Origin of the sequence: Oryzisolibacter sp. LB2S (genome assembly GCF_040732315.1) — a bacterium.
Lineage (GTDB): Bacteria > Pseudomonadota > Gammaproteobacteria > Burkholderiales > Burkholderiaceae_C > Alicycliphilus > Alicycliphilus soli.
In genome coordinates this window covers 1777475-1833054 of sequence record NZ_CP160388.1, presented here as the reverse complement: position 1 = coordinate 1833054, position 55580 = coordinate 1777475, and the positions used below count along the sequence as shown (strand labels likewise).

Sequence of the window (55580 nt, the reverse complement as noted above, 5' to 3'; positions counted from 1 at the left end):
ACTGGGCTTGCCCCGGAGCCCGATTTGATGCGCAACCCCGATCTCACGCTGTGGTTCGACGTGCCGCCCGAGGTGGCCGCCGCACGCCTGGCCACGGCGCGCGCGCCGGACCGTTTCGAGGCCGAGTCCACGGCCTTCTTCGCCCGCGTGGCGCGCGGCTATGCCGAGCGCGCCGAGGCCGCGCCCGGGCGCTTTGCGCGCCTGGACGGGGCCATGGCACGCGAGCAGGTCGCGGCCCAGATGCTGGCCGCGGTGCGCGCACGCGGCTGGCTGCAGGGGAGGGCGTGATGAGCGCCGCAGCCCCCTGGATCGCCGCGCAGCGCACGCAGCTCTTGGCCCAGCGCGGCCATGCCTGGCTCTTGCAGGGGCCGTCGGGCCTGGGCCAGTACCAGCTCGCGCTGGAGCTGGTGCGCGCCTGGCTGTGCGACGCGCCGGGAGAGCAGGGCGCCTGCGGCCAATGCGCAAGCTGCCACGGCGTGGACGTGCACACCCATGCCGACCTGTGCGTGCTCATGCCCGAGACGCAGATGCTGGCCCTGTGCTGGCCCTTGCCCGAGAAGGCCCAGGCCGAGATCGAGGACAAGAAGCGCAAGGCCAGCCGCGAGATCCGCGTGGACGCCATGCGCGACGCCGTGGAGTTTGCCCAGCGCACCAGCGCGCGCGGGCGTGGCAAGGCGGTGCTGGTGTTCCCGGCCGAGCAGATGAACCATGTGACGGCCAACGCCCTGCTCAAGACCCTGGAGGAGCCGCCCGGCGACGTGCGCTTCGTGCTCGCCACCGAGGCCGCGCACGAGCTGCTGCCCACCATACGCAGCCGCTGCCTGAGCCACACCATGGCCTGGCCCCGCACCGATGAGGCCGAGCAATGGCTGCTCGCGCAGGGCGTGGCGCCCGACGCGGCCGCCGCCCTGCTGCGCGCCGCGGGTGGCCGGCCCGACGACGCCCTGGCCCTGTCGCGCGCGGGCCGCAGCCCGCAGGCCTGGGCCATGTTGCCGAAGGCCATGGCGCGCGGCGATGTGTCGGCCCTGGCCGACCTCGATCCGCCCGCGGCCGTCGATGCACTGCAAAAGCTCTGCCACGACCTGCTCGCACAGCGCGTGGGCGCCGCGCCGCGCTACTTCGCCGCGGCGGACCTGCCGGCCGCGCCCGGCGTGGGGCCGCTCACGCGCTGGTCGTGCGCCCTCATGCAGGAGGCGCGCCAGGCCGAGCACCCGTTCAACGCCGGCCTGATGCTGGAGTCGCTTGTGGCCCAGGCGCGCCAGACACTAAACTCGCGCCATTGATTTGCACCGAAGAAGCCATGAGCAGTCCCTCCACAGCGCCGCGCCCCAGCGTCATGCAGCTGAACATCAAGGAAAAGGGCGCGCTGTACGCCGCCTACATTCCGCTTTTCGAGGAGGGGGGCATCTTCGTGCCCACCACGCGCGAATACCGGCTCGGTGACGACGTCTACGTGCTGCTGACCCTGCCCGACGACCCGCAGCGCTACCCCGTCGCCGGCCGCGTGGCCTGGGTGACGCCGGCGCGCGCCTCCGGCAATCGCACGCAGGGCGTGGGCATACAGTTCCCCAAGGACGAGAAGTCGCGCCAGCTCAAGCTCAAGATCGAGGAAATCCTGGGCACGGCCCTGGCCTCGGAGCGCCCCACGCAGACCATTTGAGCGGCATGGCCGTCTCTGCCGCCGACCGCCTGCCGGTCGGCTTTTTGTTTTCATTGACGCATGTTTGTCGATTCCCACTGTCACCTGAACTTCCCCGAGCTCGCGGGCGACCTGCCGCGCATCCGCGAGGCCATGGCCGCCGCGCAGGTCGATCGCGCGCTGTGCATCTGCACCACGATGGAGGAGTTTGCCGACGTCCACGCCCTGGCCACCGGCCATGACAACTTCTGGGCAACCGTGGGCGTACACCCCGACACCGAGGGCCTCGCCGAGCCCAGCGTGCAGGACCTGCTCGATCGCGCCGCGCTGCCGCGCGTGGTGGCGATCGGCGAGACGGGCCTGGACTACTACGGCATGGAGGACCGCAAGGGCGGGCGCAGCATTGCCGACCTGGAATGGCAGCGCGAGCGCTTTCGCACCCACATCCGCGCGGCACGCATCTGTGCCAAGCCGCTGGTGATACACACGCGCAGCGCATCGGAGGACACCCTGGCCATATTGCGCGAGGAGGGCGAGGCCGGGCCGGGGCCGCGCGCCGGCGGCGTGTTCCACTGCTTCACCGAAACCGCCCAGGTGGCGCGCGCGGCGCTGGACATGGGCTACTACATCTCGTTCTCCGGCATCATCACCTTCAAGAACGCGCAGGACCTGCGCGACGTCGCCGCCTTCGTGCCCATGGACAGGCTGCTCATCGAGACCGACAGCCCCTACCTGGCGCCCGTGCCCTACCGGGGCAAGACCAACAACCCCTCCTACGTGCCCTATGTGGCGCAGCAGATCGCGGCCGTGAAGGGCCTCGATGTGCAGGAGGTTGCGCGGGCCACGAGCCACAACTTCGAGCGGCTGTTCCTGCAGGGGGACGGCGCATGACCGGCCGCCGCCACGCCCTGGCGCGCCTGGCCCGCGTGGCCATTGCCATCATCGCGCCGCTCGCCGGCCTGGCCCATGCGGGCGCCTATGAGGATTTCTTCAAGGCCATCGAGCTCGACCGGGCCAGCGTCATCACCGACCTGCTGCGCCGCGGCTTCGACCCCAATGCGCGCGACCCCAAGGGCCAGCCCGCGCTCATCGTGGCGCTGCGCGGCGACTCGCACCAGGCCGCCGCTGCGCTCATCGCGGCCAAGGGCCTGAAGGTGGAGGAGCGCAACGCCAAGAACGAAAGCGCCCTCATGATGGCCGCGCTGCGCGGCAACCTGCCCGCCGCACGCGCGCTGATCGCGCTCGATGCCGACGTCAACAAGACCGGCTGGACACCGCTGCACTACGCGGCCTCCTGCGCCACGGCCGATGCCGCGGCCATGGTTCGCCTGCTGCTCGAGGAGCATGCCTACATCGACGCCGCATCGCCCAACGGCACCACACCGCTGATGATGGCCGTGCGCTACGGCCAGGACGACGTGGCGCGGCTGCTGGTCGAGGAGGGCGCCGACCCGACGCTCAGGAACGATCTGGGCCTGACGGCCATGGACTTCGCCCGCCAGGCCGAGCGCGCCGACATGGCAGAACTGATCGCCGAGGCCGTGCGCCGGCGGCAGCCCAACCGGGGCAAGTGGTGATGCTAGCTGTTTGATAGCTGTTGGCGCTCGCCTGCAAAGGGCTGGATGCCGTTTTTTCTTATTGGGGGCATGTCGCCCGTAGCGCGCGCACGATGCCGCGTCATTCCGGCGAAAGCCGGAATCCAGGATCTTCACAGCGCACAAACCACGCACACACCGCGTGGTTTCCGGCTTGCGCCGCCATCATGGCGGCCAGAGGTACGCCCCCATTTCTTTACCTTCACGCTCTTTTAAATGCGAACGATTCGTATTTAAAATGCCTTCTCCAACGATCACCAAGGAGAAGCCCATGGCCTACACGCCCCCATCGTCCCCCTGCCAGCACGCCCTGCTGGCACGCAGCCCGGTCGGCCATGTGGCCGTCTGCCCCGACTGCGGGGTCGTGCACCTGTCGCTCGACTGCGTTTCGGTGCGTCTGGAGGCAGGCGCCTTTCTCGCCATGGCCGAGATGGTGTCCGAGGCGCGCCAACGCCTGCAGGGCGTGCCGCCGCGCGAGGCGCAGGGACGGAGCGAACATGCGCGCGCGGTGCATTGAGGCCAGCGCCGCCCCGGTGACTGCGCAGAGCCATGGCCAAGGCGGCTGCGTCGCCGCACGGGCCGATGTCGTGGGCCTTGCCGCACTGGCGCGCGAGCACGGCGTCCTGGGCCGCGAGTTCGGCAGGGTGCAGGAGCGCTGCAGCCGCATCATGGGCGACCAGGCGGCCGAAATCGAACGGCTCAACGCCCTGTTGATGCGCCAGCGCGCGGCCGCGATCCGCAAGGACACGCAGCTCGCCTGGCTCACCCAGGACATGCAGCGGCTCGCCCTGCGCCTGGTCGAGCTCGAACGCCAGAACGCCAGCCTGCGCCATCAGCTCGGTGCTGCGCGTCACCGACCCAGCCCGCACGAGGCCGAGGACGCACCGGAATCCGCGCTTGCCGCGGCCGAGCTGGTCATCTGCCAGACGGGCTGCATAGGCCACCACGCCTACTGGCGCACCCAGGATGCATGCAGGCGCACGGGCAGGGAATGCGTGCTGGTGGAGGCCGAGCGCCCGCCGGCCGAGGACGCCGGCGAGTCGCGCGGCGACTGACGCTCACATGCTCGCGCCGGCGTCCGAGACGCGCCGCGCGTAGGCCGCGAGCACGATGCGCTCGGAGTGCACCAGGTAGTCGGCCAGCGCGGCCGCTGCCTCATGGGGCTTGCCGGCCTCGAACAGCTCGACGATCTTCACATTGCCATCCACATAGGGCGCGTGCAGGAATTCCGGGTCGTTGAGCAGGCCGAAGGCCAGGCGCAGCTCGGCCAGCAGGTGCGCAAACATCTCGTTCAGGCGCTCGCTGTCGGCCAGTTCCACGATGGCCTTGTGCAGTTCCATGTTGGCCGTACCCACGCCACGCCAGTCGCCCGCGTCGCGGCAACGCAGGGCTTGATCCACCGCCGCACGCAGGTGCTTCTTGGCCGGGTGGCGCGGATAGGCCTGGGCCAGGGCCTGGCATTCGATGAGGCGACGCACGCGGTAGATGTCGATGATGGCGGCGATGCTGGGAATCGCCACCGACACGCCGCGATTGGGCTCATGCCTGAGCAGCCCCTCCTTGCTCAAGAGGCGAAACGCCTCGCGCAGCGTGTTGCGCGAGATCGCCAGATCTTCACTCAAGGCGGCCTCCGACAGACGCTGGCCGGGCGTCAGCTCACCATCGACGATTCTTGCGCGCAGCTGCTGTGCGATGCGATCGGTGAGGTTGGCTGGTATGCCTGGGGCGCTGGTCATGGAGCAAGAGGGCGGTGCGTGAATAGTCAAGTGTAGCCAGCGGCCCGCCGCTGTTGACAGAACTGATGCTGCGGACAAAAGCGCAAGCCTCAGGGTTTCCCCGGCTTTTTTATGATCAACTTTTACGTGATTATTGTTGAACAATTTGCGTCAATTAGCTCTTCGACACTTGCGGTTTGAAGGGTTGATGTGGTCGCTGTCCCGACTGTCGTTGCGATCCCTCGTTGCGATCCCTTGTTCACAGGAGTCACTTCATGAAGCGCTTTCTTTTGTCCATCGCCTGCATCGCCGCTGGCGCCGCCCAGGCCCAGGTCAAGTGGGACCTGCCCACTGGCTATGCGGCCAACACCTTTCAGACGCAGAACAACCAGCAGTTCGCCAAGGAGGTGGACGAGTTGACTGGCGGCAAGCTCAAGATCACGCTGCATCCCGGTGGCTCGCTCTACAAGGCCAACGAGATCAAGCGCGCGGTGCAGACCGGCCAGGTGCCGGCGGCCGAATTCATCCTGTCCGGCGCCGCCAACGAGAATGCGCTGTACGGCGTGGACTCCGTGCCCTTCCTCGCCAGTTCCTACGCCGATGCCTGGCGTCTGTATCAGGCCGCCAAGCCCGCACAGGAGAAGCTGCTCGCCTCCCAGGGCATGAAGCTGCTGTACAGCGTGGCCTGGCCGGGCCAGTCTCTGTATTCGAACAAGCCGGTGCAGAGCCCCGCCGACCTCGCAGGCACCAAGATGCGCGCCTACAACCCCACGTCCACGCGCATCGCCCAATTGCTCAAGGCCCAGCCGGTCACCATCCAGCTCTCGGAGCTGGGCCAGGCCCTGGCCACGAACACGGTGAACAACTTCTTCACCTCCAGCGCCAGCGGCGTGGAGAGCAAGCTCTATGAGCAGATCAAGCATTTCTACATCGTCAACGCCTGGTTGCCGCGCAACGCCACCGTGGTCAACAAGAAAGCCTTCGACGCGCTGGACAAGCCCCTGCAGGAGGCCGTGCTCAAGGCCGCGGCCGCGGCCGAGAAGCGCGGCTGGGAGATGAGCGAGCGCCTGGACAAGGAATATCTCAAGGAACTGGCCGCCAAGGGCATGACCGTGGGTGAGCCGTCGGATGCGCTGAAGAAGGAATTTGCCCGCATCGGCACCACCATGACCGAGGAGTGGGTGAAGGCGGCCGGCGCCGAGGGCAAGGCCATCGTCGACGCCTATCAGAAGCGCTGAGAGCTCGGCCCCCGTTCCACCCGCGCAGCCGCGCCCGGAGTTCGCCATGGACCAACTCGCCCGTCTTTTCTATCGCCTGCTCATCGGCCTTGCCTGCGTGTCCATGGTGGCCGCGTTCGTGATCGTGATGCTGGGCATCCTCGCACGCCAGGTGTCGTTCATCGACATCCAGGGTCTGGACGCCTATGCCGGCTACGCCATTGCCGCGGCGCTGTTCTTTGCGTTGCCCACGGCGCTGATGCATGGCGACCATATCCGCGTCACGCTGCTGCTCGACCGGCTGGGCGGCCGCGCGCGTGCCGCGTTGGAGTGGGCGGGGCTGATCGTGGCGCTGGGCCTCTCCAGCTACCTGGCCTGGTTTGCCGTGCGCGCCGTGTGGCTGTCGTACGAGACGCACGACGTCTCGCCGGCGGCCGACGCCACGCCACTGTGGATTCCGCAGCTGAGCATGGCGATAGGTTGCGTGGCCTTTGCGCTGGCCTTCTTGCATGCCATCGTGGCGCGCCTGCGCGGGCGCGAGTGGTTCATTGCCGGCCCCGGGTCGGTGGCCGAATAAGCAGGGGAGACCGACATGGACATGATGGCTGCACTGGTGCTGATCATTGCGCTGTTTGCGGTGCTCGGCGCTGGCATCTGGATAGGCCTGGGCCTGCTGGCCGTGGGCCTGCTCGGCATGGAGCTGTTCACCAGCCGCCCGGTAGGCGACAGCATGATGCTCACCATCTGGGGGGCGAGCTCGGCCTGGACGCTGACCGCGCTGCCGCTGTTTCTGTGGATGGGCGAGATCCTGTTTCGCAGCAAGCTCTCGGACAGCATGTTCCGCGGCCTTGCGCCGTGGATGGACAAGCTGCCCGGGCGGCTGTTGCACACCAACGTGGTGGGCTGCACCATCTTTGCCGCCATCTCGGGCTCATCCGCGGCCACCTGCGCCACCATTGGCAAGATGACCCTGCCCGAGCTGAAAAAGCGCGGCTACCCCGACGCCATGGCCGTGGGCACGCTGGGCGGCGCGGCCACCCTGGGCCTGCTGATTCCGCCCTCGATCATCATGATCGTCTACGGCGTGGCGGCCAATGTCTCCATCGCCAAGCTGTTTCTTGCGGGGGTCTTCCCCGGGCTGATGCTGGCGGGCCTGTTCATGAGCTACATCGCCGTCTGGGCGCTGTTCAACCGCGAGCAGGTGCCTGCCTCGGACATGTCCATGTCCTTCATGCAGAAGATCTACGAGGCGCGCCACCTGATTCCCGCGGTGATCCTCATCGGCCTGGTGCTGGGCGGTATCTACTCGGGCGTTGCCACGGCCACCGAGGCCGCCGCGCTGGGCGTGGCAGGCGCGCTGGGCCTGGCCGCATGGGAGGGATCGCTGTCGTGGCAGAAGTTCAAGGAAGGCCTGATCAGCGCCTGCCGCGTGTACTGCATGATCGGCCTGATCCTGGCCGGGGCGGCCTTTCTCACGCTGGCCATGGGCTTCATCGGGCTGCCACGCCACCTGGCCGAATGGATTGGCTCGCTGCACCTGTCGCCGCTCGCGCTGCTGATGATGCTGACCGTGTTCTTCATCGTGCTCGGCTGCTTCCTCGACGGCATCTCCATGGTGGTGCTGACGATTGCCGTGCTGCTGCCCACGGTCGAGGCCGCGGGCTATGACCTGATCTGGTTCGGTGTCTTCATCGTGCTGGTGGTCGAGATGGCGCAGATCACGCCGCCCGTGGGGCTGAACCTGTTCGTCATCCAGGGCCTGACCAAGCGCGACATTGGCTGGATCGCACGCGTCACGGCACCGATGTTCTTCGTGATGCTGGCGGCCGTGCTTGCCCTGTACGCGGTGCCGGAGATCGTGCTCTGGCTGCCCTCGCGCATGTAGCAGAAGCTGGAGGTATCCCATGTCTGTGATGGACCTGAACAGCGACCTCGGCGAGAGCCTGGGTGCCTGGACCATGGGCGACGACGCTGCCATGCTGGACATCGTGAGCAGCGCCAACGTGGCCTGCGGCTTTCACGCGGGCGACCCGGCGGGCATTCTGGCCACGCTCAGGGCCGCCCAGGCGCGCGGCGTGACGGTGGGCGCCCATGTGGCCTACCCGGACCTGGTGGGCTTTGGCCGGCGCAACATGGATGTGGCCAGCAGCGACCTGGTGGCCGACGTGATCTACCAGATCGGCGCGCTGCAGGGGCTGGCGCAGGCCGCCGGCACGCGCGTGCGCTACGTCAAGCCCCACGGCGCGCTCTACAACACCATTGCCCAGGACGAGCGCCAGGCGCGCGACGTGATCGCCGCCATCCGCGCGGTCGATGCCGACCTGGCGCTGGTGGCGCTGGCCGGCTCGCCGCTCGTCGCCTGGGCGCGAGATGCCGGCCTGCGCGTGATCGGCGAGGCCTTTGCCGACCGCGCCTACACGCCCCAGGGAACCCTGGTGTCGCGCCGCGAGAAGGGCGCCGTGCTGCACGACAGCGCCCTGGTCGCGGCACGCATGCTGCGCCTGGTGCGCGACGGCGTGGTCGAGGCCATCGACGGCAGCCTCGCGCGCGTGGATGCGCAGTCCATCTGCGTGCATGGCGACAGCCCCGGCGCCGTGGAGATGGCGCGCGCCGTGCGCATGGCGCTGGAGAGTGACGGCGTGACCGTGCGCTCGTTCATGTGAATTTGTCAGGAGCCCACACCATGCAAGTCAACGCAGTCCGCCAAGCGCGCAGCGACGCCGTTGCCGCGGCGCGCCAGGCGCGCGCCGAATACCGCGCGGGCGCCGTGCGGCCCACGGCCGGCGTCGCACCCGGCATGACCCAGGCCAACATGATTGCGCTGCCGCGCGACTGGGCCTGGGACTTTCTGCTGTACGCGCAGCGCAACCCCAAGCCCTGCCCGGTGCTCGACGTGATCGAGGCCGGCGCGCACCACACCGTGTTGGCCGAGGGTGCCGACGTGCGCACCGACATTCCGCTGTACCGCGTCTGGCGCAATGGCCGGCTGGTCGAGGAGGTGCAGGACGCCACCGCGCTCTGGGTCGAGCATCCCGACCTGGTCACCTTTCTGATTGGCTGCAGCTTCACGTTCGAAACCCCGCTGCAGGAGGCCGGCATCGAGGTGCGCCACATCGCCGACGGCTCCAACGTGCCCATGTACCGCACCAGTCGCCAATGCCGCCCGGCCGGGCGTCTGCATGGCGAGATGGTGGTGTCCATGCGGCCCATTCCGGCGCACCGCGTGGCCGATGCGGTGAGCATCTCGGCGCGCTTTCCCTCGGTGCATGGCGCGCCCGTGCATGTGGGCGATCCGGCGGCGCTGGGCATTGCCGACATCGCCAGGCCCGATTTTGGCGATCCTGTGCGCATCGAGCCCGGTGAGGTGCCCGTGTTCTGGGCCTGCGGCGTCACGCCCCAGGCGGCGGTGATGGCCTCGGGCGTACCGTTTGCCGTGACGCACGCACCGGGCTACATGTTCATCACCGACGTGCCCGACAGCAGCTACCACGTATGAGCCCGCATGAGCCCGCCATGCGCTTCCTGCCCGTCTCCCTGAACGCGCTGCTCGTCGAGCTGGCAGACCTGGACCAGACCCTGGCGCTGCTGGCCTCGCTGCAGCGCGAGCCGTTGCCCGGCGTGGAGGAACTGGTGCCGGCCGCGCGCACCATCCTCGTGCAGTTTCGTCCCGCGGCCACGGGCGTGGCCGAGCTGGTGCGTGCCATCTGCGCGCGCGACCTGTCCCACAAGGTGGAGCGTGGCGGCACCCTGGTCGAGATCCCCGTGCGCTACGACGGCGAGGACCTGGCGGAGGTCGCACAGCTGCTGGGCATCACGCCCGACGAACTCGTGCGCCGCCACACGGGCAGCATCTACAGCGTGGCCTTCGTCGGCTTTGCGCCGGGCTTTGCCTACCTGTCGGGCGGGCATGAGAGCCTGGATGTGCCGCGCCGCGCCACGCCGCGCACGCGCATCCCCGCGGGGGCCGTGGCGCTGGCGGGGCGCTTCAGCGGCGTCTATCCGCAGGCCAGCCCCGGGGGCTGGCAGATCATAGGCACCACGCCGCTGGCCATGTGGGACATCGAGCGCGCCGTGCCCGCGCTGCTGCAGCCGGGCTTTCGGGTGCGCTTTGTCGATATTGCTACGTTATCAATAGCTGCTCGCGCCCACCTGGAGGGCGCTGCAGCCAAAATACCCTTGAAAGTGGCGGCGCCGCACCAGAGCGGCCCGGCGCTGCAGGTGCGCGCCCCCGGCCTGCAGACGCTGCTGCAGGACCTGGGCCGGCCCGGCCAAGCGGGGCAGGGCGTGTCAGCCTCGGGCGCGCTGGACCGGGGCGCCTGCCGCACGGCCAACCGGCTCGTGGGCAATGCCTCGAACGCCGCCTGCCTGGAGACCGTCAACGGCGGCCTGCGCCTCGTGAGCCGCGGCGACACCGTGGTCGCGGTCACGGGGGCCGATGCGCCGCTCACGCTGACCAGCGCCGCGGGCAGCAGCTGGAGCGTGCCGCGCTACCAGGCGCTGGCGCTGGCCGACGGCGACATGCTGCACATTGGCGAGCCCGTGGCCGGCACGCGCTGTTATGTGGCGGCGCGCGGCGGCTTTGACGTGTCGCCCGTGCTCGGCAGCCGCAGCACCGATACCCTGGCCCATGTGGGGCCGCCAGCGCTGGCCGCGGGTGATGTGCTCGCGCTGCGGCCCGTCGAGCGCGGCGCCGTCGTGGGCGCGGCCGAGCTGCCACCAGAGAACCTGCCCGGCCTGCACGAGGACGTGGTGCTCGACGTGGTGCCGGGCCCGCGCACCGACTGGTTCACGCCCGACGCGCTGGACTTGCTCGCGCGCCAGCGCTGGCGCGTCACGCCCCAGTCCAACCGCGTGGGCCTGCGTCTGGCGGGCGAACGGCCGCTTGAGCGCGCCATCAGCCAGGAACTACCCAGCGAGGGCACGCCCACGGGCGCCATCCAGGTGCCCGCCAGCGGCCAGCCCGTGTTGTTCCTGGCCGACCACCCGCTCACCGGCGGCTACCCCGTGATCGCCTGCGTGGCCCCGCATCACCTGGACCGCGCGGGGCAGATCCCCGTGAACGCCTGGGTGCGCTTCAACCCCATCCGGCCCTTCGAGGCCATCACCTGTCCCTGACCGCCATGAAAAAAGTTTTGATTGCCAACAGAGGTGAAATAGCGGTGCGGGTGGTGCGCGCCTGCCGCGACTACGGCGTGCAATCCGTGGCCGTGTACGCCGATGCCGACATCGACGCCCTGCACGCGCGCATGGCCGACGAGGCCTATGGCCTGGACGGCGAGCGTCCGGCCGACACCTATCTGCACATCGCCAAGCTGCTCGACATTGCGAAGAAGAGCGGCGCCGACGCCGTGCACCCGGGCTATGGCTTTCTGTCCGAGAGCGCGGCCTTCGCCCAGGCCGTGCTCGACGCGGGCCTGGCCTGGATAGGCCCGTCGCCCGCAGCCATCGCGCGCCTGGGCGACAAGGTCGAGGCGCGCAAGATCGCGCTCAAGGTCGGTGCGCCGCTGGTCGCGGGCACGCCCGAGCCCGTCAAGGATGCCGCCGAGGTGCTGGCGTTTGCCGAGCAGCATGGCCTGCCCATCATCATCAAGGCCGCGTTCGGCGGCGGCGGGCGCGGCATGAAGATCGCGTGGCGCATGGACGAGGTGGCCGAGCTCTACGAGTCCGCCGTGCGCGAGGCCACGGCCGCGTTCGGGCGCGGCGAGTGCTTCGTCGAGCAGTTCCTCGACAGGCCGCGCCACATCGAGGCCCAGGTCATCGGCGACAAACATGGCCGCGTGGTGGTGCTGGGCACGCGCGACTGCTCACTGCAGCGGCGCAACCAGAAGCTCGTCGAGGAGGCGCCGGCGCCATTCCTCACCGACGCGCAGCGCGAGCGCATCCACCAGGCCGCGCACGACATCTGCGCCGAGGTAGGCTACGAGGGCGCGGGCACGGTGGAGTTCTTGCTGTCGGGCAGCGGCGCCATCTCGTTCCTCGAGGTCAACACGCGCCTGCAGGTCGAACACCCGGTGACCGAGCAGACCACGGGCCTGGACCTGGTCGTGGAGCAGCTGCGCGTGGCCGACGGCCTGCCGCTGTCGATCACCGACACGCCCGCGCCGCTGGGCCACGCCATCGAGTTCCGCATCAACGCCGAGGACGTGGGCCGGGGCTTTCTGCCCACGCCCGGGCCGGTGGCACGCTTTGATGCGCCGGGAGGCCCCGGGGTGCGCGTGGACAGCGGCGTGCAGGCGGGATCCAGCGTGCCGGGCACTTTTGACTCGCTCATGGCCAAGCTCATCGTCACGGGCGCCACGCGCGAACAGGCGCTGGCGCGCGCGCGCCGCGCGCTGGTCGAGTTTGAGATCGAGGGCGTGGCCAGCGTGCTGCCGTTTCACCGCGCGGTGCTGGAGCAGCCGGACTTCATAGGCGCCGATGGCTTCAAGGTGCACACGCGCTGGATAGAGACGGACTTCGCCCACGACCTCGCGGCCGCCACGCGCGCCGCGCCCGAGGTGGACGGCACGCTGGTGCGCTGCGCCATCGAGCTCGATGGCCGGCGCATGCGGCTGGGCCTGCCGGCCGCATTGCTGCAAGGGCTGGCCGCGGCCGGTGGCGGCGTGGCGACCGCGCCCGTGGCCCAGGCGCCGGCCGATGAGGCGGCCGTCGCCGCACCGATCGCGGGCAATCTGCACGCCTGGAAGGTGGAAGAGGGCGCCGTCGTGCAGGCCGGCGAGGTGATCGCCGTGATGGAGGCGATGAAGATGGAGATGCAGGTGCTGGCGCACCGCGCGGGCAGCATCCGGCTGCAGGCCGCGGCCGGCAGCTACCAGGCGGCAGGTGCCTGCATCGCGCGCATTGTTTAGTCCACTGCCGCGCCCTTCAGCCGCGGCTGCCGACTTCTCGCAACGCCCGCTTAACCTGCGGTCATCCCGCACAACCAGCCGTCAACGCCAGCACAACCCACCGTCATCCCCGCGCAGGCGGGGATCCACGGCTGTGACGAGGCAGCGACCTGGGCTGTGCCTGGATCCCCGCCTGCGCGGGGATGACAGGGTTTGATTGATTTTGGCCTCTAGCGCTTGTCCATCAAGCGCGAGCAGCTATTCTTTTTGTATCACGACCCATGCGCCTGCAGGCGCGCAAACAGCCCGCCGGCGGCGACCAGTTCGGCGTGCGTGCCTTGCTCGGCGATGCGCCCGCGCTCCATCACCACGACGCGGTCGGCATGTTCGATGGTGGACAGGCGGTGTGCGATCACCAGCGTGGTGCGCCCGTGCATCAGGCGCTGCAGGGCCTCCTGCACCAGGCGCTCGGATTCGGTATCGAGGGCCGAGGTGGCCTCGTCCAGGATCAATATCGGCGCGTCCTTGTACAGCGCGCGCGCAATCGCCAGCCGCTGGCGCTGCCCGCCCGACAGCTGCGTGGCGTTGTGCCCCACCAGCGTGTGCATGCCCTGGGGCAGGGCGGCCACATGCTGGGCCAGGTTGGCGGCCGCAAGGCAATGCTGCACGCGCGCCTCGTCGATGGCCGCGCCCAGCGCCACGTTGGCGGCGATGCTGTCGTTGAACATGACCACGTCCTGGCTCACCATGGCGAACTGCGCGCGCAGCGACTGCAGGTTCCAGTCCTCGGCGGGTACGTCGTCGAGCAGCACCTGGCCGCTGCTTGCGGCCACGAAGCGCGGCAGCAGGTTGACCAGCGTGGTCTTGCCCGCGCCCGACGGCCCGACCAGGGCCACCACCTCGCCGGGGCGAATGTCCAGGCTCACATGGGCCAGGGCCGGGGCATGGTCGCTGTCGAAGGACACCGTCACATCGCGCAGGCTGATGGCGCCACGCGCTCGCTCGGCAACATGGCTGCCGCCCGATTCGGCCGGCGCCTCGCTGAGCAGCAGCAGACCGCGCTCGAGCGCGGCCACGCCGCGCGTGATGGGGTTGGCCACGTCGGCCAGGCGGCGGATCGGGGCGATGAGCATCAGCATGGCGGCGATGAAGGCCGCAAAGCCACCCACGGTCACATCCTTGGCGCCATTGCCGTGGCTTTGCCACAGCGCGATGCAGATCACGGCCGAGAGCGCGCCCGCGGCCAGCAGCTGGGTGGTGGGCGTCATCGCCGCCGAGGCCACGGTGGACTTGATGGCCAGCTGGCGCAGCCGGCGGCTCAGGCTGTCGAAGCGTTTGCCTTGCTCGACCTGGGCTCCGTGCAGGCGCACCATGCGGTGGGCGAGCACGTTTTCCTCGACCACGTAGGCCAGATCGTCCGTGGCCTGCTGGCTGCTCTTGGTGATCTTGTAGAGGCGCCGCGACAGCGTCTTCATGATCCAGCCCACGCCCGGCACCATCACCGCCACGATCAGCGTGAGCTGCCAGTTCAGGTAGATCAGGTAACCGAGCAGTGCCACGAGCGTGAAGCCGTCGCGCGACAGGCCTATGAGGGCGTGCACGAGCGAGGTGAATCCGTTCTGCACCTCGTACACCACGGTGTTGGACAGCGCGCTGGCCGACTGGTGGCGAAACAGCCCCATGTCGGCCGCGAGCAGCCGCTCGAACAGCGCGGTGCGCAGGCGCAGCATGCCCTCGTTGGCGATGCGGCTGAGCGCGTACTGCCCCGTGAACTGGGAAAGTCCGCGCACCAGAAACACACCGATGATGGCCACGGGAACCATCCACAGTTGCAACGATCCTTCCGTGAAGCCCTGATCGAGCAAGGGTTTGAGCAGCGCGGGAATCAATGGCTCCGTAATGGCCGCCACCACGGTGGCCAGCAGGGCCATGGTCCACGCCAGGCGCTGATGGCCAAAGTAGGCGTGCAGGCGCTTGAGGCGTGCCAAAAGTGTGAGCGTCTGCGGCGCAGCGCTCTGGCGCGCGCTATGATTGAGGTCTTGCATGAGGGGCGGATTCTACGTTTTGAGCATGTCCGATCGGCACAGTCTGTCACATGGCGCGCTACGCTATGTGTAACATGCGCGCTTGTGTCGACCGGCTTCAGACGGTTGTTTGACGGTTATTCGACGGTTGCCAATGACTATTGACCGCACTTCTTCCCTTTCCCCCCTGTCCCGCATCCTGCCGCCCCTGTCGCGGCGCCATGCCCTCACCGCTCTCGCCGCCAGCCCCGCGCTGCCCGCACTCGCACAGTTTCGTGTCGAGATCACGGGCGTGGGGCTGACGCAGCTGCCGATCGCCATTGCCCCCCTGCGCGGCGAGGCGCAGTCGCCGCAGAAGATCTCCGCCATCGTGCAGGCCGACCTCGAGCGCAGCGGCCGCTTCATCGGCGTCGATGCCTCGGGCGCGGCGCTCGATGAAACCTCGCGCCCCGACCTGTCGCAGTGGCGCCAGCGCAAGGCCGACGCGCTGAGCACCGGCAGCATCACGCGCCTGGCCGATGGTCGCTTCGACGTGCGCTTTCGGCTGTGGGACGTGGTCAAGGGCCAGGATCTGGGCGGGCAGAGCTTCGTCGTCACCCAGGCCGACCTGCGCCTGGTGGCACACCGCATCGCCGACTTCATCTATGAAAAGCTCACCGGCGAGCGCGGGGTGTTCTCCACGCGCATTGCCTATGTGACCAAGGTGGGCGCGCGCTACAGCCTCTGGGTGGCCGATGCCGATGGCGAGAACGCGCAGTCGGCACTGTCGAGCCCCGAGCCCATCATCTCGCCGGCCTGGTCGCCCTCGGGCGCGCAGCTGGCCTATGTGTCGTTCGAGTCGCGCAAGCCGGTGGTGTACGTGCATGACGTGGCGACGGGCCGGCGTCGGCTGATCGCGAACTTCCGTGGCTCCAACAGCGCACCGGCCTGGTCGCCCGACGGACGCACGCTGGCCGTGACCCTGAGCCGCGACGGTGGTTCGCAGCTCTACACCATCGACGCCAATGGCGGTGAACCGCGCCGCCTGATGCAAAGCAGCGGCATCGACACCGAGCCGGCTTTTTCCAGTGACGGGCGCAGCATCTACTTCGTGAGCGACCGCGGCGGCTCGCCGCAGATCTATCGCGTGGGCGCCAGTGGCGGCAATGCCGAGCGCATCACCTTCGGCAGCAACTACAACATCTCGCCCGCCATCAGCCCGGACGGGCAGTGGCTGGCCTATATCTCGCGCGTGGGCGGAGCGTTCAAGCTGCACGTGATGGACCTGAAGTCCGGCACGACGACGGCGGTGACGGACACCAGCGCCGATGAAAGCCCCAGCTTTGCGCCCAACAGCCGCCTGATTCTGTATGCCACCCAGCAGCAGGGCCGCGAGGCGCTCATGACCACCACGCTCGACGGCAAGATCAAGGCGCGTCTGGCGGGGCAGGGCGGAGACATCCGCGAGCCCGACTGGGGGCCCTTTCAGAAGTAATGATTCCTTGGTTTCTCAACGCCTGATGTAGGCACTTTCTTATGAAGCACATCCAACTCAAACGCGTTTCCATCGCTCTCACCATTGCGGCCCTGATGGCTGGCTGCAGCTCGGGCGTCAAGCTCGACGAGGCTCCCGTCGAAGACAAGGGCGCCACCTCCACGACGGGCAGCTCCGGCGGCGCAAGCCAAAGCGGCGTGGCACCGGTCGATCTGACCCAGTCTGGCCGTGATGCAGCCGGCCCGGCAGGCGTGGCGCGCATCATTTACTTCGACTTCGACAGCTTCGTCGTGAAGCCTGACTACCAGTCTGTTCTGGAAGGCCACGCACGCTTCCTGAAGGCCTCTCCCGCACGCAAGGTGGCTCTGGAAGGCCACACCGACGAGCGCGGCGGCCGTGAATACAACCTGGCTCTGGGTCAGAAGCGCGCCGAAGCCGTGCGTCGTTCGCTGGCACTGCTGGGTGTGCCCGATGCACAGATGGAGGCAGTGAGCTTCGGTGAGGAAAAACCGGCGGCGCAGGGCAACAACGAAAGCGCCTACGCGCAGAACCGTCGCGTCGAACTGTCGTACCGCTGATGGCTGCGCGCATGTCTTTGCTTCAACATTCGCGTGCGCTCGGCGCGGCGGTCTTTGCCGTTGCCGCGACCTGGTCGATGCCCAGCCACGCGTTGTTTGGGGACGATGAGGCGCGCCGAGCCATTCTGGAGCTGCGCCAGCGCGTTGACAGCCTGCAGCAGGCCAATCAGCGCGCGGGCGAGCGCTCCACCGACGAGGTGTCGCAACTGCGCCGCAGCCTGCTGGATCTGCAGACGCAGATCGAGGCGCTGCGCACGGAGCAGGCCACGCTGCGTGGGCAGAACGAACAGCTTCAGCGCGATGTGGCCGAGCTGCAGCGCCGTCAGAAAGACATGGCACAGGGCGTCGATGAACGCCTGCGCAAATTCGAGCCTGAATCCATCACGCTGGATGGCCGCGAGTTTCGTGCCGACCCTGCGGAGAAGCGCGACTTCGAGGCCGCGCTCGCGCTGTTCCGATCAGGCAAATTTCCTGAATCGGCGGCGGCGTTCGGCAAATTTGTCGGCGCGTATCCCCAGTCGGGCTACTTGCCGTCGGTGCGCTTCTGGCTTGGCAATGCGCAGTACGCGACGCGTGAGTACAAGCAGGCCATAGGCAACTTCAAGAGCCTGCTGGCGAGCGCCCCCGACCATGCGCGCGCACCCGAGGCAGCCCTGTCGATCGCCAATTGCCAGATCGAGCTCAAGGACACCCGCGCCGCGCGCAAGACGCTGGAAGATCTGCTGCGCGCCTATCCTCAATCCGAGGCCGCGGCCGCTGCCAAGGAACGCCTGGCGCGCCTGAAGTGAGTCCCATGCAGGACTCGCAGACGGATCTGACGCGGCGCTTCGGGGGCCTGGACAGGCTCTATGGCGTGGAAGGGGCGGCGCGCATCCGTGCCGCCCACGTGGTCGTCGTCGGCATCGGTGGTGTTGGCTCCTGGGCGGCAGAGGCGCTGGCACGCAGCGCGGTAGGGTGCCTGACGCTGATCGACCTCGATCATGTGGCCGAGTCCAACATCAATCGTCAGGTCCATGCGCTGACCACGACCCTGGGCCAGGCCAAGGTGCATGCCATGGCCGAGCGCATCGCGCTCATCAATCCCGAATGCCAGGTCGAATGCGTCGAGGATTTCGTCGAACCAGCGAACTGGCCCGACATCCTGCCAGCCCGCGTCGATGCCGTGATCGATGCCTGCGACCAGGTGCGCGCCAAGACGGCGATGGTGGCATGGGCGCAAAGGCACCACGTGCCATTCATTGCCGTGGGTGCTGCTGGAGGAAAGCGGCTCGCCTACAAGGTGGATGTGGACGATCTGGCCCAGGTGACGCATGATCCGCTGCTCGCACAACTGCGCTATCGCCTGCGCAGGGAGCATGGAGCCGCGCGGGATGGCAAGCGCATGGGCGTAACCTGTGTCTTCAGCAGGGAGGCCGTAGCGCCACCGCATGGATCCTGTGCGCTGCAGAACGGCGACGGAACACTCAACTGCCATGGCTATGGATCATCCGTGGCCGTGACCGCGACCTTCGGGCAATGTGCCGCAGGTTGGGTACTGGATCGACTGGCCCAGCGCACCTACAAAACCACGCTATAATTTACGTCTTTACTGCAATCGAGCAAAACCGTGGGACGTTAGCTCAGTTGGTAGAGCAGCGGACTTTTAATCCGTTGGTCACAAGTTCGAATCTTGTACGTCCTACCAAACCACACAAGGAAAGCGCACTATCATTTCGATAGTGCGCTTTTTTGTTGGTGACAGGCTGATGCCCTGTTGGGCGGGGTAATGCAGCATGGTCCATGCTGTACCTCAAAGCTCATCTAGCTAGCGCGCCAGGACCTTGGCCGCCATCCCGGTTGGTGTGGATTGACAACCATCCGCGACATGGACAATCCTCTCGCATCACGCACTTTGTGGAGTCGATCATGTCTGCTGTCAAACTGATCGTTTCGGCCGCTGCACTAGTGATGGCATCAGCGGCCCATGCGGGCTTGGTCGGCAAAGGCTTTTCGACGTTCTACGCCCATCCCGACATCACCACAGCCTATAGCGGCGCATCGGTATCGCCGTCAACTTTCACCGTCGGAGCGGGTAATGAAACATTGTTCGATGTAGAAGGCGTCACGCAGATCAGTGTCGACTTTTCCGACAATTCGCTGGCCCTGTTGCTAACTACGTCGCTTCTAGCCCCGACGTGGAACAGTACGTCCTTCAACGGGTTGGTGTTTGATCTCATATCAGGCGGTCCACTGGATATTGTCGCTGCGGCGGTCGACCCAACGACGACCATGACCGGTTTTGACGCCAGCCGCGTCAGCTTCGACAGCGGGCGTATCGCCATCAATTGGAGCGGTCTCTCTTACGTCGACGGCACCAAGGTGATCGTAAACTTCACCAATGCCGTGCCCGAACCGCCGTCTTGGCTGATGGTGGTCGGTGCCTTGGCACTACTTGGTGGGCATCGCTCGATTCGACGCCGGCAACAGCAACCGGTGCACGTACCACCGGCGGCGTAAGCCGTAGTTCAAGCAATCCACGAATCAGGGGAAGGGTCAGGACCCAGGTTACTGGGTCTTGGCAGGTCAAACATAGCCTCCGAAGTGTTGGATACGATGTATATTATGTTTAATCCTGAAAAAGCCGCTGGAGAGGCTTCGACGCTCCCGCCGATTGCGCCAAGTCAAACCGTGGTCAGTTTTTTCCCTATTGACAAGCCGTGCTAGTTATGCATTGGGGCTTTTATGTTCCGAAGCCCCCGCAGTCTGCCGAGCTTGACCATGATGTTTGATGACCTGGGCGCATCGCCCGCCCAGGTTGCAAAGTTACTGGGTATCACAGAGCGCACGATGCGCCGGTATCTACAGGCCGACGACGCACCGCGCCCGGTGCTACTGGCGCTTTTTTGGGAAACACGTTGGGGACGATCAGCCGCTGATTGCGACGCCCACAATTACGCCCAGGTGCAGCACGGATTAGCCCAGGCGCTGCAATCCCAAAATGCCCGCCTCGTACGCCAGGTGCGAGAGCTTGAGAGACTTTTGGACAGCAACGACCGCGCCGCGAACCGGCCATTTTTCCGCGCCGCGTAACCAGCACCGCGCCAGACCTAGCACGCCCTATGGCACAGGCCAGCTGGGCATTTACCGCAGCGCCATCTATTTGTAAAGGGCTTCGGGCTTCGCCGCCGTGCTCAATCGGTCCCTCCGCTGCGCTCCGGGCTGCGATTTCCGCGCGGCCCCTTGACAAATAGCTGTCCCTGCTGTGCATCGCTCCTCGCGAACAAGGCCACCCCGCGCCGCGTGCTGGCCTCGTTCGACTCAGGAGATTAGCGCCATGATCGCTGCAAACTACCGCAAGCACCCCGACGCCCTCGCGCTGCAATTGCCGCTTCCGTTTGGCCGCGCCCTGGTGTGGGCTTTGCCACGGCCTACGACGCGCATCCAGCGCCAGATCCGCGCCGCGCGCGGCAAGGCCTTTGCGGCTGCTGGCCGCATCGCGCATCCCGCGCCCAAGGTGACGCCGCAATGGGCAAAGGACGCCGCACGCGCCGCGCGCGCACTGGGTCAAAAAGTAAAAGCCGCTTTGCGCGGCTTTTGGGACTAATGAAGTAACCTAGAGGGATGACCGTCGATTTTCTCGCAGACCCTTTTACAGTGGCTGGCCTGATCCTGCTGGCCGGTATTGCCCTGTACCTGCTATTGCGCTTCGCAGATTCACGGAAACGTCAGCCATGGGAACTACGTTTGCGCTCCCGCCAGGAACAGCAACGGTTTGACGTTCGCCGGGTTCAGTATCACCCGAAACAGCACCGCCGCGCCCGCCACGACCGACAGGGACGCTAGCCGCTGGCGGAGGCGGCAGCACGTACGGGTTAAATGGCCGTGGCGATTGCAGCCAGGTCTTGCACGCCGCCGCGCTCATATCAGGCACTTTCGCCCCGTCCGCCGTCAGGCAGATGCATTCATCCCCTTTGCAGATGGCACCGGCAACGACCGGCATATGGACGACGACCCGATAACCGTCATACGCCGGAGCCGTCCAGGGTCGATCAGACAGACGCGGAACAAACGCAATACGCTCATCCAACGACCCGTTCATACCATCATCATCTTCGACCGTCACCGGGTTTACTGGCAATGCTTGGGGCACCTGGGGCGCTTGGGGCGCAGGCACCGCCGCCGCTGGTTTCTCTGCCGTGTGATTTTTGAAGGTCCGCACGATCAGGCCGACCAGGACTGTCAAACACACCAGCAGCACCGCCACCAGCGCAAGGGTTTTCGGGGCAGCACGAACCGGCTTGTGGTGCTCGTTCGCGCTTGCGTACAGGTCGAACACTTTGCGCGGCAGCTTGTACCGCTTTTTGACTGGGCATGTTTTCCAGGCCAGACCTTCATTCACTTCCGGCCACTCGTACCACCACCGGCCCAACCACCCAGTGTCCCGAATATGCACATGCCGCCCGACCAGGCCGCGCACGTTGGCATCAATCAGCCTGGGGCTTTGCGTGGTAATGAAAATATCAATCCCCGCGTGCCGATGGGTTTCGAGCGCCGCGATTGCCTCCGGCACTTTGGCCGCTGGCCCGCGTGGTCGCCAGCAGCCCTGTGCCTCGTCGATGACCAATATCCCGCCGTCAGATACTTCCTCGTGCCAGGTCGCCGCATTGACCGGCTGATGCGGAATAAGCAGAGTTTCGTGCAAAAGCTTTTGCTCTGGCCGCAAACGCTCTTTTGGGTCGAAATGCACAAACACCGGACGATCTTTCGCCAGGTCTTGCAACAAGTCGATCATGGCCGCCGTTTTGCCCGCGCCCGGCATGCCCGTCAGCAGCGTTATCACTTGACAACCTCGAATTTTTTAAGGCTTTGCATCGCCACACGCGCCACCAGCGCCCCGGCAATGATGGATGCAGCCGTATTGATCCCGGCCAGTTGCACTAGCTGTAGCGCCTCAGGAAAGCCCGCCAGCCCCGCCCATGCGTTTTTAGCCGCAGACAGCGCCGCATTCAGCGCCGCCGTCATCGCCGCGTATGACACGACACCGAACCCTAGCGCGATCATGGCCCGCTTAACAATTGGCCCCGCCAGGGACGCCAAGAAGGTTCCAAAGCCCATCAATCGCCCTCCCTTGCGCCGACCAGAATAAACGCAGCACTCAGCCAGGCCATGGCAATGATGATTGGCCGAAGCCCCGACATATAGACGCAGAACAAATCAAACGGTATCGGGATTTGACGCCCCTGAACCGTGAGCATGCGAGGCGCAGGACATGACCCGCCATCAGGCCCCCACCCCGCATCAGGTGTGACGGCAATCGGCTTTTCCGACTCTGGCAATTCTTCCTCGTCTGGCGTATCCAGCTTCACGCACGCGAGAATATCCGGGTACAACTCACACAACCCCGGATCTTCCTTCGGCTTGTCGCCCGTATTGGTATTGCCGTTTTCATCCGGGTTAGGGTCTGGCTGCTGCTCCGGCCCCGACTCCGGACTGGGCTTCGGACGATTCACCGGCTTGATTTCTATTCGCCACGGGTCTTCTGGACTTGGCGACGGTTTTACATGCGTGCCAGGCTCGACATATGGCTGATTTTCTGTGCTTGGTTCTGCATTAGGGTTGTAATTAGGATTTGGCACCGGATCGCCATTCGGAATAAACGTAGGCCGATGCTTGGGATTATCGCCAGGCTCCGGATTAACCCATGGCCCCGGCGTCGGATCAACCGGCAAAGGCGTTGGATACGGCAACTCCTGCGGCACCGTTTCCGGCATTGGCTTAGGTGACAAAAGCTCCTCAAATTCCTCTTGCGTCACTCTATTAGGCTGCGGGTTCTGTGTACAACCTGCTGACGTGTGATACCAACCCTGCGGACACTGACTCTGCCGTTTATTCAGAATATGCGTCGTATTCTCATTAATTACCGATTGCGACCCATCCTCATTAACTATATATTTCCTAAATATACATTGATATGACGCCCCAAACGGTTTAATCGATTTAAACGTCGCAAACATAGGCCCCGTGTATGTCGCCATATGCGCCTCACACGCTTGCTCAGGCGTCGGGTAATACTGCTCACCGCCAGGGCTGTATTCATATCCGTCCGACACCGTGCCTGAACTCCCATCCGGCCTCACCCATGCGTTTTGCGCGGCATCCCATACCAACCCCGCCGCACCGAGCCATGCCGCTATCCCCATAGCCGCCCGCGCGCCAGGATGCAGATAAAGCGCCCGCGCTGCATATCGCGGCGCATTCGCCGCAAGCCGATACGCAACCGGCATTGTTGTAACTCTACCAGGCACAGGCACCTTTAACCCGTTACTCTGATAGATGATTTTCCCGCTACCGAATAATTGATCGTTAGCCGCCGCCGCGTAGCCGTACCCCTTGCCCCATGCACCCGACCGCGTGAACCCCACCGGATCAGACGGCCACGCATAGCCCGCAGACGCCGAAAACGACGCCAGGCCCAGGCCAGCAGCGATTACCAGTTTTGCGAAACGATCCATGCCAACCCTGCGACGGCCAAAAACATAATTGCGAAATCCGGTGTCATTGGTGCGCAGCCTTACGAAGATGCAGTATTGCCGCCGTAGCGATCCAGGCCGCCGCAACAGCCCACCCAAGCGCCAAACCGTCTTGCCACTCAAGCAGGCCGCACGGTTGCGGAGTCAGCGCAACGACGCTTTGGATAGCTTGCCCCCCGGCGACGGGTTGCAGGCTATACGTGATGGAGTCAGGCCCGACAGCCTGAACTCCCACCACGTAGGCCGCGCCACCATGCACGACGACCGCCCCGACTTGCGACGAGGCGACAGCAGACAGCGCATCTACTGCGCTGCCATAGCAGGTTGCGCCGACCTGATAGCTCACTTTGCCGAGCGCAGGAACTTGATTGCTGCAACGGCGATAGCCGCAACCACAAAGGCAGTTGCCACCGTCACGCCGTCAGCCTGCATGGTGCTGATGGCGTCAGTAATTTCCTGCGGAACCGCAGCATTGGCAGCGCCGAAAGCACCGAGCAGACCGGCAGGGATAGCGCCAAAGCGCAGAGCGTTTTTCGTGTTCATATTCGAACCTCCAAAAGTAGTTGAGAAAATGATGCATACGCATCAGATAGGCGTCATCAACGCCTATATGCTGCACACGCCATTATTCGACTTGCGGGTTTTTGTATAAACATCGCAAATCAACGACGACCGCCTTATGGTATGAGTCGCAATGATCTTCGATCAATTGCGCGCAGGTTTCCAAGTCATCCACCGCGCAAGCATCCCGCAGGAGCATGACCCATTCGGGTTGCCCATCATCGGGATTCGGCGCGAGGAATGCGCCCGTAAATGCGCTTTGGATGACGTAGCGCATTTTTACGCCGCCTTTTGCGCAGGCTTTGCCATTTCGACCGGACGAATATCGACCAACACCATTTTCGTGCCATCTTGCGCAGCCGCCGCCATTTCAAACGTGGCAATTGCCTTGATCGGCAGAGAATCGCCCAGGTGTGACCACTTGTCGAATTCCTTAGCATCGCCCAATTTGAAGGGACGGGTTGCGCGACCGATGGAGCGACCCGCGCTGTTTTCTGCGAGATCGACTTCACAATGGAATGTCGTACTCGAAAACTCCCGGCCCTCAATACTGCCTTTGCTTTCCTTGATGCCGTGAATGATGACTTCGGACTTAAATTGCATGATGCTTCCTTCTTTTGGTCAGTTGATTAAGCCGTTACGCAAGGTTGACCCGTCCCCGCTGGCCGATAAACACGCCCATGCGCTTTTTCATAGGCACAACGAATCTCATCACGGCTGAATCGACGCAGACGACCCGGAACCGCTTTTGGATTCACAATTTCGAGAAAGGCGTTTTCGCCCAAGTACTGAAAGGCCAGGGACAGGGACGCGCCCGCAACGTCACGCACCCATCGCACATTACGGGTTACTTCCGCTTCGATGGTTTCCGCCGCCAAGCGCTTTTCACAAGGCACTTTGAACGGGTCAACCGTAGCGCCCGCCTCATTGAGCAGCGCCGCGTGCCAGTCGCTGGCACCGGCAAAGCCTGATGCCGGGTAACGCAGGAGATCAGACGGCAGAACGCGAAGTTTGTTGCCAAACCGCAATTCAGCCCTGATCCAGCCGGATGCATCTTTTTCGCCAAAAAGCTGATGCCCTTTTTCGTAGACGTTCGTTTGCTTTCCGGCTTCCTTGGAGCCGATATAGAAGCTACGCCCCTTGCCCTCGACTGGGCCGTTTGACCAGTCGCCAACCATGTTGCACTTGGGGCGCTTACCGCCGCAATCCATCAAGCCATGCTCATAGTCGGCTTTGATTCGACGCATGCCACCGGCGAGGCCATCGAAGAAGTCCAACGCCAGATCAACGCGGGTTATTTTGGCGTCCAGCTCATCAACCAGGTCCGCAATGGCATCGCGCCATCCCGCCTTGGCAAAGGTACACGCCGTGCCGTAAAGATTGACATGCAGGGTTTGCGATTGCGCTTTTTGCCGTGGGCTATCGCCGCTTGCGCCGAAGCCGACCCATCCCACTTCAGAGCCGTGACGCTCGATACTGATGCGCTTTGCATAGAAGTCGTGACCCTTGCGAAGCTCAGAAACGACAACGAATTCATCCCCAAGGATCGACGCCACTTTTTCCGCCAGTTCCAGAGCTTGCCCGCCTGGCGCGTATTGCGGGTCAGGCAGTTCCGCGAGCATTTTGCGCAGGCGCTTTTTTCGCCGTTCACTTTCGTCCTGTTCAGCAAGACTCAGCAACTCCACGGGTTCAGGAAAGAGTACATCGACCTCAGGTGTCGGCGCATTACGCACCAGCGCCGTGAACCGCACCCAATCCACATGCACCGGCATTTTGGTTTCGCGTCGCTCGATCATCAACCGCGCTTTGACTTCCGACCCATCAAGCACCAGCGCGCAGGTTTTGGAATGCTTGTTCAGCCGGGTTCCTGCTGGACGGGTCATACCGCACCCCCAAAACCTTTTGATTCACGTGCTATATCCACGAGGAAACGCGCAAACTCAAACGGGGTCATTTCGCGCTCGCGTTTACCCATCAATTCAACCCGACCCGTTGCGACGCCCACCGGGTCAGGTAGCGCAGGCACTGGCCCCACGATGTACAACGCCGTTTTTTTCGGCGCTCTGTGGCCCCACCACGATTGCATAACCGGTATCAGCACACCGCCCCAGCGATCGCGCAGGCCGAACCCACCACAGCCCATAACTGCCCACAACCGGGAAGCATAGGGATGTTCAACGACGCCGCCAAACCGCCGAACCTGCTCAACCGCCCACGGAGCAAGCTCTTTTTCACCATCCCGAGGCTTCGCGAACTGCGATAACTGCCCCCATGCCCTGCAAGGCGGATGCGCTACAGAAGGCACACCCCCCGGCCAGGTCAACGCATTACGTTCGAAGTCGTAACAATCACAACCCATTTTTTTGTAGTGACTGTCAGAACGAACAAACAGCGCAGCGACTTTCAACATTCGGTGTTCTCCCCGTGATTACCATGGGGGAGGACTTGAGCGGCCCCCAAGCATGCGCCGGCCTGCGCCCTCGCGGAGCTCGTGCCCATGCCGGCGCATGCTTGCGCCGCACGGTCACGCAGGACACCACGAAGATTTTCAAGGGCAAGAAAGTCCGCAATAGAGAGCCACGCGGCCCGGTTGTCCCGCCCCTGCGCGGCTGCTGGAGTCGGCAAACCACATGCAGCCGTTTCGACCGCAAGGGCAGGACAAGGGGTTACGCTGGTGGCATGCACCAGACGGAAGAATGAGCCCGTGTCATAGGCAAGTTCGAGCACGTTGCCGACCTTGCGCCGCACCGTATACCGCTCGCCCTGATAGATGACTTGTGTTTGAGACATGCCGACTCCCTATTGATGAGCCGAAATGTACTCAAAACACCTCAAAGCATTTGATACCCTCTAATACTTGAAGGTCTTTAAATCTTTAACTACCATGCGCAACGTATCGCCAACGCAACAGAAGAGTCAAACATGAAGGCTTTTGAATGGATTGACCGCGTCAAGAACGAACGCGGATTTGCTAGCGACTATGCCGTCGCAAAAGCACTTGGAATCACCCAAGCAACAATCAGCCTCTACAGAAAACGAGGCTCAACATTGGATGAACGTGCTTCAATTAGTGTAGCGCAGATGCTAGGCATTGCGCCTGCTAGCGTGGTGCTTGACCAAGCAGCCGAACGGGTCAAGAACCCCGAGATTCGCGCCGCCCTGCTCGATCAAGCAAACCGCCTCTGTATATTATGTTAACTATGATTGGCATCGTGTTCCGCTGTTGATCGCATATCCGACGGGCATTGCCGACGAACCCTATCGAGTCTTCGGATCAGTCAAGCCCCACCCTGTATTTGACCCGTGACTTCTGCGCGGCTCAGTTTGCCAACGGTGAGCCCAAGCGGAGTCCTTCGAACCCAGCACATGCTGAACCCGAGGGATGTCACTCACAGGCGCTCACGAAATGCGCTGTTGGTCTGCGCGGCCTGCTCGAGTCGGCGCGCGATGTTGCCGCAGACCAGGTCGCACAGCGCGTCGACCGACTCATCGGTCAGGCGGTAGTACACGCTGGTGCCGCGTCCCTCGCGCGAGACGATGCCCTGCTTGGTCATCAACGACAAATGCCTTGAGATGTTGGCCGCCGTGTAACCACAGGCCTGGGCCAGTTCGCCCACGTTGTGCTCGCCCTGGCGCAGCAGGTTGAGGATGCGCAGACGCGTGGGCTCGGCCAGCACCTGGAAATAGGCGGCGACCTGATCCAGGGCTTCAGGGGGCAATTCCTTCATCACTTCGCTCCATTCGGTGTGCGCTCATGCCTGCACATGGTACATCATTGACTAATTAGCTACTTGGTTAAATAATCAATGAAACCATCAGAAAGCTCATCCCATGCCTCATCGCCTTTGGCTGCCTCTCTTGCTTGCCGCTCATGCGGGTCTGTCGCCCGTGCGGGCCGCCGAGCCCGCTGTTCTCGACTATGTTGCCGTGCAGTCGGCCCAGGCCGGCTGGCAGAGCAGCGACGCCAAGGTGGAGGCCGTGCGCGACACCCAACTGTCGGCCCAGGTGGCGGGCGCCATCGTTGCGCTGCCCGTCAAGGCCGGTGACCGCGTGCGCGCAGGCCAGGAGCTGCTGCGCATAGACGCACGCATGGCGCACCAGGGCGCGAGCGCCAGCCAGGCGCAGGTGACTGCCGCCCAGGCCCATCTGCAGGTGGCGGGCAAGGAGTACGAGCGCCAGAGGCAGCTGTTTGCCAAGCGCTACATCAGCCAGGCGGCGCTGGATGCCGCCGAGGCCCAATGGCGCGCGGCCCAGGCCCAGGTGCAGGCGCTGCAGGCGCAGGCCGGTGTGGCGGCCACGCAGTCGGGCCTCTTTGTGCTCAAGGCGCCCTATGCCGGCGTGGTGGCCAGCGTGCCCGTGGCGCTGGGCGACATGGCCATGCCGGGCCGGCCGCTGCTGTCGGTGTATGACCCCGCGCAGCTGCGCGTGGCCGCCGCCCTCACCCAGCAGCAGGCGCAGCAGCTCGGCCAGGCCGCGGGCGTGCAGGTCGAGCTTGCCGGCCAGCGCCTGGACATTGCCGCCGCGCAGATCCAGGTGCTGCCCACGGCCGACCCGCTGAGCCACACCGTCACCGTGCGCGTGCCACTGCCGAACAATATGCCAGAGAACCTGGCGGGCGCCCTGCCCGGCGCATTCGCGCGCCTGTGGTGGCAGGGCGGCGCGCAGGACGCAGGTCAGCGCCTCTTGGTGCCCGCCAGCGCGGTGGTGCGCCGCGCCGAGATGACGGGCGTGTACGTGCGCGGCGCCAACGGCCGGCCCCAGCTGCGCCAGGTGCGCCTGGGCCAGCCCCAGGGCGAGATGGTCGAGGTTTTGAGCGGCCTGGCCGCGGGCGACCAGGTGGCGCAGTCGCCCCAGGCTGCGGCAAGGGTGCGCTGACATGGGCGCCCCAAAGCATTCCATGGGCATCTCCGGCCGCATTGCCCAGGCCTTCCAGGCGGCGCAAATCACGCCGCTTCTGGCTCTGGTGGCGTTGCTGCTGGGCGTGTTTGCCGTGCTCGTCACACCGCGCGAGGAGGAACCGCAGATCGACGTCACCATGGCCAACGTCATCGTGCCCTTCCCCGGCGCCTCGGCGCAGGACGTGGAGCAGATGATTGCCACGCCCGCCGAGCAGGTGCTGTCGCAGATGCTGGGCGTGGAGCATGTGATGAGCGTCTCGCGCCCCGGCGTGGCCGCGCTCACGGTGCAGTTCAAGGTGGGCGTGCAGCGCAACGACGCGCTGGTGCGCCTGCACGACACGCTGCGCAGCAATGCCGACTGGCTGCCGCGCGGCCTGGGCGCGCTCGAGCCCATCATCCGCCCCAAGGGCATTGACGATGTGCCCGTGGTCACGCTCACGCTCTACAGCCAGGACGCGGACCAGGGCGCGTTTGCCCTCGAGCGCGTGGCGCACAGCATGGAGGCCGAGCTCATGCGCGTGCCCGGCACGCGCACCGTGACCACCATAGGCGGGCCGGGGCGCGCGGTGCGCGTGCAGCTCGACGCCGCGCGCATGGCCGGCCGCGGCGTGACGGTGGACATGCTGCGCCAGGCGCTCCAGTCGGCCAACATGGGCCTGCCCGTGGGCGAGCTGCTTTCGGCCAACCAGTCCGTGGCCGTGGAGGCCGGGCCGTTCCTGGCCCATGCGCAGGAGGTGGCCGACATCGTCGTCACCAGCCACGGCGGCAAGCCCGTCTTTCTGCGCGACGTGGCCAGCGTGGAGGACGGCCCGCCACCCGCCACGCGCTATGTCTGGCATGCCCAGGTCAAGGACGGCCAGGCCGAGGAATACCCGGCCGTGACGCTGGCCGTGACCAAGAAGGCGGGCGCCAATGCCATCGACGTGGCGCGCGCCGTGATGCAGCGCGTCGACGAGCTCAAGGGCACGGTAATCCCCGCCGACGTGCGGGTGGCCGAGACGCGCGACTATGGCGCCACGGCCAACGACAAGGCGCAAAAGCTCATCCAGAAGCTGCTGTTCGCCACCGCCAGCGTGGTGGCGCTGGTGTTCGTGGCCCTGGGCCGGCGCGAGGCGCTCATCGTCGGTGTGGCCGTGGGCCTGACGCTGACGGCCACGCTGTTCGCCTCCTGGGCCTGGGGCTTCACGCTCAACCGCGTGTCGCTGTTCGCCCTGATCTTCTCCATCGGCATCCTGGTGGACGACGCCATCGTGGTGGTGGAAAACATTCATCGCCACCAGGCATTGCATCCTGAAAAGACCCTGCTGCAGCTCATCCCGGGCGCGGTGGACGAGGTCGGCGGGCCCACGATTCTGGCCACCTTCACGGTGATCGCCGCGCTGCTGCCCATGGCGTTTGTGAGCGGGCTCATGGGGCCGTACATGGCGCCCATCCCCATCAACGCCAGCATGGGCATGCTGCTGTCGCTGGCCGTGGCCTTCACCGTCACGCCCTGGCTGGCGCGGCTGTGGATGAAGGGCCATGGCGGCCAGGCGCAGGAACATACGGGCCTGGCGGCAAAGCTCGCGCCGCTGTTCACGCGCATCTTCCGCCCGCTGCTCGACGACCAGCGCGGCGCACGCCACCGCGCCCTGCTGGGCCTCGCCGTGGCCGGGCTGATCGGCGTGTCGCTGGTGCTGCCGGTGCTGGGCTGGGTGCAGCTCAAGATGCTGCCGTTCGACAACAAGAGCGAGTTCCAGGTGATCGTGGACATGCCCGCGGGCACGCCGCCCGAGCGCACGGCCGCCGTGCTGCGCGAGCTCGGCGCGCACCTGGCCACCGTGCCCGAGGTCACCGACTACCAGGCCTACGCTGGCACGGCCGGGCCCATCAACTTCAACGGCCTGGTGCGCCAGTACGACCTCAGGAGCGGCGGCGAGGTGGGCGACATCCAGGTCAACCTCAAGGACAAGCACGAGCGCAAGGACCAGAGCCACGCCATTGCCATGCGCGAGCGCCCTGCCCTGCAGGACATCGGCCGGCGCCTCGGCGCCAACGTCAAGGTGGTGGAGGTGCCGCCCGGCCCGCCCGTGCTCTCCCCCATCGTTGCCGAAATCTATGGCCCTGATGCCGATGGACGGCGCAAGGTGGCGCGGGACGTGCGCGAGGCGCTACAAAAAACGGCTGGCATCGTGGACCTGGACGACAGCGCGATTGCCGACGCGCCCAGAAAGCTCGTGCTCGTGGACCGGCGCAAGGCCGCGCTCATGGGCGTGCCGCAGGCGACCATCACCACGGCACTGCACGCGGGCCTGTCGGGCGAGAACGTCACCTGGCTGCGCGACGCGAGCAAATACCCCACGCCCGTGCTGCTGCAGCTGCCGGCCGAGCAGCATGGCAGCCTGGACCAGCTGCTGCAGCTGCCCGTGCGCACCGCCACGGGCGCGACGGTGGCGATTCGCGAGCTGGTCACCGTGACCGACAGCCTGCGCGAGCAGCCCATCTTCCACAAGGACCTGCTGCCCGTGAACCTGGTCGTGGCCGACATGGCGGGCCGGGTGGACAGCCCGCTCTACGGCATGTTCGCCGCGCGCTCGGCGATTGCCGACATCACCGCGCCCGACGGCGGCAAGGTGGAGGAATACTTCGTCAGCCTGCCCAGCGACCCCTACCGCGGCTACAGCCTCAAGTGGGACGGCGAATGGCAGATCACCTACGAGACCTTCCGCGACATGGGCGCGGCCTATGGCGTGGGCCTCGTCCTGATCTACCTGCTGGTGGTGGCGCACTTTGGCTCGTACCTGACGCCGCTCATCATCATGGCGCCGATACCGCTCACCATCATCGGCGTCATGCCCGGCCACGCCCTGCTGGGCGCGCAGTACACGGCCACCAGCATGATCGGCATGATCGCGCTGGCGGGCATCATCGTGCGCAACTCCATCCTGCTCGTGGACTTCATCCGCCTGCAGGTGCAGGCCGGCATGGACTTCAAGGAGGCCATCGTGCAGTCGGCCATCACGCGCGCCCAGCCCATCATGCTCACGGGCCTGGCGGCCATGCTCGGGGCCTTCTTCATCCTGGACGACCCGATCTTCAACGGCCTGGCGATCTCGCTGATCTTCGGCATCGCCGTCTCCACGCTGCTCACGCTCGTGGTCATCCCGATTCTGTACTTCGTGGCCTACCGCCACCGTGTCGACGTGGTGCGTGGCCAAGGACTGGCGCAATGACAAAAACCATAGCTGCTCGCGCTTGCCCCACAAGCGCCAAGGCCATATTTGGCCTCAAACTCGCCGCCGCCCTGCTGCTGGCGCCCATGGCACCAGCCGCCCACGCCACCGACCTGCTGCAGGCCTGGCAGGCGGCCGAGCGCCATGACCGCGAGCTTGCCGTGGCGCGCGCCGCCCATGGCGCGGCCGAGCCGCAGCGCCGCCAGGCCGACGCCCTGTGGCGCCCCACCCTGGGCATGACGACCGCGGCCGGCTGGGGCCATGGCGAGAGCCAGATGCGCGGCGCGCAGTTCAGCGCCCCGGGCATGGGCACGAACAATGGCGTGGACTTCGGCACCTCCGTCAACGGCGGCACGGCCACGCGCATCGCGCTGCAGGCCAGCCAGCCGCTCTACGACCCCGAGCGCCGCGCCCAGCAGCAGCAACTGCACCTGCAGGCCGACATGGGCGAGCTGCAATGGCAGGCCGCGCAGCAGGCGGCCATGCTGCGCACCGCGGGCCAGTACCTGGACCTGGCCCTGGCCCAGGAGTCGCTGCGCCTGTTAGACGGCCAGCTGGACGCCGTGCGCCGGGCCGCCACCGAGGCGCAGGACCGCTTCGACCTCGGCGCCGCCCCCATCACCGCCGTGCACGAGGCCCGCGCGCAGGAGGCGCAGCTCGACGCCCGGCGCCTGGCCGCGCAGGCCGAGCTCGACATCCAGCGCCGCCGGCTGGCCGACAGCACGGGCCTGCCCGACGCCGGCCTGGTGGCGCATATCCCCCAGGTCATGCAGCCCACCGCGCAAGCCCTGGCGCTGTGGCAGGAACAAGCCGCCGCGGGCAATCCCGGCATACGGCTGCAGCAGCTCGCCGCCGACCTGGCGCGCGCCGAGGCCGACAAGCACCGCGCCAGCGCCGCGCCGCGGCTCGAGCTCGTGGCCCAGGCCGCGCAGGAGCGCCTGTCGGGCAGCGGCGACTACGGCAGCGGCGCGCGCAACAAGGACCGGCGCGCCCTGCTCGGCGTGCAGCTCACGGTGCCGCTGTACACGGGCGGCTACCGCTCGGCCAAGGAGGACGAAAGCCTGGCGCGCTGGAACGAGGCCCAGGCGCGCCTGGACGCCACGCGCGAGCAGGTCGCGCGCCAGGTGCACGCCACCTGGCTGGGCCTGCGCAGCGGCGAGCAGCAGGTGCAGGCGCTGCAGCAGGCCCTGCAGGCCAGCCGCGCGCGCCAGGACGCCACGCGCACCGGCTACGAGGTGGGGCACCGCACCCTGCTCGACCTGCTGGGCGCAGACAACGACCTTGCCGCCACGCAGCTGGCCCTGGCCCAGGCGATGAGCCGCCTGCTGCTCGCCGAGCTGCAGCTCGCGCAGCTCGCCGGGCGGCTGGACGAGGCGGCGCTGCGCCGCGCGAGCCAGTCGGCACCTGGCGACAACTAACTCTCATATTAATAGCTGCCAGCGTTTGATGGATAAAGCTGAAGGAGCAATTTCAATGACATTATTCGGTCGCGCATTCGACCTGTCCCGGCACATGAGGTGCACAGCGCCGGGACAACGCCCCCTGCCGGGAGCCCAGCCATGAACGCCCCGACAAATGCCGCCCCCCACATCACGGTGCTGGGCGCCGGCTTTGGCGCCCTCGCCACGGTGCGCGAGCTGCGCCGGCGCAGCGGCGATGTGCAGATCACGCTGGTGTCGCCGCGCGCCGAGCTGCACTACCTGCCCAGCATCATCTGGATACCGAGCGGCCTGCGCACGCGCGAGCAGCTCGTCGTGCCGCTCGCGCCGTTCTTCGAGCGCATGCGCGTGCGCCATGTGGCGGCCGAGGTCACGGGCCTGTCCGATGACGGCCGCACGGTGCGCACCACGGCGGGCGATGTGGCCAACGACGCGCTGGTCATCGCCACGGGCGGGCGCTTCATCAAGAAGCTGCCTGGCGTGGAGCACGCCATCACGCCCTGCGAGGGAATAGATGCGGCCGAGAAGATCCGCGACCGCCTGCGCGCCATGCAGGGCGGCACCATCGCCATCGGCTTTGCAGCCAATCCGCAGGAGCAGCAGGCCGTGCGCGGCGGGCCGATGTTCGAGTTTCTCTTCGGCATCGACACCCAGCTGCGCCGCGAGGGCCGGCGCGAGCGCTTCGAGCTGGTGTTCTTCAACCCCAGCGCGGAGCCCGGCAACCGCCTGGGAGCGAAGGCCGTGCAGGGCCTGCTGGCCACCATGGCGCGCCGCGGCATACGCACCCACCTGGGGCACAAGCTGCTGCGCTTCGAGGCCGACAAGGTCGTGACCGAGGGCGGCGAGATCGCGGCCGACCTGATCCTCTTCATGCCCGGCATGACGGGCAACGCCTGGTTCGACCAGACCACCCTGCCCCGCTCGAGCGGCGGCCTGGTGCGCGCCGATGCGCAATGCCGCATCGAGGGCTGGCAGCACGCCTATGTGGTGGGCGACGCGGGCAGCTTCCCCGGGCCCGACTGGGCTCCCAAGCAGGCCCACATGGCCGAGCTGCACGCGCGCGCCGCGGCGCAGAACCTGCTCGACGGCCTGGCAGGCCGGCCGCAGACGGCGGGCTTTGCGGCCGAGCTGGCCTGCATCATCGACTCCATCGACGGCGGCACCCTGGTGCTGCGCAATGCGCGGCGCAACCTGGTGCTGCCGAGCTCGCGCGCCTTCCACTGGGCCAAGCGCGCCTTCGAGCGGCGCTACCTGCGCCAGTACCGCTGAACCCCCGACACCGCTTTTTCATCGCTTCTTCAAAGGAGAACCTTCATGACCTCATGGCAAGTCGTTCGCATCATTGCTGGCAGCTTCATCCTGCTGAGCCTGGCGCTGGGCATACCCGGCAGCCCCATTTTCATGAGCCAGTGGTGGCTGGCCTTCACCGCCTTCGTGGGCGTGAACCTGCTGCAAAGCGGGCTCACCCGCTGGTGCCTGATGGAGAGCATTCTGCGCAAGCTGGGCATACAGCCCGGTTGCTGAGAGGTGGCCACATGAGCGAAACCACGGCCCTGGTGGTGGACGTGCGTTCACCCGAAGAATTTGCCAACGGCCATGTCGCGGGCTCCATCAATCTGCCGCTGGGCGACCTTGCCCGCCTGGCCTGCAGCGCATTGCCGCGGCGCGATGCGCCGGTGATTCTGTGCTGCATCTCGGGCGCGCGCTCGGACATGGCCACCCAATGGCTGCGCGCCCAGGGCTACACCCAGGTGAGCAATGGCGGCAGCGTGGGCGCCGTGGCCCTGCGGTTGGGCCTGCCCATAGAACGGGGCTGATACAGCGCGGCCGACAACACGCGCGACAGGCACACCTGCCCCGCTGCGGTGCGCGCATGCCCGCCCGCATCGCACCACAGCGGTGCGCTCCCGCCAGGGCCGCGCACCCATCGCCCCCTTCAGCCAGGCCGCGCAATGCCGCGCACGGCCGATGGCACGGTATCTGCTTTGTCCCCTGCATCCGCAGCTTCTTGCTGCGCAGCATGGGAGGACCCGCCGATGAGCGACGCAGTTGCCGAAAAAACCATCTCCGAACGCGCCTTTAACGAAATGCTGGACGAAGGCGGCCAGGTGCGACCGCATTACCGCGCGTTTGCCCAGTGGCTCGCGGCCCAGCCCCCACAGGCCATGGCGGCGCGGCGCCTGGAGGCCGACCTGAACTTCCGGCGCATAGGCATCACCTTCTCCATGGCGGGCGACGCCGACGGCACCGAGCGCCTGATCCCGTTCGACCTGATCCCGCGCGTCATCCCGGCGGCCGAATGGCGCTGGCTGGACCAGGGGCTCAAGCAGCGGGTGCGCGCGCTCAACATGTTCATCCACGACATCTACCACGACCACGACATCGTGCGCGCGGGCATCGTGCCGCCCGAGCAAGTGTTCCTGAACGCCCAGTACCGCCCCGAGATGCAGGACGTCACCGTGGCCGAGAACATCTACTGCCATGTCGCGGGCATAGACATAGTGCGCGCCAACGCGGGCGAGTTCTATGTGCTGGAGGACAACCTGCGCGTGCCCTCGGGCGTGTCCTACATGCTCGAGAACCGCAAGATGTCGATGCGGCTCATGCCCGAGATGTTCAGCCGCGAGCGCGTGGCCCCCGTGGCCCATTACCCCGACATGCTGCTCGACAACCTGCGCGAGGTCGCCCCGCGCAACATTGACGACCCCACGGTGGTGGTGCTCACGCCCGGCATGTACAACTCGGCCTACTTCGAGCACGCGTTCCTCGCGCAGCAGATGGGCGTGGAGCTGGTCGAGGGCAAGGACTTGTTCGTGGACCAGAACACGGTCTACATGCGCACCACGCGCGGGCCGCAGCGCGTGGACGTGATCTACCGCCGCGTGGACGACGATTTTCTCGACCCGCTGACCTTCCGCGGCGACTCGGCCCTGGGTGTGCCGGGGCTGCTCTCGGCCTGCCGGGCGCGGCGCATCACGCTGGCCAACGCCATCGGCACGGGGCTGGCGGACGACAAGTCCACCTATCTGTTCGTGCCGGACATGATCCGCTTCTACCTGGGCGAGGAGCCCATCCTCTCCAACGTGCCCACCTGGCAGTGCAGCCGCCCCAAGGAGCTGTCGCATGTGCTCGCCCACCTGCCCGAGCTGGTGGTCAAGGAGGTGCATGGCGCGGGCGGCTACGGCATGCTCGTCGGCCCCACGGCCAGCCGCGCCGAGCTCGACGAGTTCCGCGCGCGCATCCAGGCCAACCCGGCCCACTACATCGCCCAGCCGACGCTGGCGCTCTCGACCACGCCGACCTATGTCGAATCGGGCGTGGCCCCGCGCCATGTGGACCTGCGGCCCTATGTGCTGTGCGGCAAGGAGATCCGCACCGTGCCCGGCGGCCTGTGCCGCGTGGCGCTCAAGGAGGGCTCGCTCGTGGTCAACAGCAGCCAGGGCGGCGGCACCAAGGACACCTGGGTGCTGGAAGAGTGACGCAACGACAGGAAGGACACCAAGCCATGCTGAGCCGCACCGCCGACCATCTTTTCTGGATGTGCCGCTACATCGAGCGCGCCGAGAACACCGCCCGCATGCTGCACGTCAACAGCCAGCTGGCCCTGCTGCCGCGCGACGCGGCCGTGCACCGCCAGTCCTGGCAGGCCATGCTGCGCCTGTTCGAGCTGGAAGACGACTTTGCCGCGCGCTACGGGGACCCCGAGCCCCAGGCCGTGATCCACTTCATGGTGCGCGACGCCGACAACCCGTCGTCGATCTACGCCTGCCTGCGCGCCTGCCGTGAGAACGCACGCGCCGTGCGCGGCAGCCTGACCACCGAGCTGTGGGAGACCATCAACCTCACCTGGCTGACGCTGCTGCGCGACCTCGACGAGGGCGTGCTCGAGCGCAACCCCGAGCAGTTCTTCGAGTGGATCAAGCGCCGCGCGCACCTGGTGCGCGGCGTGACAGAGAACACCATGCTCGTGGACGAGGCCCTGCACTTCATGCGCCTGGGCAGCCAGCTCGAGCGCGCCGACAACATGGCGCGCATGCTCGACGTGCGCTTTCACGAGCACGAGGCCCTGGCCGGCGGCGGCGCCACGGCGGCGCAGGGCAAGGCGCTCGATGCCGACGCGGGCGAGTTCTACCGCTGGTCCGCCATCCTGAGCTGCGTGTCGGCGCTGGAGGTCTACCGCAAGGTCTATCGCGACGTGGTCACGCCCTCGCGCGTGGCCGAGCTGCTGGTGCTCAACACCACGCTGCCGAGCTCGCTGGTGGCGCTGGTGCGCGGCGTGAGGGAGAGCCTGGCGCGCGTGGCCAATGATCGCTCGGCCGAGACCGAACGCCAGGCCGGCCTGCTGCTGGCCGAGCTCGAGTACGGCCGCATCGAGGACATTCTGCGCGGCCCGGGCCTGCACCGCTTTCTGACGAACTTCCTCGCGCGCATCAACCACCTGGGCACGCGCATCGGCAGTGATTTTCTGCTTCCTTTGAGTGCCTAGCCCTTGTGGGGCAAGCGCGAGCAGCTATCAAGTTTGAGACAAAGCCAGGAGCCAGACATGCGCCATCTCATCAGGCACACCACCCGCTACCACTACACCGACCCCGTGAGCTACAGCATCCAGGTGCTGCGCCTGACGCCGCGCCAGGACGAGCACCAGCGCGTGCTGCGCTGGAACATCGAGGCGCCCGGCCTGCTCGAGGAGCAGGTGGACGCCTACGGCAACGTCACCCACACGCTCACGCTGACCCAGCCGCACGAGGCCATAGAGCTCAAGGTGACGGGGCAGATCGAGGTCGCCCCGCTCGACGACGGCGCGGTGCCCGGCGAGGACAGCCGCCTGCCCGTGCAGGCCTATTGCGTGCCCACGCAGCTCACGGCCTGCGACGACAGCATTCGCGCCTTTGCCCAGGCCACCCTGCCCGGCGGCCTGCGCGGGCCCGACGATGCGCTGGCCCTGGCCGAGGCCATAGAGCGGCGCGTGGCCTATGAGCCCGGCATCACCGATGTGCGCACCGCCGCCAGCCAGGTGCTGGCCCTGGGCCATGGCGTGTGCCAGGACCACGCCCATCTGTTCCTGGCCTGCGCGCGCGCCCTGGGCCGCCCCGCGCGCTACGTGAGCGGCTATCTGCACACCGACGCCACGCACATGGCCAGCCACGCCTGGGCCGACCTGTGGTGGCCCGAGCAGGGCTGGGTCAGCGTGGACGTGACCAACCGGCAATACGCAAGCGAGCGCCACTGCCGCCTTGCCGTGGCGCGCGACTACGAGTCGGCATCGCCCGTGCGCGGCGTACGCACCGGCGGCGGCGCCGAGACCATGCTGGTCGACGTGCTGGTGCAGCAATGAGCGGCCGGGCGCCTCATAGAATCGCGCCCTCGGGCGCAAGCCATGCCGGCGCGTGCGATTACTCTGACCTCTTGCTATGACCTACTGTGTTGCCGCCTGCTTGGACGCGGGCATGGTCTTCCTGGCCGACAGCCGCACCAATGCCGGCGTGGACCAGGTCAGCACCTGCCGCAAGCTGCGCGTGTTCGAGCGCCCGGGCGAGCGCCTGCTGGCGCTCATGACCTCGGGCAATCTGGCCATCAGCCAGGCCATCGTGGCCCTGCTGGCCCAGCGCGGCCCGGACGACCCGCAATCGATCTGGAACGCCGCCACCATGCAGGAGGCCGCGCAATGCGTGGGCGACGCAGTGCGCGCCGTGCATGCGCGCGACGGCCAGGCGCTCAAGGAGCAAGGCATTGACTTCAACGTCAGCCTCATCCTGGGCGGCCAGATCGGCCGCGCGCCCTGCCAGCTGTTCCAGGTCTATGCGGCGGGCAACTTCATCGCCGCCAGCCCCGAGAGCCCCTACCTGCAGATCGGCGAGGCCAAGTACGGCAAGCCCATCGTGGACCGCGTGCTGCAGGCCCACACGCCTCTGGACGAGGCCGCCAAATGCATGCTGATCTCCATGGATTCGACGCTGCGCTCCAACCTCTCGGTCGGCCTGCCGCTGGACCTGCTGGTCTATGAGCGCGATGCGCTGCGCGTGACCCGCTTTGCCTGCCTGGACGAGGACAACCAGTACCTGGACATGATCCGCCGCACCTGGGGTGAGCGCCTGCGCCAGGTGTTTGCCGAGATTCCCAACCCGCAGTGGACCACGCCCGAGGCGCAGGCCGGCGACGCCGCCCCGGCCCTGCCCCGCCGCCACCAGCCCGTGCGCATCACCGCCGGGCCCGAGCCGCAGGGGCAGCCGCCCGCGGCGCACCAGGTGCTCGCCCAGGGAGCGGGCAGGCGTCAGGTGCAGTAGACGGGTGCAGCTGGCGGGCGGCCGCAGTAAGGCAAAAAGCCCCGGCCGTCTCCGACCGGGGCTTTTTGTTGCCGATGTCATGCTCAGCCGAGTGCGGCAATCACCTCGGGCGGTGCCTGCACCAGCTCGATGAGCACGCCCTCACCCGCGATCGGAAACTCGTCGCTGGCCTTGGGGTGCATGAAGGTGATGTCGTAGCCCGCCGCGCCCTTGCGGATGCCGCCCGGCGCAAAGCGCACGCCCTGGGCCGTGAGCCACTCCACGGCGCGGGGCAGGTCGTCAATCCACAGGCCGATGTGGTTGAGCGGCGTGGTGTGCACGGCCGGCTTCTTGTCGATGTCGAGCGGCTGCATGATGTCGACCTCTACCTTGTGGGCACCGCTGCCCATGGCGAGGATGTCCTCGTCCACGTTCTCGCGCTCACTCTGGAAGGTGCCCGTCTGCGTCAGGCCCAGCATGTCCACCCAGAGGCGCTTCATGCGCGACTTGTCCGTGCCGCCGATGGCGACCTGCTGTATGCCCAGCACCTTGAAGGGGCGTTCGCTCATTCCGATACTCCTGTATTGAGAGCTGCCAACGCTTGCCTGGCAAGCGCTGGAGGCCGATTTCATTCAAATTCCAGAATCACTTCATCGACGGCCAGCGAATCGCCCTTGGCGGCGGCGATCTTGCTCACCACGCCATCCTGGGCGGCAAACAGCACGTTCTCCATCTTCATGGCCTCGATGACGGCGAGCTTCTCGCCCGCCTGCACCTTCTGGCCCGGCTGCACCGCCACCTGCACCAGGAGGCCGGGCATGGGCGAGAGCAGGAACTTGGACAGATCCGGCGGCGCCTTGTAGGGCATGAGCCGGAGCAGCTCGGCGCGCCGGGGCGTGAGCACCATGGCGTCGATCTGCGTGCCGTTGTGCATGATGCGCAGGCCCAGCGGGTTCTTGGGCAGGCCGCGCTCGACCTGGGCCGTGAAGCCCTGGCCGTTGCAGGCGCCCTGGATGCGGATGCTGCCCAGATGGGCCGTGCTGCTGATGCGGTAGTCCTTGCCGTTGATATGCACCACGCTCGAGCCCGAGTCGGTCTCGAAGTCGGTCACGCTCACGTCGTGGTACTGGTTGTTGCCCTCCTGGCCCAGGGTGACGACGACGAACTCCTCGCCCACCTGCACCTCGTGGCCCGCGAGCTGCCCGCTGATGCCGGTGGCACGGGCGCGGTAGCGGCGGTGCATGTAGGCGGCCAGGGCGACGAGGAAGTCGGGGTCGTCATGCGGCACGTCCTCGGCGACGAAGCCGTGGGCGTAATGCTCGGCGATGAAGCCGGTGTTGAACTGGCCCGCAACGAACTTCGGATGCGCGAGCAGCGCGGCCTGGAACGGGATGTTGCTGTTGATGCCGCGAATGACGAAGCCGTTGAGCGCGGCGCGCATCTTCTGGATGGCGTCGTCGCGGTCGCTGCCGTGCACGATGAGCTTGGCGATCATCGAGTCGTAGTACATCGGGATCTCGCCGCCCTCGTACACGCCCGTGTCCACGCGCACGCCGTACTTCTTGCTCGTGTCGGCCTGGAACATGGTTTCCTGCGGCGGCGTGAAGCGCACCAGGCGGCCGGTCGAGGGCAGGAAGTTGCGGAACGGGTCCTCGGCGTTGATGCGGCACTCGATGGCCCAGCCGTCGCGCTTCACATCCTGCTGGGTGATGGAGAGCTTCTCGCCCGCGGCCACGCGGATCATCTGCTCCACGAGGTCCAGGCCGGTGATGCACTCGGTCACCGGGTGCTCCACCTGCAGGCGGGTGTTCATCTCGAGGAAGTAGAAGTCCTGGTCCTTGCCGACCACGAATTCCACCGTGCCTGCCGACTGGTACTTCACGGCCTTGGCGAGCGCCACGGCCTGCTCGCCCATGGCCTTGCGCGTCGCCTCGGAGATGAAGGGCGACGGCGCCTCCTCGATCACCTTCTGGTGGCGGCGCTGGATCGAGCATTCGCGCTCGTTCAGATAGACCACGTTGCCGTGGCTGTCGCCGAGAATCTGGATCTCGATGTGGCGCGGCTCCTGCACGAACTTCTCGATGAAGATGCGGTCGTCGCCAAAGCTGTTGCGCGCCTCGTTCTGGCAGCTGGCAAAGCCCTCGAACGCCTCCTTGTCGTTGAAGGCCACGCGCAGGCCCTTGCCGCCGCCGCCGGCGCTGGCCTTGATCATCACCGGGTAGCCAATGCCCTTGGCGATTTCCACGGCCTGCTCGGGGCCGCTGATCGCATCGTTGTAGCCGGGGATGGTGTTGACCTTGGCCTCATTGGCCAGCTTCTTCGAGGCGATCTTGTCGCCCATGGCCGCGATCGAATGCGCCCTGGGGCCAATGAAGGCAATGCCCTCGTCCTCGCAGCGCTTGGCAAAGGCTTCGTTCTCGGACAGGAAGCCGTAACCGGGGTGCACGGCCTGCGCGCCGGTCTGCTTACAGGCCTCGATGATCTTGTCGGCGAGCAGATAGGACTCGCGGCTGGGCGCCGGGCCCAGACGCACGGCCTCGTCGGCGAGCTTGACGTGGCGGGCTTCCTTGTCGGCGTCGGAATAGACGGCGACGGTTTGGATGCCCATCTTGCGGGCGGTGGCGATGACGCGGCACGCAATCTCACCACGGTTGGCAATCAGAATTTTGGTAAACATGTTCTTGTTCTCCTCGGCCGATTAGAGGGGGATGTTCCCGTGCTTGCGCCACGGGTTTTCAAGTTTTTTCTCGCGCAGCATGACCAGCGAGCGGCAGATGCGCTTGCGTGTCTCGTGCGGCAGGATCACGTCGTCGATGAAGCCGCGTGCGCCGGCCACGAAGGGGTTGGCAAAGCGGTCCTTGTACTCGGCCTCGCGTGCGGCGAGCTTGACGGGGTCGTTCTTGTCCTCGCGGAAGATGATCTCCACCGCGCCCTTGGCGCCCATCACGGCGATCTCGGCGTTGGGCCAGGCAAAGTTCACGTCGCCGCGCAGGTGCTTGGAGGCCATCACGTCGTACGCGCCGCCATAGGCCTTGCGCGTGATCACGGTGACCTTGGGCACCGTGCATTCGGCGTAGGCGTAGAGCAGCTTGGCGCCATGCTTGATGATGCCGCCGTACTCCTGGCTGGTGCCAGGCATGAAGCCGGGCACGTCCACGAAGGTGATGACGGGGATGTTGAACGCGTCGCAGAAGCGCACGAAGCGCGCGGCCTTGATGCTCGACTTGATGTCCAGGCAGCCGGCCAGCACCAGCGGCTGGTTGGCGACGATGCCCACGGTCTGCCCTTCCATGCGCGCAAAACCGATGATGATGTTCTTGGCGTACTCGGGCTGCAGCTCGAAGAAGTCGCCGTCGTCCACGGTCTTGACGATCAGCTCCTTCATGTCATACGGCAGGTTGGCGTTGTCGGGCACCAGGGTATCGAGGCTCTTGTCCATGCGGTCGGCCGGGTCCTTGCTGGGGCGCACGGGGGGCTTTTCGCGGTTGTTGAGCGGCAGGTAGTTGTAGAGGCGCCGCAGCATCAAAAGCGCCTCCACGTCGTTCTCGAACGCCATGTCGGCCACGCCGCTCTTGGTGGTGTGGGTGATTGCGCCGCCCAGTTCCTCGGCCGTGACTTCCTCGTGCGTGACGGTCTTCACCACCTCGGGGCCGGTGACGAACATGTAGCTCGAATCCTTGACCATGAAGATGAAGTCCGTCATCGCGGGCGAGTACACGGCGCCGCCCGCGCTCGGGCCCATGATCATGCTGATCTGCGGAATCACGCCACTGGCCATGACGTTGCGCTGGAACACGTCGGCATAGCCGCCGAGCGATGCCACGCCCTCCTGGATGCGCGCGCCGCCCGAGTCATTCAAGCCGATCACGGGTGCGCCGACCTTCATGGCCTGGTCCATGATCTTGCAGATCTTCTCGGCGTGGGCCTCGGAGAGCGCGCCGCCGAACACCGTGAAGTCCTGGCTGAAGACGAACACCAGGCGGCCATTGATCATGCCGTAGCCCGTGACCACGCCGTCGCCGGGGATCTTGTTGTCCTGCATGCCGAAGTCCGCGCAGCGGTGCTCGACGAACATGTCCCATTCTTCAAACGTGCCTTCGTCGAGCAGCAGCTCGATGCGCTCGCGCGCCGTGAGCTTGCCCTTCTTGTGCTGCGCGTCGATGCGCTTCTGCCCCCCGCCCAGGCGGGCGAGTTCACGCTTCTTCTCCAGTTGGTCGAGGATGTGTTGCATAGGGTTCGTCCTTCGTTGGTATTCGGATAAGTATTCGGGTTGATATTGATTTGATAGCTTCTCGCGCTTAGCTGGCGTGCGCTGCAAGCAGATTTCTTGCAGCAGTACTGGCGGCGATGCGGCCCGCGGCCACGTCCTGCAGCATCTGCGGCAGCAGCACCTGCACCTGGGGGTGCTGGCGGAAGGCCTGTTTCAGGCCTGCGTCTATGCGCTCCCACATCCAGGTCAGGGCCTGTCTCTCGCGGCGCGCTGCCAGGCGGCCGTTGGCCGTCTGCATCTGGCGATAGTCCTGCACCGCGGCCCAGAAGCCATCCACGCCCTGGTGCTGCAGGGCGCTGATCTGCAGCACCTTGGGCGCCCAGTGGCTGTGATCGTGCGGGTCGCGCTCGGGGTTGCCGTGAAAGCCCAGCAGGCGAAGGCTCGACGTGATCTGCGCCTGTGCGCGCGTGGCCGCGGCCGGGTCGATGTCGGCCTTGTTGATGACCACGAGGTCGGCCAGCTCCATCACGCCCTTCTTGATGGCCTGCAGGTCGTCGCCCGCGTTGGGCAGTTGCAGCACGCAGAACATGTCGGTCATGCCGTGCACGGCCGTCTCGCTCTGGCCCACGCCCACGGTTTCCACAATCACCACGTCGTAGCCTGCGGCCTCGCAGACCAGCATGGCCTCGCGCGTCTTCTCGGCCACGCCGCCCAGCGTGCCGCCGCTGGGGCTGGGGCGGATGTAGGCCGCCTCCTGGGCCGACAGCTGCTCCATGCGCGTCTTGTCGCCCAGGATGGAGCCGCCCGTGACGGAGGACGACGGGTCGATCGCCAGCACGGCCACCTTCAGGCCCTGGCCAATCAGGTACAGGCCCAGGGCCTCGATGAAGGTGGACTTGCCCACGCCGGGCACGCCGCTGATGCCGAGGCGCAGCGCGCGGCCGGTGTGCGGCAGCAGTGCGGTGAGCAGCTCGTCGGCCTGCGCGCGGTGGTCGGCGCGGGTCGATTCCAGCAGCGTGATGGCCTTGGCCATGGCGCGGCGGCGCACCAGGGGCGCGCCAGCGGTGATGGCGTCGAGCAGGGTTTGAGGTGTCATGCCGATTTACAAAATCTCGAAACTGCGGCCATCGGGCAGGCGGTAGCGGTAGAAGTCGCGCACGTCGATGGTCCAGACTTGCTGCGTGCCGGTTTCCTGCGCGGCCCAGACCAGCGTGGCGTCGGCAAAATCCATTTGCGTGCGGCGGTTGTCGGTGTATTGCTGCATCAGGCCCAGCATGTCGGTGAGGTGGCAGGGGTCGAAGGGAAAGATGTTGACCGCGCCCTGCTCCACCCACCGCAGCATCTGCCAGCGCGCCACCGGGGGCAGAAAGTGCGACGCCTCCACCACGCAGGGCCAGGTCGTGGTCAAACGCCAGCCCGCAGGCTCCGACTGCAGCAGCGCGCGGTAGTGCGGGTGCGCCACGTCATCCGCATCGAACAGCGCCACCAGCGGGCCGGTATCGACAAGCGCCACGTTCACGGGGCAGAACCTTCATCGTCCGGCACCCAGGCGACGCCCTTCTTGCGTGCCTCCTGATAGGCCAGCCAATCGCGGGAATGCGCCTCGTGCTGCACGCGCAGCTTGTCGCGCACGCGCTCGCCGGTGCTGGGCGGCAGTGCATCGTCCGACGCCCCTTCGCCCACACGGTACTGCGCCGCCTCCTCCATCACCTGGCGGTAGAGCTGCGCCGGGTCCTTGCGGCCCAGCGCCCGCTCCACGGCGGCGATGATGAACTGCGACTTGGTCACACCCAGCCGGCGAGCGGCGAGCTCCAGCTCCTTTTCCAGCAAAGGGTCCATGCGGACGGATACGGCCATGGCGTGCTCCCGGTTTGAAATACCGTATTACTGTATTTCAAACCCGCCGATCAGGCAATCGCCTTCTTGATCTGCTCGAGCACGTCCTTGGCGCTGGCCGGGATCGGCGTGCCGGGGCCGTAGATGCCCTTGACGCCAGCATTCCACAGGTAGTCGTAGTCCTGCGCCGGGATCACGCCGCCGACGAAGACGATGATGTCGTCGGCGCCCTGATCCTTGAGGGCCTTGATGATGGCCGGCACCAGCGTCTTGTGACCGGCGGCGAGCGTGGAGACGCCGATCGCGTGCACGTCGTTCTCGATGGCCTGGCGCGCGCATTCCTCGGGGGTCTGGAACAACGGGCCGATGTCCACGTCGTAGCCCAGATCGGCAAACGCGGTGGACACCACCTTGGCGCCACGGTCGTGGCCGTCCTGGCCCAGCTTGGCGATCATCACGCGCGGGCGACGGCCCTGGGCCTCGGCAAAGGCGTTGATCTCACCCTTGAGCTTTTCCCAGCCCTCGGCGCTGTCGTAGGCGGAGGCATAGACACCAGTGACCATTTGCGTATCCGCGCGGTGGCGGCCAAAGGATTTTTCCAGGGCGTCGGACACCTCGCCCACCGTGGCGCGCAGGCGGATGGCCTTGATGGACAGGTCGAGCAGGTTGCCCTGTCCCGACTCTGCTGCAGAAGTGAGAGCTGCCAGCGCTTGTTCCACGGCCTTTTGGTCGCGTTTTGCCTTGATATCGTTCAGGCGCTTGATCTGGCTCTCGCGCACCTTGACGTTGTCCACCTCGAGGATGTCCACCGGGTCTTCCTTGGCAAGCTTGTACTTGTTCACGCCGACGATGACCTCCTTGCCCGAATCGATCAGCGCCTGCTTTTGCGCGGCGGCGGCCTCGATCTTGAGCTTGGCCCAGCCCGAATCCACGGCGGCCGTCATGCCGCCCATGGCCTCGACCTCCTCGATGATCTTCCAGGCGGCGTCCGCCATGTCCTGGGTCAGCTTTTCCATCATGTAGGAGCCGGCCCAGGGGTCGATCACATTGGTGATGTGCGTCTCTTCCTGAATGATGAGCTGCGTGTTGCGCGCGATGCGGGCGGAAAATTCCGTGGGCAGCGCGATGGCCTCGTCGAGCGCATTGGTGTGCAGGCTTTGCGTGCCGCCGAACACGGCAGCCATGGCCTCGATGGTGGTGCGCACCACGTTGTTGTAGGGGTCCTGCTCGGTCAGGCTCCAGCCGCTGGTCTGGCAGTGCGTGCGCAGCATCAGGCTCTTGGGGTTTTTGGCATCGAACCCCTTCATGATGCGGCACCACAGCAGGCGCGCGGCGCGCATCTTGGCGATCTCCAGGTAGAAGTTCATGCCGATCGCCCAGAAGAACGACAGACGGCCGGCGAACGCGTCCACATCCATGCCCTTGGCGATGGCGGTCTTCACGTATTCCTTGCCGTCGGCCAGCGTGAAGGCCAGCTCCAGCGCCTGATTCGCCCCCGCCTCCTGCATGTGGTAGCCGCTGATCGAGATCGAGTTGAACTTCGGCATGTTCTGGGCCGTGTACTCGATGATGTCGCCGATGATGCGCATCGACGGCTTCGGCGGGTAGATGTAGGTGTTGCGCACCATGAACTCTTTCAGAATGTCGTTCTGAATGGTTCCCGAGAGCTTGTCCTGACTCACGCCCTGCTCTTCCGCCGCCACCACATAGCCGGCCAGCACCGGCAGCACGGCGCCGTTCATGGTCATCGAGACGGACACCTTGTCCAGCGGAATCTCGTTGAAGAGGATCTTCATGTCCTCCACACTGTCGATCGCCACGCCCGCCTTGCCCACGTCGCCCGTCACGCGCGGGTGGTCTGAGTCGTAGCCGCGGTGCGTGGCCAGGTCGAAGGCCACGGACACGCCCTGCCCGCCCGCGGCCAGCGCCTTGCGGTAGAAGGCGTTGGATTCCTCGGCCGTGGAAAAGCCCGCGTACTGGCGAATCGTCCAGGGACGCACGGCGTACATGGTGGCCTGCGGGCCGCGCAGATAGGGCTCGAAGCCCGGCAGCGTGTTGGCGTAGGGCAGATCCTGCGTGTCGGCCGCCGTGTACAGGGGCTTCACGGAGATGCCGTCGGGCGTGACCCAGTTCAGGGCATTCACGTCACCGCCGGGGGCGGACTTGGCGGCTGCCTTGGCCCAGGCGGCAAGGTCGGCGGTCTGGAACTGAGGATCGGAAGAGCTGCTCATGGCGGTGGTGGCTTTCGCAAGGATGGCAAAAATGGGCGAATTCGCTCGCAGCGTTTCGCCAATAAGTCCGAGTTTACCCGATATGTAATTATTAATTCTTAACTCTTTTGCGCTACATTTGCCCCATGTCCGTCGTCACCCTCACCCCGCGCGCACTCTACGAACAGGTCGCAGAGCAGCTGCGCCAGCGCATCTTCCAGCGCGAGCTGGAGCCCGGGAGCTGGATCGACGAGCTCAAGATTGCAGAGGAGTTCGGCATCAGCCGCACGCCGCTGCGCGAGGCCATCAAGGTGCTGGCCGCCGAGGGCCTGGTGACCATGAAGGTGCGCCGCGGCGCCTATGTGACCGAGATGTCCGAGAAGGACCTGCGCGACGTCTACCACCTGCTGTCCCTGCTCGAGAGCGACGCCGCCGCCGTGGTGGCCGAGCGCGCGAGCGATGCGCAGCTGCAAAGCCTGCAGGCCCTGCACGACGAGCTCGAGCGCAGCACCGGCGACCGTGACCAGTTCTTTGCCGTGAACGAGCGCTTTCACATGCAGCTGCTGGCCCTGGCCGACAACCGCTGGCGCGACCAGATGGTGGCCGACCTGCGCAAGGTCATGAAGCTCAACCGGCACAACTCCCTGCTCAAGCAGGGGCGCATCGCGGAATCGCTGCTCGAGCACCGCGCCATCATGGCGGCGCTGCGTGAGCACGACGGCACGCAGGCCATGCGCGCCATGCAGCTGCACTTTCGCAATGGCCTGCAGGCCGCTGGGTAGTGCGGCCCTTGTCAGGCGTTAGGCACCTGCGTTAGGCACCTGCGTCCCGGCCACGTCGTACACGCGCCCGAAGCGGTTGGCCAGCAGCTGTGCCAGCGTGATCTGCTCCTGCTGCACGAAGCCCGCCTGCGGCAGGCGTCCGCTGCTCACCAGGTCGAGCGCCGTGCAGATGCCCGCGGCCGTGGTGCGCTGTATGGCGCTGAGCACCTGGCCGCGCAGCGTGGCGCCGACGATGCGCGCCGAGTAGCTCTCCTGCACCAGGCGCCCGCCGCGCAGGCCGCGCGCGCTGGCGAGGATCACGATCACGTCCTGGTCCGTCGTGGGCACGGCCGCCTCGAGCAGCTCGCCGAGCAGCGCGCGCCGCTCGCGCAGGCGCAGCTCGTGCAGCAGCAGGCGCATGGCCGCATGGTGGCCGGGGTAGCGAATCGTCTTGTAGTCGAGCTGCGCTATCCGCCCCTCCCAGGTCTGGGGCAGACTGCCCAGGCCGCCCGAGGTACTGAAGGCCTCGTATTCCACGCCATCGATCAGCAGGGGCTCGAGCCCGCTGAGCGCGGGCACGCTGATGCGCTGGCCCTCGGCAATCACCTCGCAGGGCTTGCAGTATTCGTTGATCAGCCCCTCGGTGCTCCAAGTCAGGCTGTAGCGCAGCGCACCCTGAGGAAAGCGCGGCAGCGCGCCCACGCGCAGCCGCAGCTCCTGCGCGCTGTCCAGCCGCCCCGCCAGGTCGTTGCCGACGATGCCGATGAACCCCGGCGCCAGCCCGCATTGCGGCATGAGCACGCTGCGCGCGCTCTCGGCCAATGCGCGGATCGCCTGGGTGCTGGCCACGTCCTCGGTCAGGTCGAAGTAGTGCACGCCCTGCTGCGCGCACAGGGTCGCCACCGTCACCGACATATGAAACGGCAGCGCACACAGCACCGCAAACCGGCCCCGCACCGCGGCCTGCAGGGCCGCCTCGTCGGGCAGATGCAAGGTGTGCAGCCCCGGCAGGTCCTGCGCCAGGCGCGCCAGGGCATCGGCATTGCGGTCCGCCACCAGCACCTCGTAGTCGCCCGCGTCCATCAGCAGCAGCGCGATCGCGCGGCCAATCTTGCCGGCACCCAGAACGGTGATGCGACGCGGCGCGGCGCGTGGCGTGGCTTCGGACCTCATATCAACCTCCTGCGCGGCATGAGACGCTGCGCTGCTCGCATGGCAGGCGCTTGAACGCATTGTGCCCACCCGGCGTGCGCTACGCTTCATGGTTCCTGCCCATCATCCCCCTCTTCATCCCCCCTGTTCATGCCCACAGCCTGCCCGCCCGGCCTCATCGCCCTGCACAGCAACCGCACCGACCAGCTGCTCGACACCGTCGCCGCCTGGCTGCAGCAGCACCCCTTGGAGCCGCTGGAGAGCGAGGTCGTGCTGGTGCAAAGCAACGGCATGGCCGAGTGGGTGAAGATGCAGCTCGCCGGCCAGCAGGGCATTTGCGCCGCCGCGCAGGTGGAGTTGCCCGCGCGCTTTGTCTGGCGCACCTGCCGCCAGGTGCTGGGGCGCGTGGCCGTGCCGGCAAGCTCCGCGCTGGACAAGGCGCCGCTGGTCTGGCGCCTGCTGCGGCTGCTGCCCACGCTCGTACACGCCCCCCTCTACGCCCCGCTGTCCCAATACCTGCGCCCTGGTGAGCCCGAGCGCCTGTTGCAGCTGGCCCAGCGCCTGGCGGACCTGTACGACCAGTACCAGATCTACCGTGGCGACTGGCTGGCTGAATGGAGCGCGGGCCGCGCGGTGCTGACCCAGCCCGGCCAGGACAACCGCCCCCTGCCCGAGGGCCAGGAGTGGCAATGCGCGCTGTGGCAGGCGCTGCAGGCCGACCTGACGGAGCAGGAGCGCGCCGGCGCCCGCGGTGCGGTACTCGCGCGCGTGCTCGCGCACCTGCAGGCCGGCCAGGCGCCCGCGCAGCCGGTGGCGCGGCGCGTGGTGGTGTTCGGCCTGTCGCACATGCCGCTGTCCCTGTTGCAACTGCTGGCCGCGCTGGCGCGGCACAGCCAGGTGCTGCTGGCCGTGCCCAACCCCTGCCGCTTTCATTGGGCCGACGCGATTGACGGGCGCGAGCTGCTGCGCCAGGCGCAGCGCCGCCACCCCCTGCGCGGCGGGCGCGACCTGGCCGCCGTGCCGCTCGAGGCCATGCACGCCCACGCCCACCCGCTGCTGGCCGCCTGGGGCCGCCAGAGCCGCGACACGGTGCGCCAGCTCGACGCCTTCGACACCACGCTGCAGATGGCCGCGCAGCTCGACTGGCCGCGCGTCGATCTGTACGACGATGCTCCGGCCCATGAGGGCACGCTGCTCGAACAGGTGCAGCGCAGCATCCGCGACCTGCTGCCGCTGGCCGAGCACCCGCGCAGCCTGCGGCCGGAAGAGCGCATCGCCGCCAGCGACCGCTCCATCGTCTTTCACAGCGCGCACAGCCTGGTGCGCGAGCTCGAGGTGCTGCACGACCAGCTGCTCGACCTGCTGGCCGCCCCGCCCGCGCCCGGACAGGCGCCACTGCAGCCGCGTGACATCGTCGTCATGCTGCCCGACGTGCAGACGGCCGCCCCGGCGATTCGCGCCGTGTTCGGCCAGTACCCGCGCCACGACGCGCGCCATATTCCGTTTGACATCGCCGACCTGAGCGCGCGCCAGACCAGCCCCCTGGTCGCCGCGCTGCAATGGCTGCTGCAGCTGCCGCGCCAGCGCCTGCACCTGTCGCAGCTGTGCGACCTGCTGCAGGTGGGCGCCGTGGCCCAGCGCCTGGGCCTGGCCGCCGAAGACCTGCCCCAGCTCATCACCTGGATGCAGGGCGCGGGCATACGCTGGGGCCTGCACGCCGAGCACCGCGCCAGCCTGGACCTGGCCGCCTGCGGCGAGGACAACAGCGCCTGGTTCGGCCTGCGCCGCATGCTGCTGGGCTACGCCAGCGGCGCCGGCCCCGCCTGGGAGGGCGTGGAGCCCTACGACGAGGTGGGGGGGCTGTCGGCAGAACTGGCCGGCGCCCTGGCCACGGTCCTGCAGGTGCTGCAGGACTGGTGGCAGCAGGGCCGGCAGGAGGCCACGCCGCTGCAGTGGGCGGCGCAGCTGCGCGCCCTGCTGCAGGCGCTGTTTGCCGCGCAGACCGAGGCCGAGCGCGCCGTGCTGGCGCAGCTGCACGACGCGCTCAACGCCTGGTTGCAGGACTGCGACCAGGCCGGGTTCGACGCGCCCATCCCCCTGGCCGTGGCACAGGCCGCCTGGCTCACGGTGCTGGACGCGCCCACGCTGCAGCAGCGCTTTCGCGCCGGCGGCGTCACGTTCTGCACCCTCATGCCCATGCGCGCCATTCCGTTCGAGGTGGTGTGCCTCTTGGGCATGAACGAGGGCGACTACCCGCGCCGCGCGCCGCGCAGCGACTTCGACCTGATGGCCGAGCGCGGCCAGTACCGCCCCGGCGACCGCGCCCGCCGCGACGACGACCGCCAGCTCATGCTCGACGCCCTGCTCTCGGCGCGGCGCCAGCTCTACCTGAGCTGGACCGGTCAGAACCTGCGCGACAACACCATGGAGCCGCCCTCGGTGCTCGTCGCCCAGCTGCGCGACTACCTGGCTGCGGGCTGGCGCGGCGAAGGTGCCGGGGACGACGCACTGCTCTCTGAGCGCAGCAGCCACCACCCGCTGCAGCCCTTCAGCCGCGCCTACTTCGAGGCTGGATCGCCCCTGCACACCCACGCTCGGGAATGGCGCGCCGCCCATGGCAGCGAGGCAGACAACTCCGAATTTGATAGCTTCTCGCGCTTGCTGGACGGGCGTGAGAGGCCAGTTTCATCTCAAATATCGACCTCTACTCCCTCCCCGCTCACCCTGCGCCAGCTGCAAGGCTGGCTGCGCCACCCGGCGCGCGCCTTCTTCCAGCAGCGCCTGCAGGTATTTTTTGATGACGCCGACGAGGCCCTGGCCGACGAGGAGCCCTTCCACCTGGACGGCCTGGACAACTACCAGCTGCTCGCCGAGCTGCAGCAGCAGGTCTGCAGCCACTGGCTGGCGCAGGCGACGGGCAACGACGCACCGGGCAGCATCACGCAGTCCCTGGCCACCCATGTGGCGCGCCTGCAAGGCAGCGGCCGCCTGCCCCTGGCGGGCCTGGGCCAGCGCGCTGCAGATCATCTGCAGGCCGAGCTGCTGCCCGGCCTGCGGCACTGGTCGCAGCTGCGCGCGCAATACCCGCACAGCGCCCCGGCCCTGCCGCTCGACTACCGCCACGCCGACACCCTGCTGCAGGACTGGCTGCCGCCGCTGTGGCTGCGCGCCGATGCCCTAAGTTGTGAGCTGCCCACCTGGATAGACATAGACCCGCGCCACCTGGCCGTGGACGACGCCAAGAGCGGCCCGCAGCCCCGCCCCGACAAGCTCCTGCCCCACTACCTGCGCAGCCTGGCCGCCGCCGCCTGCGGCCAGCGCGTGGCAGGCGTCGTCGTCGGCCTGGGCCACAGCCTGGCCATCAGCCCCATGGAACCAGACGCCGCGCGCAGCCAGCTCGACGCCCTGCTCGCCCTGTGGCAACAGGGCCAGGCCGCGCCCCTGCCGCTGCCCTTCAAGACCGCGCTGGCGCTGCTGGAAAAGGACATTGACGCCGCCTGGACGGCCTACGAAGGCGGTTTTGACAACAAACCCGCACCCGAGATCGACGCCTACTGGCAGCGCCTGTACCCCGACTTCGCGGCGCTGACGGCCGACGGGCAGTTCGAGGACCTGGCGCCCATGGCCTTGCAGGGGCTGCTGCAGTGGTGCAGGGAATGCGTGGAGGCACGGGCGCTGGCCGCCGATGCATAGCCTTATGGCGCGGTTGGCGCAATTCGCAAAACTGCGCCACAATAGCGCCAACTGCGCCAGAATTCATTCACAATGCCTTCCCCATCCAACCTTCTGCACAGCATTGCCTCCGCCCCCCAGGGCCTGTCCCTGGCGCAGTTGTTGCAGGCCCATCCCGGCATGGCGCGGCGCAGCGTACAGCGCCAGATTGCACAGTGGATTGCCAATGGCCAGATCCAGGCCCGTGGTGAAGGCCGGGCGCGGCGGTACTTTGGCGCAGTTGGCGCAATTTATGCATCTGGCGCCGTTGGTGCGGTTTCCCCCTCCCCCATCCACCGGGTGGCCGAACCCAGCGCGGGCGCAGAGCCATTTCCGCCCTACATCACCACCTCCGCCGACAGCCAGGACATCCTCGCCTACATCGACCAGCCCCCGCTGGCGCGCAAGCCCGTGGGCTACCAGCGCGACTTTCTCGATGCCTACCGCCCCAACGCCACCAGCTACCTGAGCGAGCCCCTGCGCCGCCAGCTGCACAAGATGGGTGCCACGACGGCGCTCGATGCACCCGCGGGCACCTACAGCGGCGCCATCCTCAACCGTCTGCTGATCGATCTGTCCTGGGCATCGAGCCACCTCGAGGGCAACTCCTATTCGCGCCTGGACACCCGCACCCTCATCGAACAAGGCCGTGCCGCCCAGGGCAAGGCGGTGTTCGAGACGCAGATGATCCTGAACCACAAGACCGCCATCGAGCTGCTCGTGGCCAACATCGACAGCGTCGCCTACAACCGCTACACCTTGCTCAACCTGCACAGCGCGCTCACGGAAAACCTGCTGCCCAACCCCGCCGACGAAGGGCGCACGCGCCAGCACGCTGTCGATATCAGCCACAGCGTGTACCGACCGCTGTCCACGCCGCAGCAGATCGACGACGCGCTCGACCTGCTGCTCGCCAAGGCTGGGCAGATTGCCGACCCGTTCGAGCAATCCTTTTTCATGCTGGTGCACCTGCCCTATCTGCAGCCCTTTGCCGACGGCAACAAGCGCACCGCGCGCCTGGCGGCCAACCTGCCGCTGTTTCGCGCCAACCTGTGCCCGCTCACCTTTCTGGACGTGCCCGCCGCCGCCTACAGCCGCGCCACCCTGGGCGTGTACGAGATGACCCGCGTGGAGCTGCTGCGCGACCTCTACGTCTGGGCCTACGAGCGCTCCACCCACGAGTACCTGGCCATCAAGCAAGACCTGGCCGAGCCCGACCCGCTGCGCCTGGCCTGGCGCGACTTCATCAAACACACGCTGCGCGAGCTCATCACCCAGCCCGAGCGCGAGCCCCTGGCCCATATCCAGCAGGCCGTCGCCGCCCAGGTGCCAGCCGCCGAGCAGGCCGACCTGCAGGCGCTGCTCATCCAGGAGCTGCGCCGCCTGCACGAGGGCGTGCTGGCGCGCTACGGCCTGCGCCCGTCCGAATACCACGCCTGGAAGGCGGTGCATGGGCGCTGATGCCATCGTGCAAGCCTCTGAACCACACCATGAGCCACCCCCTCCACCCCCTCACCTTCCCCCTGCACGGCAGCCGCCTGATCGAGGCCAGCGCCGGCACCGGCAAGACCTGGACGATTGCCGCGCTCTACCTGCGCCTGGTGCTGGGCCATGGCGACGAGAGCGGCTTTGCCCGCCCCCTGACGCCGCAGGACATTTTGGTGATGACGTTCACGCGCGCCGCCACGCGCGAGCTCACCGACCGCATCCGCGCGCGCCTGGTCCAGGCCCTGGCCTGCTTTCGTGGCA

At 66.8% G+C, this 55580-nt stretch carries 56 protein-coding genes and 1 tRNA gene (2 of these 57 running past the window's edge); 37 read left to right on the top strand and 20 right to left on the bottom strand.

The genetic code is table 11. The features are described from left to right. The 7 genes from tmk to ABUE11_RS08635 form a co-directional block, all read left to right on the top strand. Window positions 1-288, top strand: the end of a protein-coding gene (gene tmk, locus ABUE11_RS08665; RefSeq protein ID WP_367068642.1) for a dTMP kinase. It extends 366 nt beyond the left edge of the window; 288 of the gene's 654 nt are visible here — the last part of the coding sequence; the start codon falls outside the window, past its left edge; the stop codon is at window positions 286-288. Further along, entirely contained in the window at window positions 288-1283 is a 996-nt protein-coding gene (locus tag ABUE11_RS08660; RefSeq protein WP_367068641.1) for a DNA polymerase III subunit delta', read from the top strand. The genes tmk and ABUE11_RS08660 overlap by 1 nt, the downstream gene beginning before the upstream one ends. Window positions 1284-1300: 17 nt before the next feature. Continuing rightward, on the top strand, window positions 1301-1660 hold the full coding sequence (locus ABUE11_RS08655) for a PilZ domain-containing protein (protein WP_367068640.1): 360 nt from the start codon (window positions 1301-1303) through the stop codon (window positions 1658-1660). Between the two features lie 60 nt (window positions 1661-1720). After that, window positions 1721-2530, top strand: a complete 810-nt coding sequence (locus ABUE11_RS08650) for a TatD family hydrolase (protein ID WP_367068639.1) — start codon at window positions 1721-1723, stop codon at window positions 2528-2530. Then, a complete protein-coding gene (locus tag ABUE11_RS08645; protein ID WP_367068638.1) occupies window positions 2527-3216 on the top strand; it encodes an ankyrin repeat domain-containing protein in 690 nt (229 codons plus the stop codon). The genes ABUE11_RS08650 and ABUE11_RS08645 overlap by 4 nt, the downstream gene beginning before the upstream one ends. Before the next feature lie 289 nt (window positions 3217-3505). Beyond that, window positions 3506-3751, top strand: coding sequence for a hypothetical protein (locus ABUE11_RS08640; RefSeq protein WP_367068637.1), 246 nt, complete (start codon window positions 3506-3508; stop codon window positions 3749-3751). Then, on the top strand, window positions 3732-4289 hold the full coding sequence (locus ABUE11_RS08635; protein WP_367068636.1) for a hypothetical protein: 558 nt from the start codon (window positions 3732-3734) through the stop codon (window positions 4287-4289). Before ABUE11_RS08640 ends, ABUE11_RS08635 begins: the two co-directional genes overlap by 20 nt. 3 nt (window positions 4290-4292) lie before the next feature. On the opposite strand, the gene ABUE11_RS08630 is transcribed toward ABUE11_RS08635, so the two are convergent. Further along, complete coding sequence (locus tag ABUE11_RS08630; protein WP_367068635.1) at window positions 4293-4970, bottom strand: GntR family transcriptional regulator; 678 nt, start codon at window positions 4968-4970, stop codon at window positions 4293-4295. A 254-nt stretch (window positions 4971-5224) separates the two neighbouring features. On the opposite strand from ABUE11_RS08630, the gene ABUE11_RS08625 reads away from it, so the two are divergent. The 7 genes from ABUE11_RS08625 to ABUE11_RS08595 are packed head-to-tail and all read left to right on the top strand — an operon-like array spanning window position 5225 to window position 13014. Further along, entirely contained in the window at window positions 5225-6187 is a 963-nt protein-coding gene (locus tag ABUE11_RS08625; protein ID WP_367068634.1) for a TRAP transporter substrate-binding protein, read from the top strand. A gap of 46 nt (window positions 6188-6233) precedes the next feature. Continuing rightward, window positions 6234-6743 (top strand): TRAP transporter small permease, encoded by a 510-nt coding sequence (locus ABUE11_RS08620; protein ID WP_367068633.1) that lies wholly within the window; start codon window positions 6234-6236, stop codon window positions 6741-6743. 15 nt (window positions 6744-6758) lie between these two features. After that, entirely contained in the window at window positions 6759-8051 is a 1293-nt protein-coding gene (locus tag ABUE11_RS08615) for a TRAP transporter large permease subunit (protein WP_367068632.1), read from the top strand. A gap of 19 nt (window positions 8052-8070) precedes the next feature. Next, the gene (locus ABUE11_RS08610) at window positions 8071-8829 is read left to right on the top strand and encodes a 5-oxoprolinase subunit PxpA (protein WP_367068631.1); all 759 of its coding nucleotides are present in this window, start codon (window positions 8071-8073) and stop codon (window positions 8827-8829) included. Window positions 8830-8849: 20 nt separating this feature from the next. Continuing rightward, complete coding sequence (locus ABUE11_RS08605) at window positions 8850-9662, top strand: putative hydro-lyase (RefSeq protein WP_367068630.1); 813 nt, start codon at window positions 8850-8852, stop codon at window positions 9660-9662. 17 nt (window positions 9663-9679) lie between these two features. Continuing rightward, on the top strand, window positions 9680-11281 hold the full coding sequence (locus tag ABUE11_RS08600; protein ID WP_367068629.1) for an urea amidolyase family protein: 1602 nt from the start codon (window positions 9680-9682) through the stop codon (window positions 11279-11281). A gap of 5 nt (window positions 11282-11286) precedes the next feature. Then, window positions 11287-13014 carry a biotin carboxylase N-terminal domain-containing protein gene (locus ABUE11_RS08595; RefSeq protein WP_367068628.1) on the top strand — a complete coding sequence of 576 codons (1728 nt, stop codon included), beginning with the start codon at window positions 11287-11289 and terminating at the stop codon, window positions 13012-13014. 251 nt (window positions 13015-13265) lie between these two features. Here ABUE11_RS08595 and msbA read toward each other — a convergent pair whose 3' ends face one another. Then, window positions 13266-15038 (bottom strand): lipid A export permease/ATP-binding protein MsbA, encoded by a 1773-nt coding sequence (msbA, locus tag ABUE11_RS08590; RefSeq protein WP_367068627.1) that lies wholly within the window; start codon window positions 15036-15038, stop codon window positions 13266-13268. A 133-nt stretch (window positions 15039-15171) separates the two neighbouring features. Between msbA and tolB the strand changes: the two genes are divergently transcribed. From tolB to ABUE11_RS08550, 8 genes are all read left to right on the top strand, one after another. Next, window positions 15172-16491 (top strand): Tol-Pal system beta propeller repeat protein TolB, encoded by a 1320-nt coding sequence (gene tolB, locus ABUE11_RS08585; RefSeq protein ID WP_367068626.1) that lies wholly within the window; start codon window positions 15172-15174, stop codon window positions 16489-16491. 41 nt (window positions 16492-16532) lie between these two features. After that, window positions 16533-17069 carry a peptidoglycan-associated lipoprotein Pal gene (gene pal, locus ABUE11_RS08580; protein WP_367068625.1) on the top strand — a complete coding sequence of 179 codons (537 nt, stop codon included), beginning with the start codon at window positions 16533-16535 and terminating at the stop codon, window positions 17067-17069. Then, the gene (ybgF, locus tag ABUE11_RS08575) at window positions 17069-17857 is read left to right on the top strand and encodes a tol-pal system protein YbgF (protein WP_367068624.1); all 789 of its coding nucleotides are present in this window, start codon (window positions 17069-17071) and stop codon (window positions 17855-17857) included. The genes pal and ybgF overlap by 1 nt, the downstream gene beginning before the upstream one ends. 5 nt (window positions 17858-17862) lie before the next feature. Further along, entirely contained in the window at window positions 17863-18645 is a 783-nt protein-coding gene (locus ABUE11_RS08570; protein WP_367068623.1) for a tRNA threonylcarbamoyladenosine dehydratase, read from the top strand. A 32-nt stretch (window positions 18646-18677) separates the two neighbouring features. Next, a tRNA-Lys gene (locus ABUE11_RS08565) sits at window positions 18678-18753 on the top strand. Between the two features lie 221 nt (window positions 18754-18974). Next, the gene (locus ABUE11_RS08560) at window positions 18975-19565 is read left to right on the top strand and encodes a PEP-CTERM sorting domain-containing protein (RefSeq protein ID WP_367068622.1); all 591 of its coding nucleotides are present in this window, start codon (window positions 18975-18977) and stop codon (window positions 19563-19565) included. Window positions 19566-19826: 261 nt separating this feature from the next. Beyond that, window positions 19827-20138, top strand: coding sequence for a hypothetical protein (locus tag ABUE11_RS08555; RefSeq protein ID WP_367068621.1), 312 nt, complete (start codon window positions 19827-19829; stop codon window positions 20136-20138). A 244-nt stretch (window positions 20139-20382) separates the two neighbouring features. Further along, on the top strand, window positions 20383-20652 hold the full coding sequence (locus ABUE11_RS08550; protein WP_367068620.1) for a hypothetical protein: 270 nt from the start codon (window positions 20383-20385) through the stop codon (window positions 20650-20652). Window positions 20653-20697: 45 nt separating this feature from the next. Here ABUE11_RS08550 and ABUE11_RS08545 read toward each other — a convergent pair whose 3' ends face one another. The 9 genes from ABUE11_RS08545 to ABUE11_RS08505 form a co-directional block, all read right to left on the bottom strand. Continuing rightward, on the bottom strand, window positions 20698-21888 hold the full coding sequence (locus tag ABUE11_RS08545) for a zonular occludens toxin domain-containing protein (protein ID WP_367068619.1): 1191 nt from the start codon (window positions 21886-21888) through the stop codon (window positions 20698-20700). Next, complete coding sequence (locus ABUE11_RS08540) at window positions 21885-22163, bottom strand: DUF2523 family protein (protein WP_367068618.1); 279 nt, start codon at window positions 22161-22163, stop codon at window positions 21885-21887. Before ABUE11_RS08540 ends, ABUE11_RS08545 begins: the two co-directional genes overlap by 4 nt. After that, a complete protein-coding gene (locus ABUE11_RS08535; RefSeq protein ID WP_367068617.1) occupies window positions 22163-23560 on the bottom strand; it encodes a virulence factor TspB C-terminal domain-related protein in 1398 nt (465 codons plus the stop codon). The genes ABUE11_RS08540 and ABUE11_RS08535 overlap by 1 nt, the downstream gene beginning before the upstream one ends. Window positions 23561-23920: 360 nt before the next feature. Further along, window positions 23921-24121, bottom strand: coding sequence for a major capsid protein (locus ABUE11_RS08530; RefSeq protein WP_367068616.1), 201 nt, complete (start codon window positions 24119-24121; stop codon window positions 23921-23923). Window positions 24122-24203: 82 nt separating this feature from the next. Continuing rightward, entirely contained in the window at window positions 24204-24416 is a 213-nt protein-coding gene (locus ABUE11_RS08525; RefSeq protein WP_367068615.1) for a hypothetical protein, read from the bottom strand. A 2-nt stretch (window positions 24417-24418) separates the two neighbouring features. Next, complete coding sequence (locus ABUE11_RS08520; protein ID WP_367068614.1) at window positions 24419-24742, bottom strand: hypothetical protein; 324 nt, start codon at window positions 24740-24742, stop codon at window positions 24419-24421. Window positions 24743-24768: 26 nt separating this feature from the next. Further along, window positions 24769-26022, bottom strand: coding sequence for a replication initiation factor domain-containing protein (locus ABUE11_RS08515; protein ID WP_367068613.1), 1254 nt, complete (start codon window positions 26020-26022; stop codon window positions 24769-24771). Then, complete coding sequence (locus tag ABUE11_RS08510) at window positions 26019-26549, bottom strand: hypothetical protein (RefSeq protein ID WP_367068612.1); 531 nt, start codon at window positions 26547-26549, stop codon at window positions 26019-26021. Before ABUE11_RS08510 ends, ABUE11_RS08515 begins: the two co-directional genes overlap by 4 nt. After that, the gene (locus ABUE11_RS08505) at window positions 26543-26929 is read right to left on the bottom strand and encodes a hypothetical protein (protein WP_367068611.1); all 387 of its coding nucleotides are present in this window, start codon (window positions 26927-26929) and stop codon (window positions 26543-26545) included. The genes ABUE11_RS08510 and ABUE11_RS08505 overlap by 7 nt, the downstream gene beginning before the upstream one ends. A gap of 132 nt (window positions 26930-27061) precedes the next feature. Between ABUE11_RS08505 and ABUE11_RS08500 the strand changes: the two genes are divergently transcribed. After that, a complete protein-coding gene (locus ABUE11_RS08500; protein ID WP_367068610.1) occupies window positions 27062-27337 on the top strand; it encodes a hypothetical protein in 276 nt (91 codons plus the stop codon). A 191-nt stretch (window positions 27338-27528) separates the two neighbouring features. On the opposite strand, the gene ABUE11_RS08495 is transcribed toward ABUE11_RS08500, so the two are convergent. Then, complete coding sequence (locus ABUE11_RS08495; protein WP_367068609.1) at window positions 27529-27867, bottom strand: metalloregulator ArsR/SmtB family transcription factor; 339 nt, start codon at window positions 27865-27867, stop codon at window positions 27529-27531. 103 nt (window positions 27868-27970) lie between these two features. On the opposite strand from ABUE11_RS08495, the gene ABUE11_RS08490 reads away from it, so the two are divergent. The 10 genes from ABUE11_RS08490 to ABUE11_RS08445 all read left to right on the top strand — a co-directional run bounded on the left by ABUE11_RS08490 (window position 27971) and on the right by ABUE11_RS08445 (window position 39972). After that, entirely contained in the window at window positions 27971-29014 is a 1044-nt protein-coding gene (locus ABUE11_RS08490; protein ID WP_367068608.1) for an efflux RND transporter periplasmic adaptor subunit, read from the top strand. A 1-nt stretch (window position 29015) separates the two neighbouring features. After that, entirely contained in the window at window positions 29016-32249 is a 3234-nt protein-coding gene (locus ABUE11_RS08485; protein WP_367068607.1) for an efflux RND transporter permease subunit, read from the top strand. Next, window positions 32246-33667: a TolC family protein gene (locus ABUE11_RS08480; protein ID WP_367068606.1), complete on the top strand. Its 1422-nt coding sequence runs from the start codon at window positions 32246-32248 to the stop codon at window positions 33665-33667. Before ABUE11_RS08485 ends, ABUE11_RS08480 begins: the two co-directional genes overlap by 4 nt. Before the next feature lie 141 nt (window positions 33668-33808). Then, window positions 33809-34957: an FAD-dependent oxidoreductase gene (locus ABUE11_RS08475; RefSeq protein ID WP_367068605.1), complete on the top strand. Its 1149-nt coding sequence runs from the start codon at window positions 33809-33811 to the stop codon at window positions 34955-34957. 45 nt (window positions 34958-35002) lie between these two features. Further along, window positions 35003-35212 (top strand): DUF2892 domain-containing protein, encoded by a 210-nt coding sequence (locus tag ABUE11_RS08470; protein ID WP_367068604.1) that lies wholly within the window; start codon window positions 35003-35005, stop codon window positions 35210-35212. Window positions 35213-35223: 11 nt separating this feature from the next. Beyond that, complete coding sequence (locus ABUE11_RS08465; RefSeq protein ID WP_367068603.1) at window positions 35224-35505, top strand: rhodanese-like domain-containing protein; 282 nt, start codon at window positions 35224-35226, stop codon at window positions 35503-35505. 270 nt (window positions 35506-35775) lie between these two features. Next, window positions 35776-37167 carry a circularly permuted type 2 ATP-grasp protein gene (locus tag ABUE11_RS08460; RefSeq protein WP_367068787.1) on the top strand — a complete coding sequence of 464 codons (1392 nt, stop codon included), beginning with the start codon at window positions 35776-35778 and terminating at the stop codon, window positions 37165-37167. A gap of 26 nt (window positions 37168-37193) precedes the next feature. Beyond that, a complete protein-coding gene (locus ABUE11_RS08455; RefSeq protein WP_367068602.1) occupies window positions 37194-38174 on the top strand; it encodes an alpha-E domain-containing protein in 981 nt (326 codons plus the stop codon). Window positions 38175-38231: 57 nt separating this feature from the next. Next, window positions 38232-39023 (top strand): transglutaminase family protein, encoded by a 792-nt coding sequence (locus ABUE11_RS08450; RefSeq protein ID WP_367068601.1) that lies wholly within the window; start codon window positions 38232-38234, stop codon window positions 39021-39023. Between the two features lie 76 nt (window positions 39024-39099). After that, window positions 39100-39972: a peptidase gene (locus tag ABUE11_RS08445; RefSeq protein ID WP_367068600.1), complete on the top strand. Its 873-nt coding sequence runs from the start codon at window positions 39100-39102 to the stop codon at window positions 39970-39972. 83 nt (window positions 39973-40055) lie between these two features. Here the strand turns inward: ABUE11_RS08445 and ABUE11_RS08440 are convergent, their stop codons facing one another. From ABUE11_RS08440 to scpA, 7 genes are all read right to left on the bottom strand, one after another. Then, window positions 40056-40520 (bottom strand): VOC family protein, encoded by a 465-nt coding sequence (locus ABUE11_RS08440; RefSeq protein ID WP_367068599.1) that lies wholly within the window; start codon window positions 40518-40520, stop codon window positions 40056-40058. 59 nt (window positions 40521-40579) lie between these two features. Further along, window positions 40580-42628 (bottom strand): acetyl/propionyl/methylcrotonyl-CoA carboxylase subunit alpha, encoded by a 2049-nt coding sequence (locus tag ABUE11_RS08435; protein ID WP_367068598.1) that lies wholly within the window; start codon window positions 42626-42628, stop codon window positions 40580-40582. Window positions 42629-42649: 21 nt separating this feature from the next. Beyond that, window positions 42650-44182 (bottom strand): acyl-CoA carboxylase subunit beta, encoded by a 1533-nt coding sequence (locus ABUE11_RS08430; RefSeq protein ID WP_367068597.1) that lies wholly within the window; start codon window positions 44180-44182, stop codon window positions 42650-42652. Between the two features lie 67 nt (window positions 44183-44249). Further along, window positions 44250-45257 (bottom strand): methylmalonyl Co-A mutase-associated GTPase MeaB, encoded by a 1008-nt coding sequence (gene meaB / locus ABUE11_RS08425; protein WP_367068596.1) that lies wholly within the window; start codon window positions 45255-45257, stop codon window positions 44250-44252. A 6-nt stretch (window positions 45258-45263) separates the two neighbouring features. Beyond that, window positions 45264-45680, bottom strand: coding sequence for a hypothetical protein (locus ABUE11_RS08420; protein ID WP_367068595.1), 417 nt, complete (start codon window positions 45678-45680; stop codon window positions 45264-45266). Further along, window positions 45677-46018: a hypothetical protein gene (locus ABUE11_RS08415; RefSeq protein WP_367068594.1), complete on the bottom strand. Its 342-nt coding sequence runs from the start codon at window positions 46016-46018 to the stop codon at window positions 45677-45679. The genes ABUE11_RS08420 and ABUE11_RS08415 overlap by 4 nt, the downstream gene beginning before the upstream one ends. A gap of 50 nt (window positions 46019-46068) precedes the next feature. Beyond that, window positions 46069-48228, bottom strand: a complete 2160-nt coding sequence (gene scpA / locus ABUE11_RS08410) for a methylmalonyl-CoA mutase (protein ID WP_367068593.1) — start codon at window positions 48226-48228, stop codon at window positions 46069-46071. 125 nt (window positions 48229-48353) lie between these two features. Between scpA and ABUE11_RS08405 the strand changes: the two genes are divergently transcribed. Next, complete coding sequence (locus tag ABUE11_RS08405; protein WP_367068592.1) at window positions 48354-48989, top strand: GntR family transcriptional regulator; 636 nt, start codon at window positions 48354-48356, stop codon at window positions 48987-48989. 18 nt (window positions 48990-49007) lie between these two features. Here the strand turns inward: ABUE11_RS08405 and ABUE11_RS08400 are convergent, their stop codons facing one another. Next, window positions 49008-50141, bottom strand: coding sequence for a saccharopine dehydrogenase NADP-binding domain-containing protein (locus ABUE11_RS08400; RefSeq protein ID WP_367068591.1), 1134 nt, complete (start codon window positions 50139-50141; stop codon window positions 49008-49010). 129 nt (window positions 50142-50270) lie between these two features. Between ABUE11_RS08400 and recC the strand changes: the two genes are divergently transcribed. From recC to recB, 3 genes are all read left to right on the top strand, one after another. Beyond that, on the top strand, window positions 50271-53813 hold the full coding sequence (gene recC / locus ABUE11_RS08395; protein ID WP_367068590.1) for an exodeoxyribonuclease V subunit gamma: 3543 nt from the start codon (window positions 50271-50273) through the stop codon (window positions 53811-53813). A 72-nt stretch (window positions 53814-53885) separates the two neighbouring features. After that, window positions 53886-55292 carry a Fic family protein gene (locus ABUE11_RS08390; protein ID WP_367068589.1) on the top strand — a complete coding sequence of 469 codons (1407 nt, stop codon included), beginning with the start codon at window positions 53886-53888 and terminating at the stop codon, window positions 55290-55292. Between the two features lie 29 nt (window positions 55293-55321). Further along, window positions 55322-55580, top strand: the start of a protein-coding gene (gene recB / locus ABUE11_RS08385) for an exodeoxyribonuclease V subunit beta (RefSeq protein ID WP_367068588.1). 3458 nt of this gene lie beyond the right edge of the window; only the first 259 of its 3717 coding nucleotides appear in the window; its start codon is at window positions 55322-55324; its stop codon lies beyond the right edge, outside the window.

Bases quoted from the DNA above. Each gene is read 5' to 3' on its own strand.
- ABUE11_RS08465 (WP_367068603.1), top strand. From the start codon at position 35,224: ATGAGCGAAACCACGGCCCTGGTGGTGGACGTGCGTTCACCCGAAGAA.
- ABUE11_RS08500 (WP_367068610.1), top strand. From the start codon at position 27,062: ATGAAGGCTTTTGAATGGATTGACCGCGTCAAGAACGAACGCGGATTT.
- ABUE11_RS08630 (WP_367068635.1), bottom strand. From the start codon at position 4,970: ATGACCAGCGCCCCAGGCATACCAGCCAACCTCACCGATCGCATCGCA.
- ABUE11_RS08480 (WP_367068606.1), top strand. From the start codon at position 32,246: ATGACAAAAACCATAGCTGCTCGCGCTTGCCCCACAAGCGCCAAGGCC.
- ABUE11_RS08515 (WP_367068613.1), bottom strand. From the start codon at position 26,022: ATGACCCGTCCAGCAGGAACCCGGCTGAACAAGCATTCCAAAACCTGC.
- ABUE11_RS08660 (WP_367068641.1), top strand. From the start codon at position 288: ATGAGCGCCGCAGCCCCCTGGATCGCCGCGCAGCGCACGCAGCTCTTG.
- ABUE11_RS08645 (WP_367068638.1), top strand. From the start codon at position 2,527: ATGACCGGCCGCCGCCACGCCCTGGCGCGCCTGGCCCGCGTGGCCATT.
- ABUE11_RS08520 (WP_367068614.1), bottom strand. From the start codon at position 24,742: ATGCAATTTAAGTCCGAAGTCATCATTCACGGCATCAAGGAAAGCAAA.
- ABUE11_RS08510 (WP_367068612.1), bottom strand. From the start codon at position 26,549: ATGTTGAAAGTCGCTGCGCTGTTTGTTCGTTCTGACAGTCACTACAAA.
- ABUE11_RS08560 (WP_367068622.1), top strand. From the start codon at position 18,975: ATGTCTGCTGTCAAACTGATCGTTTCGGCCGCTGCACTAGTGATGGCA.
- ABUE11_RS08525 (WP_367068615.1), bottom strand. From the start codon at position 24,416: ATGCGCTACGTCATCCAAAGCGCATTTACGGGCGCATTCCTCGCGCCG.
- ABUE11_RS08505 (WP_367068611.1), bottom strand. From the start codon at position 26,929: ATGTCTCAAACACAAGTCATCTATCAGGGCGAGCGGTATACGGTGCGG.
- ABUE11_RS08550 (WP_367068620.1), top strand. From the start codon at position 20,383: ATGATCGCTGCAAACTACCGCAAGCACCCCGACGCCCTCGCGCTGCAA.
- ABUE11_RS08570 (WP_367068623.1), top strand. From the start codon at position 17,863: ATGCAGGACTCGCAGACGGATCTGACGCGGCGCTTCGGGGGCCTGGAC.
- ABUE11_RS08455 (WP_367068602.1), top strand. From the start codon at position 37,194: ATGCTGAGCCGCACCGCCGACCATCTTTTCTGGATGTGCCGCTACATC.
- ABUE11_RS08405 (WP_367068592.1), top strand. From the start codon at position 48,354: ATGTCCGTCGTCACCCTCACCCCGCGCGCACTCTACGAACAGGTCGCA.
- ABUE11_RS08620 (WP_367068633.1), top strand. From the start codon at position 6,234: ATGGACCAACTCGCCCGTCTTTTCTATCGCCTGCTCATCGGCCTTGCC.
- recC (WP_367068590.1), top strand. From the start codon at position 50,271: ATGCCCACAGCCTGCCCGCCCGGCCTCATCGCCCTGCACAGCAACCGC.
- ABUE11_RS08460 (WP_367068787.1), top strand. From the start codon at position 35,776: ATGCTGGACGAAGGCGGCCAGGTGCGACCGCATTACCGCGCGTTTGCC.
- ABUE11_RS08655 (WP_367068640.1), top strand. From the start codon at position 1,301: ATGAGCAGTCCCTCCACAGCGCCGCGCCCCAGCGTCATGCAGCTGAAC.
- ABUE11_RS08415 (WP_367068594.1), bottom strand. From the start codon at position 46,018: ATGGCCGTATCCGTCCGCATGGACCCTTTGCTGGAAAAGGAGCTGGAG.
- ABUE11_RS08390 (WP_367068589.1), top strand. From the start codon at position 53,886: ATGCCTTCCCCATCCAACCTTCTGCACAGCATTGCCTCCGCCCCCCAG.
- ABUE11_RS08445 (WP_367068600.1), top strand. From the start codon at position 39,100: ATGACCTACTGTGTTGCCGCCTGCTTGGACGCGGGCATGGTCTTCCTG.
- ABUE11_RS08400 (WP_367068591.1), bottom strand. From the start codon at position 50,141: ATGAGGTCCGAAGCCACGCCACGCGCCGCGCCGCGTCGCATCACCGTT.
- ABUE11_RS08555 (WP_367068621.1), top strand. From the start codon at position 19,827: ATGATGTTTGATGACCTGGGCGCATCGCCCGCCCAGGTTGCAAAGTTA.
- ABUE11_RS08495 (WP_367068609.1), bottom strand. From the start codon at position 27,867: ATGAAGGAATTGCCCCCTGAAGCCCTGGATCAGGTCGCCGCCTATTTC.
- pal (WP_367068625.1), top strand. From the start codon at position 16,533: ATGAAGCACATCCAACTCAAACGCGTTTCCATCGCTCTCACCATTGCG.
- ABUE11_RS08435 (WP_367068598.1), bottom strand. From the start codon at position 42,628: ATGTTTACCAAAATTCTGATTGCCAACCGTGGTGAGATTGCGTGCCGC.
- ABUE11_RS08605 (WP_367068630.1), top strand. From the start codon at position 8,850: ATGCAAGTCAACGCAGTCCGCCAAGCGCGCAGCGACGCCGTTGCCGCG.
- ABUE11_RS08650 (WP_367068639.1), top strand. From the start codon at position 1,721: ATGTTTGTCGATTCCCACTGTCACCTGAACTTCCCCGAGCTCGCGGGC.
- ybgF (WP_367068624.1), top strand. From the start codon at position 17,069: ATGGCTGCGCGCATGTCTTTGCTTCAACATTCGCGTGCGCTCGGCGCG.
- tolB (WP_367068626.1), top strand. From the start codon at position 15,172: ATGACTATTGACCGCACTTCTTCCCTTTCCCCCCTGTCCCGCATCCTG.
- ABUE11_RS08595 (WP_367068628.1), top strand. From the start codon at position 11,287: ATGAAAAAAGTTTTGATTGCCAACAGAGGTGAAATAGCGGTGCGGGTG.
- ABUE11_RS08615 (WP_367068632.1), top strand. From the start codon at position 6,759: ATGGACATGATGGCTGCACTGGTGCTGATCATTGCGCTGTTTGCGGTG.
- ABUE11_RS08640 (WP_367068637.1), top strand. From the start codon at position 3,506: ATGGCCTACACGCCCCCATCGTCCCCCTGCCAGCACGCCCTGCTGGCA.
- ABUE11_RS08450 (WP_367068601.1), top strand. From the start codon at position 38,232: ATGCGCCATCTCATCAGGCACACCACCCGCTACCACTACACCGACCCC.
- ABUE11_RS08610 (WP_367068631.1), top strand. From the start codon at position 8,071: ATGTCTGTGATGGACCTGAACAGCGACCTCGGCGAGAGCCTGGGTGCC.
- ABUE11_RS08530 (WP_367068616.1), bottom strand. From the start codon at position 24,121: ATGAACACGAAAAACGCTCTGCGCTTTGGCGCTATCCCTGCCGGTCTG.
- ABUE11_RS08535 (WP_367068617.1), bottom strand. From the start codon at position 23,560: ATGGATCGTTTCGCAAAACTGGTAATCGCTGCTGGCCTGGGCCTGGCG.
- ABUE11_RS08470 (WP_367068604.1), top strand. From the start codon at position 35,003: ATGACCTCATGGCAAGTCGTTCGCATCATTGCTGGCAGCTTCATCCTG.
- scpA (WP_367068593.1), bottom strand. From the start codon at position 48,228: ATGAGCAGCTCTTCCGATCCTCAGTTCCAGACCGCCGACCTTGCCGCC.
- ABUE11_RS08485 (WP_367068607.1), top strand. From the start codon at position 29,016: ATGGGCGCCCCAAAGCATTCCATGGGCATCTCCGGCCGCATTGCCCAG.
- ABUE11_RS08625 (WP_367068634.1), top strand. From the start codon at position 5,225: ATGAAGCGCTTTCTTTTGTCCATCGCCTGCATCGCCGCTGGCGCCGCC.
- meaB (WP_367068596.1), bottom strand. From the start codon at position 45,257: ATGACACCTCAAACCCTGCTCGACGCCATCACCGCTGGCGCGCCCCTG.
- ABUE11_RS08635 (WP_367068636.1), top strand. From the start codon at position 3,732: ATGCGCGCGCGGTGCATTGAGGCCAGCGCCGCCCCGGTGACTGCGCAG.
- msbA (WP_367068627.1), bottom strand. From the start codon at position 15,038: ATGCAAGACCTCAATCATAGCGCGCGCCAGAGCGCTGCGCCGCAGACG.
- ABUE11_RS08540 (WP_367068618.1), bottom strand. From the start codon at position 22,163: ATGGGCTTTGGAACCTTCTTGGCGTCCCTGGCGGGGCCAATTGTTAAG.
- ABUE11_RS08490 (WP_367068608.1), top strand. From the start codon at position 27,971: ATGCCTCATCGCCTTTGGCTGCCTCTCTTGCTTGCCGCTCATGCGGGT.
- ABUE11_RS08600 (WP_367068629.1), top strand. From the start codon at position 9,680: ATGCGCTTCCTGCCCGTCTCCCTGAACGCGCTGCTCGTCGAGCTGGCA.
- ABUE11_RS08430 (WP_367068597.1), bottom strand. From the start codon at position 44,182: ATGCAACACATCCTCGACCAACTGGAGAAGAAGCGTGAACTCGCCCGC.
- ABUE11_RS08440 (WP_367068599.1), bottom strand. From the start codon at position 40,520: ATGAGCGAACGCCCCTTCAAGGTGCTGGGCATACAGCAGGTCGCCATC.
- ABUE11_RS08475 (WP_367068605.1), top strand. From the start codon at position 33,809: ATGAACGCCCCGACAAATGCCGCCCCCCACATCACGGTGCTGGGCGCC.